This is a genomic window from Pseudomonas sp. P97.38 (assembly GCF_001269745.1).
GTDB lineage: Bacteria > Pseudomonadota > Gammaproteobacteria > Pseudomonadales > Pseudomonadaceae > Aquipseudomonas > Aquipseudomonas chlororaphis_E.
In genome coordinates this window covers 55,208-110,919 of the sequence record NZ_LHVJ01000007.1, presented here as the reverse complement: position 1 = coordinate 110,919, position 55,712 = coordinate 55,208, and the positions used below count along the sequence as shown (strand labels likewise).

Sequence of the window (55,712 nt, the reverse complement as noted above, 5' to 3'; positions counted from 1 at the left end):
AGCGCATCTCGTAGGGTTCGTGGGTGTGGGTGAGGAAGAAGTCGCCAGCCTCGACCTCGGCGGCTTCCCACGCCCCATCGAGGGCGCGTTCCTCGACCTTGGCCCGGCCGGCCAGGACCAGCACCAGCAGCGGCTCCACCACGGCCGGCACCCGTATCGGCTCGACAACGCTGTGATGGCTGAACAACTGCACTACCACGTCCTGCAGTTGCGGGTGCGAAGGCAACGCCTTCGGGGGGCCCGGCAGGTGCTGCGGCATCGATTCGGCCGGGATGCGCGGCGTATCATGGGCGGCCAGGTCATCATGTTCAGGCGGGTGCACGGCAGGCTCCATCGACAAACCTTCAGAGAGGGCGGGCGTCGACAGGGTAACGCAGAAGACGCCGAGCCAGGCATTCACGCCAGCGCAAAACCCCGACAGCCCAGGCAAGCCTGCGAAAGCCCGGCGCGCCCGGTTGCGAGACAGTGAAACCGTCGATCACGACAGCGCCCCACGGGCGCCGAGCTGGCGAATACCTCAACGGCTCGCAACGCAGGAGAACATCATGACGGATATCAAGCACGGTCTACCCCACGAAGTCGAAGGCAAAGTCGCGCTGGTCACCGGCGCCGCCAGCGGCATCGGCAAGGCGATTGCATTGTTGCTGCATGCGCGTGGTGCCAAGGTCGTGGCCGAGGACCGCAACCCCGCCGTCGAAGACCTCGCCCGTCCCGGGCTGGTGCCCCTGGTGGCCGACATCACCGAAGACGGCGCCGCGGAGCGCGCGGTTGGCCTGGCCGTCGAGCAGTTCGGGCGGCTGGACATCCTGGTCAACAACGCCGGCATCATCATCAACAAATTGGTCATCGACATGACCCGCGACGATTGGGAGCGCATCCAGGCCGTCAACGCCACCGCGGCGTTCCTGCATTGCCGCGAAGCGGTCAAGGCGATGATGCCCAACCGCGCCGGAGCCATCGTCAACATCGCGTCCTATGCCGCCTATTTCGCCTTTCCCACCATAGCCGCCTACACCGCGTCAAAAGGGGCGTTGGCCCAACTGAGCCGCACACTGGCGCTGGAAGTGATCGAGCACGGCATTCGCGTCAATGCCATTGGCGTCGGTGACGTGGTCACCCACATCCTTGATGATGTGGTCGACGACGGTCCGGCTTTCCTGGCCCGGCACGGCGAAGCCGCCCCCATCGGGCGTGCCGCGCAGCCCGAGGAAATCGCCGAAGTCGTCGCGTTTCTCGCATCCGACCGCGCGAGTTTCATGGTGGGTTCGGTGGTCATGGTTGACGGGGGAATGACCGTCACTGCGGGTTGATCGCTGCGGTGGACGCCCGGTAATGGTCCCTCGAGGCGGGTCGCGTGCCCTTCAGCCCAGGCACTGCGCGCCGGCCTTGGCGACCTGGGCGTCCTGTTCGGCCTTGACCCCGGACACGCCGACGGCGCCGATCACGTGGCCGTCGACAATGATCGGGACGCCGCCCTCCAGTGACGTCAGCAACGGTGCGGACAAAAAGGCCTGGCGTCCACCGTTGACCATCTCTTCATAACCTTTGGATTCGCGTCGGCCGAGGGCCGAGGTGCGGGCCTTTTCAGTGGCGATGTAGGCGCCTATGGGCGCACAGCCATCGAGGCGTTCCAGGGCCAGCGGGTGACCGCCGTCATCGACGATCACGATGGCGACGGCCCACTGGTTGCGGTTGGCTTCAGTGCGGGCGGCCGAGAGGATCCGGCTGATTTCGTTCTGGCCGAGTATGGTTTTGCTTTTCATGGGCGGCTCCAGGGCGGGTTAAGGCAGCGCGGCTTCGACCCACTCGATCCAGTGTCGGACCGGGGTTCGGCCGGCACCGTCAAGGTGGGACTGGCAGCCGATGTTGGCGGTGACGATCACGTCGGGGCGCCCGCTTTCCAGGGCGTTGAGTTTGTTGTCGCGCAGTTGTCTCGCCAGTTCGGGTTGGGTGATCGAATAGGTCCCCGCCGAGCCGCAACACAAGTGGCTGTCGGGGACCTCTGTGAGCTCGAAGCCGAGCTTCGTCAGCACTGCCTCGACGGCGCCGCCCAGCTTTTGCGCGTGCTGCAAGGTGCACGGGCAGTGGAATGCCAGGCGCTGGTCGCTGTGCACGCGCAGGGTTTGCAGTGGTTCTTCGCGCAGCACTTCAACCAGGTCCTTGGCCAGGGCGCTGACTGCCTTTGCCTTTTCGGCGTAGACCGGGTCGTGGCCGAGCAAATGCCCGTAGTCCTTGATGAATGCGCCGCAACCGCTGGCGGTTTGCACGATGGCTTCGGCACCGTTCTCGATGCTCGGCCACCACGCGTCGATGTTGCGCCGGGCACGATCCAGGCCCGCGGCCTGGGCGTCGAGGTGATAGTCCACGGCACCGCAACAACCGGCTTCGCCCACGGCCGTCACACTGATCCCCAGGCGATCCAGGACCCGCGCCGCCGCCGCGTTGGTATTGGGTGACAGGCTCGGTTGCACGCAGCCTTCGAGGATGAGCACCTGCCGGGCATGGCGGCTGACTGGTCGTGGCTTGGCGACAGGCACGTGGCGAGGCACCTTGGCGCGCAAGGTGTCGGGCAGCCATGGACGAAACACCCGGCCGCCGCCCACCAGCCCCTTGAATACACCAGGGTTGGGTACGACCGCCCGCAGGCCCTCGCGCAGCAGGCGCTGGCCGAGCGGCCGTGCCACCGCCGCATCGACCACGGCGCGGCCGATGTCCAGCAGGTTGTGGTAATCGACCCCGGAGGGGCAGGTGGTTTCGCAGTTGCGACACGACAGGCAACGGTCCAGGTGCTGCTGGGTCTTCGCCGTGACCGGGTTGCCTTCGAGCACTTGCTTGATCAGGTAGATTCGCCCCCTCGGCCCATCCAGTTCGTCGCCGAGCAGCTGATAGGTGGGACAGGTGGCATTGCAGAAGCCGCAGTGCACGCACGTGCGCAAGATGCTTTCGGCCTCTTCGGCGCGAGGCAGTTGGCGAGCCGCTTCACTCAAGGTGGTCTGCATGGTTCAAAGCTCCGCGTACAGGCGTGCGGGGTTGAAAATGCCCCGGGGGTCGAGTTGTTGCTTGAGGTTGCGGTGATAACGCAGCAGGGCGCTTGGCAACGGCTGGAACGGACTGTCGACCAGGCCATGGGTGTAGCAGGTTACGTGGCCGCCGGCGCCTTCGACGATCTGGCGAATGAACACGGCTTCGGCGCCGGACTTGAGCCAGCGCTGGGCACCGCCCCAGTCGATCAATTGCTTGCCAGGCAAGGGCAGCCACGGCGTGTTGTGTGGCACGGACAGGCGCCACAGCGGATGCTCCTCATTGAAGAAACCCAGGCGCTGTTCGTTCAGGCTTCGCCAGAATGAACCGTCCAGCCGCTCACCGCCCAAACGGTCGCGGGCGGCTTTGACCGAGCCTTCGCCACCTTCGAGGCGCAGGTGCAGCCGCGTTCCATCGTGGCAGGCGGCGCTGATCGGCAGCGGTTGCTGGCCCCATTGCGCCAGGCGCTGCAACGCTTGGTGGCTGTCCATCTCAAGGCTGATGCTCAAGGTTTGCCGAGGTTTGGGCAGCACCTTGAGCGACACTTCGGTGATCACCCCGAGGGTGCCGAAGCTGCCCGCCATCAGGCGCGACAGGTCGTAGCCGGCGACGTTCTTCATGACTTCGCCGCCGAAGCGCAACAGCTTGCCCTGGCCGGTGATGACCCGGGTGCCGAGGACGAAATCCCGCACCGAGCCGGCCCAGGGGCGACGCGGTCCGGAGAGTCCGCTGGCAATCATGCCGCCGACCGTGGCGTCGCCGAACGAGGGTGGTTCACAAGGCAACATTTGCTGCGCAGCGTCCAGCACCTCGGACAAGACCTGCAAGGGCGTGCCGCAACGGACGGTCACCACCAGTTCCGTCGGGTCATAGCTGACGATGCCCCGGTGCAAGCGGGTGTCCAAGGGTTCACCCGTGACCGGGCGTCCCAGGAAGGCCTTGCTGTTGCCGCCCTGGATCCGCAACGCGGTGGCGTTTTCCAGCGCCTGGTTGACCTGTTCGAGCAACGTGTCGCTGGCGTCCCTGTCGAGTGCGCTGTGCATCAGAAACGCTCCAGTTCAGGGAAGGGCAACTGCCCCAGGTGCACGTGCATGGCGCCAAACTCGGCACAACGGTGCAGCGTCGGGATGTTCTTGCCGGGGTTGAGCAGGCCGGTGGGGTCGAAGGCGGCCTTGACGGCATGGAACACCGTCAATTCGTCGCTGTTGAACTGCGCGCACATCTGGTTGATTTTCTCGCGGCCCACCCCGTGCTCACCGGTGATGCTGCCGCCGACCTTCACGCACAGCTCGAGGATCTTGCCCCCCAGGGCTTCGGCGCGATCGAGCTCGCCCGCCTGGTTGGCATCGAACAGGATCAGCGGGTGCATGTTGCCGTCACCGGCATGGAACACGTTGGCCACCCGCAGGCCGTATTCGGCCGACAGGGCGGCAATCGCCTGCAACACGCCGGGCAGTTCCCGGCGCGGGATCGTCCCGTCCATGCAGTAGTAGTCCGGCGAGAGACGGCCCACGGCCGGAAACGCGTTCTTGCGCCCGGCCCAGAAACGCACGCGTTCGGCCTCGTCGCGGGCCTGGCGCACTTCGGTGGCGCCGGCCTGTTCCAGCACCTGGCGCACGCGGTCGCAGTCCTCGTGGACATCCGCTTCGACGCCGTCGAGTTCGCACAACAGGATGGCCTCGGCCTCCACCGGGTAACCGGCGTGGATGAAGTCTTCGGCGGCGCGGATCGCCAGGTTGTCCATCATCTCCAGGCCACCGGGGATGATGCCCGCGGCAATGATGTCCGCCACCGCGCGCCCGGCTTTTTCGACCGAGTCGAACGCCGCCAGCAAGACCTTCGCGGTCTGGGGCTTGGGCAGCAACTTGACCGTGACCTCGGTGATCACCCCGAGCATGCCCTCGGAACCGGTGAACAACGCCAGCAGGTCGAGCCCCGGCGAATCGAGCGCATCACTGCCCAGGGTCAGCCGTTCGCCCTCGACAGTGAGGATCTCGACCTTGAGCAGGTTGTGCACGGTCAGGCCATATTTGAGGCAATGCACGCCACCGGCATTTTCGGCGACGTTGCCGCCGATCGAGCAGGCGATCTGCGAGGACGGGTCAGGCGCGTAGTACAGGCCAAACGGCGCGGCGGCCTGGGAAATCGCCAGGTTGCGCACCCCAGGCTGCACGCGGGCGGTGCGGGCGGCCGGGTCGACGTGCAGGATATGGTTGAAGCGCGCCATGACCAGCAACACGCCTTTTTCCAGCGGCAGGGCGCCGCCCGACAAACCGGTCCCGGCCCCCCGGGCGACGACGGGCACCCGTCTTTCGTGACACAGCGCTAACACACCCTGGACTTCGTCGACATGACGGGGCAGCACCACCAGCAGGGGCGTGGTGCGATAGGCCGACAGCCCATCGCATTCGTAGGGCATGAGTTCCTCGCGCCGGTGCAGGATCTCAAGCGCCGGCAAGCGCGCCTGCAAGGCTTGCAGCAGCACGGCTTTATCCACCTCGGGCAGCACGCCGTCCACGCGTTCATCGTAGAGAATGTTCATAGTCGGCTGACGACACTCGTTGTTGTTATGGGCAGTCAGGTTCCGGGTGTAGCTGACTTGCATGATTGGACCGAGGCGATCTACTGTCTATGGCTTGCGTGGATGGTCGAACCAGTTTTTACCCGGCCATCTTTTTGCGAAGGATCAAAAGCCATCTAAAAACAATCAGTTGAATGGCATGGGCTGCATGCTTGAGATCCCTGGCTTGGCTGGTCATACCAGTGGGAGGCTGAATGGACGACACCCGGAGCCGTCACGCGCTTCAAGTGGCCGATGTGGTGTGCGAGCGCATCGAGCGCTTGATCGTGGACGGCGTGCTCAAGACGGGGCAGTTACTGCCATCGGAGCGTCGCCTGACAGAAAAACTCGGTGTTTCGCGCACTGCGCTGCGTGAAGGCCTGAAGCTGTTGCGCGCCCGCGGGATCATCGAGACCTTGCAGGGCAAGGGCTCATTCGTCGCCGACCTGTCGGGCAACAGCGTCGCGTCGCCGCTGATGCACCTGTTCAGCTCACAACCACGCACGCTGTACGACCTGTTCGAGGTCCGCAGCCTGCTCGAAGGCGAATCCGCCCGCCTGGCCGCCTTGCGCGGCACAAAGGCCGATTTCGTCCTGATCACCCGCAGCTACGAGGCGCTGCTCGATGCCCACGCGCGTTCACTGGAGCCCTCCGAACACGCCCGGCTCGACCACGCGTTTCACCTGGCGATCTGCGAGGCGTCGCACAATCCGGTGTTGGTGCAGACCTTGCGCTCGTTGACGGACCTACTGCTCAGCACGGTGTTCGCCTCGGTCAACAACCTCTACCACCGCGAGCCGCAGAAACGGCAGATCGATCGCCAGCACGCAAGGCTCTACAACGCGGTCACCGGGCGGCTTCCCGAGCAGGCGCGCAAAGCCGCCGTCGCGCATATCCAGAGCATCTGCGACAACCTCAGGGAAATCGAAAGCGAAGAGCAACGCCTGGTCCGTGCCACGTTGCGACTTGAGGGATGGACATGAGTGCGCACCTGGATCCTCTGTCTTTGCACCTGTTCACTCGGGCGCTGCTGACGTTCATCAACCGCTTCATGCTCTGACGGGACACCTGTGGGGCGGTTGCAGTCCAGCGCTGTCCCCCCCCCGTGACTGACAGGCCCGTGGCTGCCCGAGCGTAACGCGTCAACACGCTGTCGCCCGGTCCGATCGACACACCGATTTTCAGCAAGGCGTTGGGCGAAGGTCGTGACGCTTACGTGGCGTCCCTGGAGCAGGGGCTGCCGCTTAAGCGCATTGCACGTCGGCAGAAGCCGGCGAGGCGGTGGTGTTCTTGATGGGCAACACGTTCATGAACGGTGCCGTGCTCAACGTCGATGGCGGTGCTCGACTGGTCTGACCCTGGTCCCTGCGTTCGAGAAGCTGTCATCCTGACAGCTCACCACCACGGAATGATTGTCCCGTGTCGGCGCGTCAGTCACACGCGTAATCGGGTTGCCGGGATTGTGCGGATGACTCGCTGACTTTCAGGAACAGGCTGACTTCGGCCTTTATCCAGTTGGCGAAAATGTTGATCTTCCAATCGTCTGCCTGTTCCAGCGTGCTGATCAGGTAGTAAGCCATTTCGGTATGGGTTGACGCCGCAAAGACCGGTACCACATGCCCGGCCTTGATCGCCGGCCGGGCATAGACGTCGCTGACCAGGGCCAGCCCCTGGCCCGCGATGGCCGCGTCAATCAACAGTTGCTCATCGGTGAAGCTGCTACCGCGCCGCGAGCGGCTGTCTTCGATGCCGTGGGCCTTGAGCCAGAGCTTCCAGTTCGAGCGGCTGGCGTCCTGAAGTAGCGGGTAGTGCAGGCAATCGGCCGGTTGTTCTATTCGTCGGCCTGTCTTGAGCAACGCCGGGTTGCCGATGGGCAGGGTCTTGGGTGTCCACAGTTTTTCGCTGTGATGGCCCGGATGCACGCCCTGGCCATGACGAATGGCCACGTCGATGCCATCGCGGCGTAAATCCGCCGGGTAATGGGAGGTCGACAAGTTGATTTCGATGTCGGGCCAACGTTGTTGAAACCGGGTGAGTCGCGGGATCAGCCAGGCGCTGGCAAAGGACAGGGTGGTATTGACTGACAGTCGGGCGGAACGGGTTCTGAACGATTCGAAGTCTTCCCAGACAGCTTCGATATTGTTGAAAGACACGGCGAGTTGATCCATCAAGTTTCTTCCGGCACTGGTCAGGCTAATCTCTCGGTGAGAGCGTTCAAACAGCTTGACGGACATTCGGTCTTCGAGGCTTTTTATTTGTTGACTGATAGCGCCTGGGGTAACGCAGAGTATGTCAGCTGTTTTTTTCATACTGTTGTGTTTGCAAACCTCGACAAATATATGGAGCGATGATAATGGCATTGATCGGCTCATCGTTCAGTCCTTGTTTTAATTTAGCCGGGGCGTGTTCCGTGCTGCTAATCAGAAGTACCGTTATGTCGAGGCATGACTTCTCCCTCCACCTTCCAAGAGGGGTGAGCGGGGCGATAAGGTATGACTCGAAAAGGAACGTCCGTGGGGTCAGGAAGTGTTGAATGAAGTCAGCATTGAGAGTCCCTTTCTAATGGCGTGTCGTTGCTCTGTTGTGGTGCGCCGGGTCCCCCGGTAGCGGTTGTTAGATATCTGGCGCCAAAGTCTGGTGGGCCTGGATGAGAGTGGCGAAGTTTCCGTACGCTAATCTCAAAGGAAGGCCTGTTGCAAGCGTGTTAAAAACCTCTATGTTTTGCGATAGAGGAAACTGAATATTTAAAATATTTCACTGAAGCGGTGGTTGAAATGGTTGACGGCATTGCTCAGGCTCTTGTCAAGTGCCGCTGAAATGCGTGAAGGGGCATTGGAAGGTACGTAGTGATTGTAATAACTGGAACCTTCCAGGACCGGCCCGAATATATAAATCCGCTCACGCAAATACGCGTGCACGAATTCCGGGTGGTGGGCGGACGAAAAGTCGCCATAAGCCAGCGGAGAATAGCTCGACGGTTGCTCGGTTATGGCACTGAGCAGGGTGTGCAGCTCACGCTGGGTGGCCTGGGTACTGAGGTTGGCTTTTATCAGGTGCTCGAACTTAAACTGCTGGTAGTCGGGCTTTTCCAGCGTGACAGTGAATGTCTGTGTATCGGGATTGTAATGCTCGGCGGCTGCATAGCCTGGCAGCAGCTCGACCACCCCACTTTGTATCAAGGCAATCAATTCTGCATGCCGTTCTTTTTGTGGGCCGGCCACCAGCCGATTGATCAGCGGGCAATACCGCGTGAAAAAGGCCTGGTGGGACGCCGGGGTCAGGCCCCGATGATCGATGGCGTGGCATAACTGATTGCGCAGGTCGCGCCAGATTTCCAGTGACTTCTTCAGCGGGCTGCGCCGGCAGCCCAAGGCACTGGCGTGCACGTCCTCCTGGAGCTGGCTGACGAACCACTGCGGGTACGTGTCGGCCGTCAGGTGGGGAGGTGGCGTGCAGGTCAGGATGTCCTGGGGCGTGTAGGGCCCGTATTCGCTGGCCAGGCGATCAAAGGTGGCCGATAGGGTTCCGGTGGCCTGGGCCGTTTGCACCTGCTCCCAGACCTGTTGGTAACGTTCCTGGTAGCGATACGCGTTGCGCTCGTCCTGACCGGCGCAGGCGCAGTAGTACGCGGCCGTCATCTCCTGATAGAGCAACGGGAGCAGGTCTTTCTCGAAATCGAGTCTTCGCCCCGGGGTCTGGTCTCTGAGTCGGTCGATCGCCGCGTGCGTCAGCAGCAGCGGCTGATAGCGGATGACCGTATCGTCCACCTCCGGCCTGGCGCGGTAGGGCATGCCGGAGTTGCTGTACAGGCTGATACGTGGTTCCTGGCCGGAGGGCCGGTAGTCCAGGCCGTCGGCGGTGTGCTCGAAGACCCCGCCACGGCCCGTGGTCAACGCCGCCACCACGTCCATGGCGGTCAACCCGACACCCTGGACCGCCACGCTCGAATCGCTGGCGATGTCTTCCAGGCTCGCCGGAAGCGGGTAGGGCCGGATAAAGGGGGCGGCGTGGGTCCCGCTCGGCAGCACACCGTGCCCGGTGCACAGCAGCAAGGTGTCGTAGGCACCGCTTACGATGGGCGATGCGAGCAGCCTGAAGCGTCCGTCCGGCTCTTCTTCGACGCCGCGGATCAGGCGGCACGACGTCTCCAGGCGCACGTTGATGGGAATGTGCTCCAGCAGCCGGGTGAAGTACCACTGCAGGTACAGGCCCAGGTACCGGCGGGGCAGGAAGGCGAAGCGATCCTGTTCGCCACTGATGGCCTCCGGGTGCAGGTGGGCGACCCACTCATAGAGCGAGGGCCGGAAGGTATGCCGGGGGAACAGGGTAAAGTCGTCGTCCTCGAACATGGAGAGCTGGCCGGCCACCGTGTTGAGGCGCAGGTAGTCCGCCTGGTCGCAGCGATGCACCCCCTGGCCCGGAGCCTGGGCGTCGAAGGCGTGGACGATCACGGACATGTTGGGGTGACGCTTGGCCATGGAAAAGGTCTTGGCCAGGGCCAGCAGGCCGGTGGCACCCATCCCTATGATTGCAATGCGCATGGTTTCAACTCCAGCGGAGGGTGGATTCAAAAAAATCGGTCACCGGCACGCTTTGCTGTTGCGCCTGTGCGATGTCGAAGATTTTCTTGCCCAGTGCCACGTCGAGCACGCCCAGGCCAAACGGGGAAAAGATCATCGGCCGGGACGGGTCGGGGTTGCGCTCGCCGAGCACCAGTTGTGCGAGGGTGCCGTGGATGAAGTCGCGATGGCCGACCTGTTGTTCCGTCAGGTGCAGCGAGGTGTTGGCCTTGAGGCAGTGTTCGATGTCATCGGTCACGTTGAACGCGCCGAGGATCTGGCTGGGCGCCAGGTCGCGCAGGGAGATGTTGAGCAGCACGGTCCCGGCCTTGAAGGCATAGCGCTCGTCGATATAGGGCTGCGCGGCATTCGTGGCGAGCACCACGACGTCGTTTTCCAGCGCCTGCTCAAGCGTGTCGAGCACGCGGCAGTTGAACCCCAGCGCGAGGGCGTGGGTCCTGAACGCCTGGGCGGAATCGGCGTCGGTGTCGTGGATCAGGACTTCGCCGATGGCCCAGCGCGAGACGCGAAATTGCTCCAGGATCGTGCGGGAAATGACCCCGGCACCGACGAACGACAACCGCGGGATCTCGCTGCGTTGGCCCAGCAGGCAATGGGTGGCCAAGACCGCCGAAGCGGCCGTGCGCACGGCGCTGATGATCGACGCTTCCAGCAATGCGATGGGATAGCCGGTGGCCAGGTCATTGAGAATCAGCGTGGCCGACGCTCGCTGTAGGTTGTGCCGTGTGTTGCCGGGAAAACTCGCGATCCATTTGATCCCGGCGACCTTGTCCGCACCGTCCATGCAGGCGGCGGGCAGGGCGATGATCCGGTCTGCCGGGCTGTCCTTGAACCGCAGGAAATAGCTGTCCGGGTTCTCGGTGGCGCCGCGATGATGCTGCAGGTAGGTCTCCCGTACCGTGTCCTGGGCCAGGTCGGGAAACTGCCTGAGAACCTCGCGAACGGTGCTGCCTTTCACGACATGCAGGTGGGGGGTGGTCGAGTGCGTGGCGTCATGCATGGGCGTATTCCTTATCGCTGGCAAGGATGTCGGGACGGATGCGGGTGAAGTCGTAGTCCGGGAAGCGGGCGCGCACCCAGTCGTCGTTGTAGATCGTGTCCAGGTAGCGCTCGCCGGCATCCGGGGAGATGGCCACGACGGTGGCGTCGGGATGGATGCGGTCCTTCCAGGCCATGACGCCGGCCAGGACGGTGCCGGTGGAGCCGCCGAACAGCAGGCCGTTTTCCCTGGCCATGTAGCGGCACATTCGGATGGTGTCGACCTCCTTGATGCTCTCCATGGCGTACAGGTCGTCGGCGCGGAACAGCGGTGGCATCTGGCTGGACCCCAGGCCGGGGATGTGGCGTTTCCCCGCCGGCCCGCCAAATGTCACGGAGCCGAGGCTGTCCACCGCGACGATCTTGGTGTAGGGGCTGTACTTCTTGAAGAAGTCGATGCACCCCATCAGCGTGCCGGTGGTTCCGGCGCCCACGAACAGGTAATTGACCCGGGTGAAGCTGTTGAAGATCGAGCTGGCGGTGGTGCGGGCGTGGGTCTGCGGATTGGCCGGGTTCGAGTACTGGTTGAGCCAGAGGCAGTTCGGGTCGGCGGCGATTGTCTGCCGGACGTAGGCGATGCGGGTGCCCAGGTAGCCGCCGTTGGAGTCCTTGGTGTCCACCTGAACGATCCGCGTGCCCAGGGCCATCATCAACTTCAGGTTGGACTGGGAAATGTTCGGGTCGCACACGCAGACGAACCGGTACTTGCGCTCGGCGCAGATCATGCTCAAGGCCACGCCCAGGTTGCCGGAGGACGATTCGATCAGCGTGGTATTGCGGTTGATCAGCCCCTGTTGTTCCAGGCTCAAGACCAGCCCCAGGGCCGTCTTCATCTTGATCGAGCCGGCGGCGTTGAAGTAGTCGAGTTTCAAGGCGCAACGGATACCCAGGCCCTTGATGGTCAGGAATACGTTGTCAAACACGATATCGGAGGAAGCGTTATACATGTCGACACCTTCGGGCATTCAGAACAGGGAATGGGTCAGGATGCCGGCGCGCATCGCCAGCAGGGAAAAGGACTGGCCCTCGCCGATGCCGTGGGAGCGTTCGGAAAGGCCATTGACGAAAATCGCGGGCTGGAACGACGCAGTGGTCGTCAGCTTGTAGTTCTGTTCCACCCGCACGCCGTTGTCGCTGCCCAGGCTCAGCCAGGGTTGCAGTTGGGACAGGAGCGAAGGGATGTAGTCCTGCTGGTAGCCTGTTCCCAGGATGACGTAGTCGGCGTCAAGGCTGCTGTGTTCCTGGGTGTAGGGGTCGCACAGGTCCAGGGTGACTCCGGATTCAGTGGGCGAAGCCGATTCGACCTGGGTGAAGATCTTCAACGCCAGCCGCGGCTTGTTGCTGACCAGGCCTTCGTAGAACAGCGAGTACAACGCCTGGCTTTCGTCGACGTCGATGCCCGAGTAGTTGGTGGACTTGACCTCTTCGAGGATCATCGCTTTTTCCGCCTGGCCCAGCTTGTGGAAGTACGCCACCCGCTCGGGGTGGAAGGCCTGGTTCGGGAACTGTCCCAACTGGGCGATCTTGAATCCGCTGCTGCGATGGATCGAGGTGACCCGGGCGTTCGGGAAACGGTTCAATAAGTCGACGATGGACTCGCCTGCGCTCTGCCCGGAACCGATTACGGCAAAGGACCAGGCGCCCTGGCGGTCAAGGTGCTGCAGGCTGCTGAGGTAGCGCGAGGTGTGGATGATCCGGGCGCTGTCGAGCTGGGCAAACTGCCGGGGGATGTTGGGGGTGCTGCCACTGGAGAGCACCAGGTTGCGCGTCAGGTACTGGCCCTTGGAAGTCATGACCCGCAGCAGCTTGATCTCGCCGTCTTCCATGACCGGCCGAATCTCCCGGACCTCCTCCTCATAATGCACGTGTGCGGCAAACGCCTGGCCGACCCAGGCGACGTAGTCGGACCACTCGTTGCGACTGGCGGGACGACCCAGGAGGCCGAACTGATAGAGCCGGCCGTGCTCCTTCAGGTACATGGCGAACGAGTGCCGGCTCTGTGGGTTGCGCGGGGTCACGAGATCGCGCAACAGGTGGTGATTGATGTCGGTGCCATCGAGCAGGAATTCCGGGTGCCAGGCGCAGTTGGAATGTTTTTCCAGGAACAGGCATTGACCCGTTTCCAGTGGTCGATGGGGGGCTTCTTCGAGCGCGCACGCCAGGGCAATGCCAGCGGGGCCGAAGCCGATATTGATCATTTCGTAGTAGTCGGGAGTTCCCTGCATGAGGCACCTGTGATCAAGCAAAAGTGAATGGGACGAAACGTTGATTGCGGACTTTCCAGAGGGCGGCTCGGGTAAAGCGGTTCTCGCCGTCACGGAACTGCACATCGCCCATGACGGTGGCGAAGGTGGTGGTGCGCAGGGCGTCGAGCATCGGCCCGCCCTGCCTCAGGGCGCTGGCGATCTGCAAGGCCGCCAGGCTTTCCTGGTAATAGGTTTCGCCGGCGGCCAACCCGACGCCGGCGGTTGCCAGGCCAACGATGCCGAGGCTGTCCAGGGCGTCGGTCTGCTCGATGAACCAACTGGAGAGCGCGTCGTCGGTGAGGTAGATCGGCCGGTCGCGCAGCCGCTGCGGCAGCGCGTTGACGTAGCGGATGCTGTTGTTCAGGCGCCCGCAATAGACCACCGCATCGGCGCGGTCGGGCGACGTGGTGAGGCGCAGGGTGGTGCGGTCGAGAAGGGCCGTGAGGCTGCGCGCCAGGGATTCACCGTGCGCGGTCGAGTCGTGCGTGAGCAGCACGCTGGCGCTCGCGCCATGGGTGAGCAACTGCCTGGCCAGCAGCGTCATCAGGTCGTTATCCGAAGGGCACAGGCGAAAGGCGTGGGCGAGCGTGCCAACCAGGTCCTGCTTGGTCGCTGCCGGGAGCAGCACCGCAATGCCCGCGGCTTCGTAGAGGGGAAGGGCGCCGGCCGCCGCGTCCGACGAGAAATGCCCGACCACCACGTCGGCTCCCCGGCTGATCAGTCGTCGGGCCGCGCGGCGACCGCCTTCGGGGCTGGCGTCGTCATCTTCGAAGATGAACGTCAACCCGGTGGTGTCGTGGGTGTTGATGAAGTGGTTGATGGCCGCGAGGAAGGTGCGCGCGTGCACTGTCCTGGCGCTTTCGAAAATGGCCGATATACCGATGCAAAAGGGCATGGCTGTCCCTCCCTGGACGTGGATTCAAGGTGTGCGACGAGGGGGTGTTATCGTGCTCGGGCGATCTGCTCGTAGAGGCGCGATGCGATCGGGTAGGCGTACTTGTAGCCCACCCCATTGAGGCCGGTCGCCAGCCAGATACGCGAGCCTGGGTACTGCGCTCCCAGCCGGGGCAAGCCGTCGTCGGTGTACAGGTCGGTTGCCAGGTCCATCGACAGCAACGAGTACTCCTCGGTCTCGCCCAGCAGACCCCGCAGCCGCTGTCGACAGTCTTCGACCATGAGGCGCAAGTGCCTGCGGTCGCCTTCTATTTCCTCCAGGCTCGGCCTGATGGCCGTGGTGCTTTGCAGCAGCGTGTCGGACAGGGGCAGCGCATAAGTGCCGGCGACGAAATCGATGCACGGTAGCGTGGGGGCCGACGGGCCGCGGAACTTGAAGTACGGAAGCGTGCGCACCTGGCTGTCGTCGATGAGGCTCAGCGCCGGGCTGCCGGCGCCGGCCGCGTTGATCACCCAGCGTGCCCGATAAAGGGTTTCCAGGCTGTGGATCTCGACGTGGGTGTTGCGCTCCATCAGGCGCTGGACATCGCAGCGCTCGATCAGGCAACCGCGCTGGCGCAACGCTGTTCTCAGGCCGTTCATGGTCGAGTGCACATCGCTGACCGCGGCGGTGGCCTCGTGGTAATACGCGCCGCTGTCGGCGATGGGGCGCCCCACGAGCGTTTGTGCCTCGTGGGCCGAGAGCCGCCGCAACGGCACGGCGCTGGGGGGTGGCGGGCCGTCGGCGGGCAGGCGATAAAGCGCGCCGGTGACCGTTTCGTGGCGGCGCAGAATGGCCTCCACTTCGGTTTCGCCGGGCTTGAGCCCGACGACCTGGGCCATCCGTGCCAACGCCGGGTTCGGCTCGAACGCCCGGCAAATGCCGCCGGTGTGGGCGGTCGCGCCGGCATAGCCGCAGCGGGCCCGCTCCACCAGCAAGGTGTCGATGCCGCGCTCCGACAACAGGGCGGCGATCGTCAACCCGATGATTCCGCCACCGATGACGGCCACTTCGAAGTCGCTGTTCATGGCAGGCGTCCTAGATGGAGTAATCGAGGAAGTTGGCGTTCATCAGGTTATCCAGGACCAACGCCTCGTTGATCGAACAGCGCTTCTGGATCTGCCGGGACAAGGTCGGCGTGATCGGAGCGCAGATACACGACGCCAGCGCCACCAGGTAGTACAGCGGTTGCTCCGCTTGCAGGCGCTCGTACGCCATCTCGTAGAGCTCCACCGCCAGCGCGGCCAGGTTCCGGCTGGAGAAACTGTCGGCGCTGGTGACCGCGGACCAGCGGTTGTACACCTCGCACAACAGCTTGTGTTCATTGCGTTGCATGCCGTCGAGCCAGAAGTGCGGCGACTCTTGCGTGGCCGCGACGGTGAGCGTCTCCAGTGTGTTTTGGTAGAACGTCTGGTGCCATTCGACGAATTGGGTTTCGACGAAGTCGCTCTCTTGCTCCTCGGGCGCCAGCAGGGCCATGTACAGCCTGACCGAGTCGGTGTCGTAGTCGCTGACCAGGTCGCGGATCCAGATGGCGTGGTTACGGCTGGTGGAGAGGTTCAGGCCGTTGAGCTTGAGGAACATGTTGGTGTAGAGGCGCTGTTTTTTCTTCGCGTACGGGCTGCCGGCCAACAGGATCGGGTAGGCGATCCCGTGGCTGTAGAGGCAGTCATAACCCAGGAAGCCCACCAGCGTCGTGTCGTCGCTGCGCCAGAAACTGTCGAACAGCTCCGGGGTTTTCTGGTTGACCGTGAAGTGTTCCCGGGTCGCCGCGATGTACCCGGCCATGCCCATGAACCAGGTGTGCACCTTGCCCAGGTGCGGTTGGCCGATGTCCAGGCCCGCATCGCCATGGCGGGTGATTTGCCAATCCTCGGGCGTGGGTGCCAGTTCACGCTCCACGAAGGCCCGCGAGTTGAGGCGCACGGCACTGTCGCCCAGCCAGGCGCGCAACTTGTGCACATTCTTGCCGATGTTCAGGTAGGCGTGGTCCTTTTCCACCCACTCGTGTTCGCCACCACAGAGCTTGCAGCGGAAGTTCTTCATGTACAGGTAGTTCGGCGCGCAGGCACATTCTTCGCACTGGCTGGCGTCGGAGTCCTGGCCGCAGCTGCTGCACTGGCCGCGGCCGAAGGCTTCGTAGCCCCAGACGTTGCAGGCCCGGCAGAAGGGCGCCAGCACGGTTTTCTGGTAGATGTTGCGATCGTTGACGCCCTGGTGATAAAGCTCCAGCACGGCGTCGCGAAAGCAGGTGTTGTCCAGGGACCTCATCCAGTGATCGACTTCGATACCGGCCATTTTCAGGCTGAGGTTGATCTTGCGGGTGTTCTCCTCGCCGATCTGCCCCGGCTCGCGCCCTTGCTCGCGGCCCCGGCGCAACATGTAGGACTGGTAGTCGTCGGAGTAGGACACCAGTACGCAGTCGTGGCCTTTCTGGCGCTGGGTCCGGGTGAAGATATCGGCACTCAGGAAGGGGCCGGCCAGGTGCCCGATGTGCAAGTCGCCGTTGGGGGTTGGTGGTGTGATAGTGACGATGAATTTAGACATTCTCGGTCTCCAGGTGAGCGATATCGGCCTTCATGTAGTCACCGGCGATGAACTTGTCCCACCAGATCACGTAGAAGTGAAAGTCTTCGTCACTGTCGTTGATGACGTAGTGGTTGGTGTGCTTGGGGATGGCGGCGATGTCGCCGGCCTCGAACAGGTAATGCGTATCGCCGATGACCAGCCGGCCCTGGCCCTTGAGGGCGATGAAGATTTCCTGGTCGATTTGCACGTGGGGTTCGCTGCGGGTGTGTGGCCTGACCACGCACCATCCGGCGGCGAACGGCATGGGATAACCGTCCCAAGGCAACAGGCGTTTTCCGTCCAGGTCGTACTCATGCACCAAGGCGGACCAATCCATTTTCCTGAAAATTTCAAAACCCATCGGCTTAACCCTGCGAGTGGAGATGTCACTCGATGGTGTTTGCCGGGGAAATAATTGACAACGCAGATTTATTCAACGCTGGGTTAAGGAGGGCTAAATCCAAGCGGCGGGAGACCAGGCAGCACGCTGCCTGGTCAGGGGGAAGGGTCAGGGGGATGGGTCAGAACACGGTTTTCTTGAAGGGGCGGGCAGAGACCCCTTGGTAGAACGACAGGATGGCGAGCGCCTGCACCACGACAGCGGCGGTCACGACGGCGATGATCGCCTGGTCCGGTTGGCTGAAGGCGGCGCGTACCAGGCCGAAGGACGCCGGGGCGAAGGCGTAGGTAGCCTGGCTGATCGCGACCATCAGCGCGATGACCCGGGCGGTTTGTTCGCGACTGAACTCGGTCTGCGCGATCAGTGGCGGCAGGGAGGTGGCGTTGCCGATGCCAGAGCCGATCAGCACCACCGCCATCCAGGCCACGCTCGGGTGCAGGTCCAGGCCCAGGAGCAGCAGGGTGCCGAGCATCTGGATGGCGTAACCCAGGCAAGCCAGCAGCCTGCGGTTCATGCCCTGGGTCATCAGGCGCGCGGCGACATAGCGCCCGCCCATCGCACTGGCGGTGGCCAGGCCCATGGCGAAGGAAGCGTCATGGGCGCCCATGCGTCCCACCAGGATCGAGTACAGGTGCGCGATCAGGCCGATCTGGGCGAACAGTCCCAGGGACATGCCGGCGGCCAGGGTACGGAAATTGGCCGCCTTCAAGGTCTGTGCGGCGGTCCATGGCGTGGCGCTGGAACCGGGCGTCACGGGCTCCGGCTGGTCGGCATTGTCGGGATGCTGTCCGAGGCTTTGCGGACTTTTGTTGAAGACCAGCAACGCGAAGGCGCCGATCAGCAGCACGGCGGCGAGGCTGATCACCAGCGCCGCGGTGGCGAAGCCAAATCGCTCGATCAGCAAGACCCACAGCGGCGAAAAGATCACGCCGCCCATGCTGGCGCCGTTATAGGCCTTGCCCAGGGCCTTGGGCCGCTCCTTGACGTACCACGGAGCGATCAGGGTGTTGACGGCCGCAGCGCCCAGGGTCACCCAGCCGATGCCCGAGCACACTGCCCCGGCATACAGCACCCAGAGCTGGTTGGCCTGGGCCCAGATATTCACGCCGATGCCCAGGACAATGCAGCCCAGCAGGGTGATGGCGGGAATGCCGAAGCGCGCGTAAAGCCTGGGCAGGTTGGCGATCACGACGGTGCCGCTGAGAAAGTGCAGGGTGACGGCCGTCGACACCTGGGCGATGGGCCAGCCCGTGCGCTCCATCACCGCCTGCATGTAGATCGGCGGCCCATAGAAGCCGATCCCCCAGCCGACGATCGCCAGGATGAACGTGCAGGTCAGTACGGTTTTTCCGAAAAAACGGGTGTGTATCATCGCCATCTCCTCCATGTGGGCTAAAAGATTATGCTCCTGGCGGCGTGCTCACTTCGAGGCGCATCGAACAATGGATGTCGCCCTGGCTTTAGTTTTTTTCACGCCTGGGTTTAACGCAAATCGGTTTTCATCAAAGGGACGGCGGTCATGATAGGCGATGGAGGACGACATCATGATGCTGACTGAAAGCCAACGGCAAGACCTTGAGAGCAGGCTGATCGCACTGAGGCGCAGCCTGCACCGCATTCCCGAAACGGCCTACCAGGAGGTGCGCACCAGCGACCTGATCTGTGAACATCTGGAGGCACTGGGCATCCCGTTCCTGCGGGGGATGGCCGGGACCGGCGTGGTGGGCTTTATCACCAAGGGCCATGGCGGGCCTTGCATCGCGCTGCGGGCCGACATGGATGCCTTGCCCATCACCGAACACAATCGCTTCGAGCATGTGTCGCAGCACGTCGGCTGCATGCACGCCTGCGGCCACGATGGACACATGGCGATGTTGCTGGGCGGCGCCGAATTGATTAGCCGCCACATGGATTTCAACGGCACGGTGTGCCTGGTATTCCAGCCGGCCGAGGAAGGCCATGCCGGCGCCAGAGCCATGCTCGACGACGGGTTGCTCGAGCGCTTCCCGATCCAGGCCATGGCCGGTCTGCACAATTGGCCCTCATTGCCTGCCAACTGTTTCGCCACCCGACCCGGCGCCATGATGGCGTCGAGCAACAAGTTCGAGATCTGCCTCGAAGGCCGTGGCGGTCACGCGGCGCAACCGCATACCGCCACGAACCCGATCATCGCCGCCGCGCAGCTGTGCCTCGGGTTGCAGACCCTGGTGGCCGGCGAGGTCAAGGCCAGCGACAGCGCCGTGTTGACGGTGACCCAATTGCAGGCGGGTAATGGCTTCAATGTCATCCCCGATCAGGTGTCCATCCGCGGCACCGTACGGGCCTTCGACAGCCACACCGTGGACCGCCTGGCCGGGGCGATCGAGCGTCTGAGTGAAGGCATCGGCGCGGCGTTCGGGTGCCAGTCCAGGGTGGATTTTCGTCGCAGTTACCCGGCGCTGGTCAACAATCCGTTCATGGTAGGGTTGGCGGTGGACGCGGCGCGCCAGGTTTTCGCCCCGGGGCAGGTCAGCGCCCTGGCCGAGCCCACCATGGCGGCCGAAGATTTTGCTTTTTTCAGCGAGCGCATACCGAGTGTTTTCGCCTTTATTGGGTCGGCCAGCCACGCGGTCGAACCGCCCTTGCACTCGGCTCACTACGATTTCAATGACGCGATCCTGTATTCGGGCGCGGCTTGGTTCGCCGCGTTCGCGCGGACCTGTTTCGCAGCCTTGAGTGCGACCAACGACCTGGGAGGTCAATGCAATGTTTCTGCTGAACGATGATGGATTTGCGGGGGCCGCGGAGCAGGACACCCGCGCGGGCGCATTGATGTGGGAGGCCCTGCGGGTGCAGGCGATGACGGCGGTGTTGCAGCATCCCGGGCTTGGCTGCCTGGTCGGCGAGCCGGTGCTTGAGTGCACGGGCCTGGGCGCGGGCATGGCCACGCGCATTGCGCACCTGCTGGTGCCGCACGATGCCCGGGAGCGCGGGTTGATGCTCGCCATGCTCCTTGAACTCAGTACTCGCCCCGATCTGGAGGGCTGCATGGCGGCTGACCTGGAGGCGGTGGTTGAGCGCGACCCGGCGTTCCAGAACGAGCTGGAGGTGTTTCTGTTTGCCAAGGGCTACGCGGCGTTGCAGACCTATCGTTTCGCGCACCTGTTGCTGCAGCAGGGCCGTCGGATGGAAGCCTTGTACCTGCAAGCCCGTTGCAACGTGGTCCTGGGGATCGACATCAACCCGGCGTGCCGCATCGGTCGGGGTGTGCTGCTGGACCATGGCACCGGCATCGTCATTGGCGAGACGGCGGTCGTGGAAGACCACGTGTCCATCCTGCAAGGCGTCACGTTGGGGGGCACCGGCAAGGACAGTGGCGACCGTCATCCCAAGGTCAGGACCGGCGTGATGATCGGGGCCGGGGCGAAGATCCTCGGCAATATCGAGATTGGCGCCGGCTCCAAGGTCGGGGCCAACAGCGTGGTGCTCAAGGCGGTGCCACCCCGGACCACGGTGGTGGGCGTACCGGCCGCCGGAGTCGGGCAGCCCAGGCATGAGCGGCCCGCCCAGGAAATGGATCAATCGGTTAGCTAGTGGCCTGTACGGTTAACTCGAGTACTCAAATTAACCGTACAGGCCACAAGGCGCCAAGCGCGGCAAAAAAAGGTGAGAAGAAGGTCTTCTCGCCGATGCGGCTGGCTCGGGCTCAAGGGGCGATGCAACGGGGATCGAACTCGTCCTTGATCAGACCGAAGGTTTCATAACCCGGCTGTTGTGAGAGGCAGGCGTAGGGACTTTGCCAGCCGTCCAGGCTGGCGATCCGGCCCAGCCAGGCGATCACGGTCTCGGGCAGCTCGACCTGGGCCTGGTTGCTCCAGAACAGGTAGCCCGCCAGGGAGAAGTCGGCGATCGACAGTTCGTCGTCGAGGATGTAGCGACGACCGTCGCGCAGTTCCTTGTCGAGTCGGCCGACGTCTTCCTTGAAGCGGCTGGCCAGCCACTGCACGGCGCCCGACGGGTAGTCGTCCGGGAAGTAATTGCGGGCCAGGCGCAAATGCGGCAGCGACAGCCCGATCTTGTTCGCTTCCCACAGCAGCCATTCCTTGCACGTGACGGTGCCCCGTCGCCCGCTGCCACCGAACAGCCCCAGGGCATCGGCGAGCTCGATAAGGATGGCATTGGATTGCACGTAGTGCGCACCGTCGAGGGTCAGCAGCGGCACCTCGCCAAAACGCGCCAGGCTCAACGTCCTGAAAGGTTCGGGCCGTGCATCCCGATCGACGAGAATGTCCACTTGCCGGTAGGTGTAGTCCACCTTGGCCACGTCCAGCATCAACTTGACCTTGTAGCTGTGTCCGGACTCCGGGTGGCCGTACAGGGTGATCGACGTCATGGTGTTTGCTCCTTGCGGGTGTGAGTCATCCAGTGGACGTCGATCCAGCCGATCGGCGTGTCGATCGCCTCGGGCCAGAGGCCGATGTCCTTGAAACCGGCTTTTCGATAGCAATTGATCGCCAGGAGGTTCTCCTTCTTGACCCCGAGGTCGACCCGGGCGACGTTGAACCGCTCGTAGGCCAGAGCCAGTGCCTGGCGCAGGATGGCCTGGCCGTGCCCCTTGCCGCGGGCGTCGGGGTCGCCGATGAGGATGCGCGCAAAGCGCAGCGACAGGTGCGGCCAGATGTCCGAGAACTCGATGTGGCCGATCAGTTTTTCATCCGGGTCGAGTACCCCGAACAGGCTGCGCCATGGGTAGCGCTCGCCGGCTTTGTCCAGGTAGCGCTGCAACTGCTCCTTGTCCAAGGGGTAAGTGAAGGTCGCGCCGGCCCAGAGCGACAGGGTCTCTGGGCCATCGATCCAGGACATGACCGTGTCGAAGTCGCTGGCCTGGAAGGGTCTGAGGGTAACGTTCATGGTGATGCCTCCGTTGCCTCGCGAGTCAGGGGCGGGTCAGTTCGCTGATCAGGACCGTCGACAGGTAGCTGTCGTAGGTCTCGCTACCGCCTTCGCTGCCGTAGCCACTGTCCTTGATGCCACCGAACGGTGTTTCCGGCATGCCCAGGCCGTAGTGGTTGATCGAGATCATGCCGGCTTCCAGTTCCTCGGCGAGCCTGGCGCATTCGCTGCGGTCTTCGCTGAACCCATACGCGGCCAGGCCATAGGGCAGCGCATTGGCCTGCTCGATGACGCTGTCCAGGTCGGTGAAGGCAACCACTGGAATGATGGGGCCGAAGGGTTCTTCACGCATCAGCCGGGCGGTCAGGGGGACGTTGGCGAGGATCGTGGGCTGGAAGAAATTGCCGGGGCGATCGAGCCGACTGCCGCCCATTACCAGGCTTGCACCCTGGGCCAGGCTGTCGTCGATCAGGGCTTGCAGGCGCGGGATCTGGCGAGCATTGCACAGCGGCCCCATGCGGGTGTCGGGGTCCATGCCGTCACCGACCTGGAACCGACGGGTTTTTTCCACCAGGGCCGTCATGAAGTCATCGATCACCGACGCGTGGACGAAAAAGCGTGAAGGGGAGATGCAGATCTGTCCGGCGTTGCGCAATTTCGCATCCACCAGCACGGTGCTGACCTTGTCGATGTCGCTGCTGGCGCAGACGATCACCGCGGCGTGGCCGCCCAGCTCCATGCTGACCCTTTTCATGTTTGCCCCGGCCTGGGCCGCGAGCTTTTTCCCCACGGCGATCGAACCGGTGAAGGACACCTTGGCGATCACGTCGGAGTCGATCAGGTAGCTGGAAATCTGCTCGGGGTTGCCCCAGACCAGGTTCAGGCAACCGTCGGGCAACCCGGCCCGCTGAAAGATGTCGGCGAGCGCCGCGACGGCCGAGGGGGCTTCTTCCGGGCCCTTGAGGATCAACGTGCAACCGGCTCCCAGCGCAGCGCAGATCTTGCGAATCGCCTGGTTGAAAGGGAAGTTCCAGGGGGTGAAGGCACAGCACACGCCCACCGGCCGCTTGACCACCGATTGGCGGACCTTGGGGTTTCGGGCGGGAACGAGCCTGCCGTATAGCCGCTTGCATTCTTCAGCGTGCCACTTGGCGTGCTCGGCGCAGAACCGTACTTCCGCCAGGGCTTCGGCCAGCGGCTTGCCCTGGTCGAGGGTGATCAATGCCGCGATCGATTCGGCTTCGCTCATGATGATCCGGTAGGCTTCATAGAGCACCTTGCTGCGCTCTTCGGCGCTGCTGACCTTCCACCGTGCGAACGCCTGCTGTGCGGCTTGCAGGGCCTGGTCCAGGTCGTCGTGGTCGGCGCAGGCCAGGCGCCCGATCCTTTGCTGGGTGCTGGGGTTGGTGATGTCGAGGCTGGGCCTGTCCCCCTCGGGGTAGCGCCACTGGCCGTTGATGAACAAACCGATGTCCTTGTACATATGCCCTCCTTGAAAGTGCCCGTTCAGTGTCCGGACCAGGCGTTGTCGATGATGGTTTTGTAGTCGTGTACCGACAGCGGCTGCGGGTTGGTCCGGGCGGTCGGATCCGCGACGGCCAACTGGGCCATGAGGTCGGCATCGAAAGGTGACTGGATGAGGTCGCGCAGGTGCGGGGGGATGCCCAGGCTCGCCAGAAAATCCTTGAGCCAGGCGACAAACGATTCGTAGCCAGGTTGCGCCAGGCCCAGGCTCTCGCACAGACGCACCAGCTTGGCTTCGATCACCGGGCGGTTATGCGCGATCACATAGGGCAGCAGCACGCCGTTGGTCAGGCCATGGTGGGTGCCATACGTACCGCCGATGGAGTGGCTGATGGCGTGCACGGCACCCAGTCCCTTGTGAAAGGCCACCGCCCCCATCAGGGCCGCGGCGCTCAGGTGGCAGCGGGCCTGGAGATCGCTGCCGTCCTGCACCGCGATGGGCAGCCATTGTTTGATGAGGTTCATGGCCTGGAGCGCAATGCCGTCTCCCATGGGGTGGAAACTGTTGGCGCAGTACGCCTCGAAGGCATGGGAGAAGGCATCGATCCCCACCGCGGCGGTCACCGGCCCCGGCACGGTCAGGGTCAGGGCTGGATCGACGATGACCAGGGACGACAGCATCCTGGGGTGGAATATCAGCCGCTTGCGGTTTTCCTGGCTGTCCAGCAACACGGCGGCCCGGCCCACCTCGGCCCCGGTGCCTGCGGTGGTCGGCACGCTGATGATCGGCGGCACGTCGGCATTGGCGGCCTGCCACCGATTGGGCAGGCTCTCGAAGGTCCAGATCGGCTTGGTCTGCACGGCCATGAAGGCAATCGCCTTGGCCAGGTCCAGGGCGCTTCCGCCACCGATGCCGACCACCATGTCGCGGGCATACTCATTGAAGGTGATGACGCCTTGTTCGAGCATGTCGGTGTCGGGGTCGGAGCGGAAGTTCGAGAACAGCTGCAGGTCGATACCCGACTGCTTGCAGCGCTCCAGGGCGCGCAAGATCAAGGGATGCTCGACCAGCCGTTCGTCAATGACCACCAGCGGCCGATGCTTGCCGAGAAAGGCGCAGCCGTTGACGAGGTCGTCGACCCGCTCGACACCAAACCAGATTGGCGTGGGGTAGCTCCAGTCGACATGGAATGATTGCGTGTTGAAGATCGGATTGTTCATCTGCATGGCGTTCCTCCTTTTGACCTTTTTAGGTCGATCACACAGGTGATACAACGCACAAAAGCTGAACCCTGGCTTTAGAAAAAATGACCTGAAGACGCCTGCGCAACGCTTAAGATCCGGTCGGGATCGATCCTTGAAAGGTGCGCCGATGGTGGAACTCATTGAGCTGAAGGCACAGGGGCAGGCTTGCCTGATTGTGATACATGGCACGGCGGGCCATCCGCGCTCTAGCTGGGAGGCATTTGCCAATCACCTGGAGGGTCCCTACCGTGTCCTGGCCGTTGACTGGTCGCGGCTGGAGCGCGAGAGCACGGTCGGGCAAACCCTTGATGGCCTGGGCCAGCAAATTGCCGGGAAGATTCGCGATGGCGGCGTGGACGGTGTCCACCTGGTGGGGTATTCGCTGGGGGCCGCGGTGGCGATTGAGGTGGCGAGCGTGCTGGGGCCGCAGGTGTTGTCGCTGAGTCTGATTGCACCGTTCGACAATGCCCGTGACCCGCAGGTGCGGCGAACCTTCGGCTATTGGCAACGGCTGCTCGAAGACCACCCGATGAAGCTGGCGGCCGAGATCGTGACGCGCGGTTTTTCCAGCCCTGGCCTGCGGGCGATGTCCGCAACCCAGGTGACCACGTGCATCGAGGATTTTTACCAGCGGGTTCACTGGCCGGCGGTTGCCGTCCAGATGCGGCTCAACCTGACGTTGGATGTCTCGTCGCAGCTATCGCGGCTCGAATGCCCGACGGCCGTGATCATTGGCCTGGATGACCGCTTGATTCCGCCCTCGGTGAGCGTGGCCCTGTATCGCCAGTTGTCCCGTGGCGCCTTGTTCTCGTTGCCGTGTGGCCACTTGATGCTCGCCGAAGATCCCCTTGGGCTGGCGCGGATTGTCCAACGTTTCGTCTGTGATGAAAAACGCCGCTGACCCTTGGTCGGGGCAGCGGCGTGGAGACCAGGCGCCAACGACTATTGGTAATGCTGCTCGAACGTCGCCACCTGTTCCGGCTTGATCAGTTGGAAGGGCACCCAGACTTCCGACTCCACCGGCTCGCCCTTGATCATCTTGATGGCCGCTTGCAGGGCGATGCTCGCCTGGGCCTTGGGGTCCTGGAACACCGAGGCGACGAGCAACCCGCGCTTGATTGCCGCCAGCCCATCGGGCAGGCCGTCGATGCCGACAATGGCGATTTCGCCCTTGGCCTTGCCGGCCTGTTGCAAGGCCATGGCCGCGCCGATGGCCATTTCGTCATTGTTGGCGACGATGGCGTCGAAAGAGGCGCCGGCCAGCAGCCAGTTGCTGGTCAGGTCCATGCCCTTGGCCCGCTGCCACTCGGCACTTTGCTGTTCGACGATGGTAATTGCGGGATAGTCCTTGAGCACCTGCTTGACCCCTTCGGTGCGGTCGTGCGTGGCGTTCTGCGCGAGGTCGCCCATGATGATCGCGAGGGTGCCTTTGCCTTTGAGTTTTTCCGCCAGGTAGCGCATTTGCAACTGGCCGGCCTCGATGTCGTTCGAGGCCACGGTGACCACGCCCTTGGGCAGGGAGCGCTCGTCCGGGTGCCGGTTGACGTAGACCAGCGGCACCTTCGCCTCGACGGCGGCGCGGGTCATGTTGGTGGTGGCGGCGGTGTCCACGGGCAGGACGATGACCGCATCGACCTTCTGGTTGATGAAGCCCTGGACCTGATTGAGCTGGCGCACGACATCGCCCTGGGCGTCCTCGAACTGGACCTGGACATTGTCTTTCCGGGCGGCGTCTTCCAGGCCGCTGCGCACATAGGTCATGAAGTTATCGTCAACCCGGGCGATGCTGACGCCGATGCGATAGCTGGCGTTGGCCCATTGGCTGAAGACGAGTAGCAGCGTGGCAAAAAACAAGGTGCAGCGACGCATGAGGGTGTTCCTTTTGTTGTTATGAGTCGATCAGGCGTGGCGGTCGGCGGCGCTTGGACCCGTGGCCCAGAGGCGCCGCGTCGTCCTCAGTCCAGTGTGAAGGCTTGTCGGAAGCGTTCAAGGGCCATGTCGCTGTCACCGCTGGCCCAGCCCTCCAGGCCGACGACACCGGTATAGCCGATGCCGAACAAGGCCTTGGCAATGGCCGGGTAGTGGATTTCACCCGTGCCCGGTTCCCTGCGCCCCGGCACATCCGCGACCTGGATTTCACCGATGGCGCTGCCGGCGCGCTGGATCAGCTCGATCAGGTTTCCTTCGCCGATCTGCGCATGATAGAGGTCCAGGTTCATCTTGAGGTGAGGGCTGCCCACGGCCTCGATCAACGCCAGGGTATCGTCGGCGCGTGCGAACGGCGTGCCGGGGTGGTCCACCTCGGTGTTGAGGTTTTCGAGCAGGAAGACCCGGCCGGCGTCTTCGCCCAGGCGGGCGATTTTTTCCAGGGTCTTGCAAGCGCTCAGCCACATGCGACCGGTGGTGAGGGCCACCGGTTTGACGGGCAGGCCTTGGTCGCCCAGGCCCGTGCCGTGCAGGTTCAGGCTTGGGCAGTTCAATCGGGCGGCGACGGCCAGGGATTCGCGCGCGCTGTCGAGCAGTTGCTGGATGCCCTGCGGATCGGTCAGGTTGCCCTCGATGTAGCCGGTCATCGACGTGAAGTCGGCGCCGGTGGCAACCAGGGCGGCGATGTCCTTTTGGGTCCAGTCCCAGATTTCAGCACTGAAGCCCAGCGCATGAATCCGTTCGACCCGTTCGATGAAGGGCCGGTCGAGGAAGACCATTTCGGCGCTGACCGCCAGCTTGAAGGGGGTAAAGCTCATGGCCGGCCTCCTTGCACGCGCACCGGCTGGCCTAGCTGGAACGACTCGATGCACGCGCGGGCAATGGCCAGCGCGGCCCGGGCGTCTTCGCCGCTGGCCAGCGGTTTGGCACCGCTGCGCAGGCAGTCGACGAAGTGGTTGAGCTCGGCCACGTAGGCATCGCGCAGCAGGTCGGTGTCCAGGCGCTGTGTGTCGGCCTGGATGCCATCGGCCAGGTAGCGCACCAGGTCGCCATCGTGCACGCCACCCATGGTCAACATGCCGGCGCTGCCGAACACCTCGCCCCGGACATCGTAGCCATACACGGCCTGGAAGTTCGCCTCGGCGGTGGCGATGGCGCCATTGTCGAAACGCAGGGTCACCGTGGCGGTGTCGAGCAACCCCTTGCTTTTGAATGCCGGGGCGATCAGGGCATCGGCCATCACGAAGACCTCGACCACTTCGGCGCCGGGATTGAGGTAGCGCAAGGTGTCGAAGTCGTGGATCAAGGTTTCCAGGAAGATGACCCACTGTGGCGAATTGGCCGGGTTGTTTAGCGCCGGGTCGCGAGTCAGCGAGCGCAGCAGTTGTGGCGTGCCGATGCGGCCGGCGGCCACGTCCAGGTGGGCGGTGCGAAAGCTCTTGGCGAAGCGGCGGTTGAAACCCACTTGCAGGGTCACCCGGGCATCGGCTGCGGCGGCGATGGCGCGGTCGGCTTCGTCAAGGGTGATGGCCATGGGTTTTTCGCAGAACACATGCTTACCGGCACGGGCGGCGTTGATGACCAGCTCGGCGTGGCTGCGGGCCGGAGCGGCGATCAACACGCTGTCGATCTCGGGGTCGTCAAGCAACTGCTGGGGCTCGGTATAGACCCGCGTCACGTCCAGTTGTGCAGCCAGGCGGGCGGCTTGGCCAGGCGTCGGGTCGGCGATGGCCGCCAGGCAGGCACCGGGAATGTGGCGGGCGGCCGTCAGGCCGTGAAAGCTGCCCATGCGACCGGCACCGATGAGGCCGAGGCGAATGATCTTGGATGTGTTCATGAAACGGGCTTCCTTGTTGTTATGAGCCAGTGGTTGCACTGTGCTGAGAAAGAGCAAGCTCTGTGCCAGTTAATAAGCAATTGATAAATAACGATTTATTTTTGAGTTGATGGAAAAAGTGTTAAATCCAATGACATGCCTATACTGGACATGTCTAAAAAATGAACATTGGAGAAGCCTGTGCTACCGGCGCCCATCGCTGTCAGCGAGCAAGACCTCGACTACATCACTTCTCTCGGTCCGGCGTCGTTGAGTGACGGGCCGATCCCCGAGTTGGAACGGGCCTGGCTGGCATGCCTGGCCGGACTCGTCGAGCGCCCGGCCGGGGTCCGGCAGGTGATCTGGAACTCCTGGCTGCGCAGCGTCGAGGCCGGTCTCGATCCCGAGGATGGCGTGTACCGCTTCGTCGAGCCGGCCGTGCTGACCGCGACGCTGGCCGCCCACCGGGCGATGATTGCGGTGGCCGCCGAGGTCATGGGCGGATTGCTGGCCTACAACCCCAGGGGGCACATCAACCTGACCGATGCCCAAGGGACCACGCTGTACTTCTGCGGCCTCGACCTCACGCCGGTGGGCAGCCGCCTGCTGGAATCGGTGCAAGGCACCAATTGCACCGGCCTGGCGCTGGCGGAAGACCGCCTGGTCTACGTGCTGGCCGAAGAGAACTTCGGCACTGGCCTGCGTCGACGGCGCATGCATTGTGCCGCCGCCCCGATCCGTGACCCGCAGGGCCGGACGCTGGCCATCCTGACCCTGACGGCAGAGCCGGGATGGTTTCACTTCCATACGCTGGGCACCGTCCAGGCCGCCGCTGAAGCCGTCTCGCGACAGATGGCACTCCAGGCGTTGCTGGAGGAGCAACAGACGGTGCTTGAAGTACTCAACGAAGGCTTGGTCGTGCTGGACGAGCGCGGCTGCATCAGGGCCATCAACGGCTACGCGCGACAGCTGTTTGGCGTCGGACGCGACCTGCTGGGCCAGCCGTTCCAACGCCTGGGCCAGAGCGAGCTGAGCGACAAAATGTTGCTGCGTGGCGGGGAAGGGCTGCGAGACCTGGATTGCACGTTCGAACTGCATGACCGCAGCCACCTGGCGTGCCTGGTGTCGGTGTGTGCGCTGGAGCAGGGCGGCCGCATCGTTTCGCTGCGCGAGAACCGGCGCATCCGGGACATCACGCGACGGCTCATCGGTACCCAGGCCAGCTACACCTTCGACACCATCCAGGGCAGTTCACGGGCGATCCAGGACGCGCTGCACCTGGGGCGCATCGCCAGTCGCAGCGACTCGACCACGTTGATCCTTGGTGAGAGCGGCACCGGCAAGGAACTGTTCGCCCAGGCGATCCACAACGCCAGCGAGCGGCGCGGCGGCCCGTTCGTGGCGGTCAACTGCGGGGCGATCCCGCGGGACCTGGTGCAGAGCGAGTTGTTCGGGCATGTCGAAGGCGCCTTCACCGGTTCGGCGCGCGGCGGCTCGGCCGGCAAGTTCGAGTTGGCCGATGGCGGCACGATCTTTCTCGACGAAATCGGTGACATGTCATTCGGTGCCCAGGTCAGCCTGTTGCGGGTCTTGCAGGAAGGCGAGGTCACCCGGGTGGGGGCGAAGAAATCCCAGCGGGTGAACGTACGCATCATCGCCGCCACCCACCGCAACCTCAGCCAGGCCGTGGCCGATGGCGCGTTTCGCGAAGACCTTTACTACCGGCTCAATGTGCTTAACCTGACGGTGCCGCCGCTGCGCATGCGTCGCGAGGATGTGCCGTTGCTGGCGCAGCATTTCCTCGGCCGCTGCGCCCGTTCACTGCGCAAGGCGGTGCGAGGCATCTCGCCGCAGGCGCTGGATGTGCTGTCTGCCTATCACTGGCCAGGCAATGTGCGGGAGCTGGAAAACATCATCGAGCGAGCCACCAACCTGGCGGTCGGCGAGTTGATCCAGGCGGATGACTTGCCCCTGGAGCTCCAGCAGCGTGGCCGGCCGTCACTGCCCGGCAGCGCGGCTGAGCGCTCGCCGGCGATGGGGCTTGACGCCCACGAAATGAACGCGATCGTCGCGGCCCTCAAGGAAACCCGGGGCAACATCCGCCTCGCCGCCCGGCAACTGAATGTGTCCCGGGGCGGGCTGTACAACAAGATGAGTCGGTATGGGTTGAGTGCCGAAACGTTTCGTTGCGATGAGCTAGATCGGGGGCTCGGCAAACAGTAGGGCTTCGACGCCGTGCAGCCGTGCCAAGGCCAGCAGCCGCGGCGGCGCATTCGTCACCCTGAAGGGCTCGGCGCGATGCCTGGCACGTCGGCGCGCCTCCAGCAGCAGGGCCAGGGTTGAAGTGTCGAAGCGCTCCAGGGCACTGGCGTCGATACAGCTTGCGTCGCCCAGTTGGCTGAGCAGCGTGTTGAACTGCGTTGCAGTGGCGTGGGCGGGCAACCGCCATGTCGAGGGAGCGTTCACGAGTGGCAATGGAGAGGTGGCGTAAGCGCATGAGAAATGTCCCTTTCGCAAGTGATGGATCCGGGCACCGCCGGATGCGTTCGACGAGGTCTTGATGCGCCAGCCTGGGGCCTGCGCGGATAAACGTGACGGGCATCCCGAGGCACGAATGCCCCGCAATGCCCGTCACTGGAACGTGCAACGGATCGGCGGCTTGAGGGGGGCTCAAGCACCTGCCTGAAGCGGGAACAGCCCTATGACCAGGCACACTCCTAGAAGCAGGAAGCTCAGCGCGAACGCCCATTTGAGGGTGTACTTCTGGTGGTCGCTGAACTCCACGCCCGCCAGCCCGCACAACAGGTAGGTGGAGGCGACCAGCGGGCTGAGCAGGTGCACCGGTTGACCTACCAGCGATGCGCGGCCGATTTCCGCGGGGGAGATGCCGTACACCGCGGCCGCCTTGGCCAGCACCGGAAGCACGCCGTAGTAGAACGCGTCGTTGGACATGAAGAACGTGCCCGGGATACTCGCCAGCGCGGTGATCGGCGCCATGTACGGTCCCCAGGTCTCTGGCAGCATCGCCAGGAAGCTGGCCGACATTGCGTTGACCATGCCCGTGCCCGACAGGATGCCGGCCAGGATGCCGGCGGCGAGGAAGATCGCGATCTGGTTCAAGGCCGTTGGTGCGTGGGCGGAAATTCGTCGGCGCTGGTCATGCATGTGCGGGTAGTTGATCACCAGGGCTATCGAGAACGCGACCATGAACAGGATGGACAGCGGCAGCACTTCCGTGACCAGGCCGGTCATCAAGGCGATGGTCAGCCCGGCGTTCAGCCAGAACAACTTTGGCCGGCGCAGTTCGGCGTTCTCCTCGGACATCGAAGGCAAGCCTTCATCGCCATCATCCTCGAAAAGGGTGGCCGCCGCGCCGGCCGAAAGCCGCAGCTTGCCCAGGCGTTGGCGTTCGCGAATGCCGATGAAACAGGCCAGTGCCATGACGCCCAGGAAGGCCACGACCATCACCGGGATCAGCGGTAGGAACAGGTCCGAGGTGTCGACCTGCAGGGACGCCGCCGCCCGTGCCAACGGGCCGCCCCAAGGCAGGAGGTTGGTCACGCTCGCCGCCAGGATGACCACGCACGTCAGACACAAGGGGTCCATGCGCAGGCGCTTGAACAACGGCAGCATCGCGGTGATGGTGATCATGTACGTCGTTGAGCCGTCGCCGTCCAGCGACACCATGCCCGCAAGCAAGGTGGCGAACAGGACCGCCTTCATCGGGTCGCCGTTGATCAGCGTAATGAACTTGCGAATGATGGGATCGAACAGACCGGTATCGAACATGACCCCGAAATAGAGGATCGCGAACATCACCATGATCGCCGTCGGTGCGACCTTGCGCAGCCCCTCGATCATCATGTCGCCCATCTCCGGGCCGAAACCGGCGATCAGCGCGAATACGATCGGCACTGTGGTCATGGCAACCAAGGGTGACAACCGCTTGGTCATGATCAGGGCCATGAAGGTCACGATCATGCCGTAGCCGAGTAGTGAGAGCATTTGTATCACCTTGACGTAAAGTACAATTATTTTTATGGGATCTGCGCGTTGGTGCGCATCAAGGTTCCCGAAGGATTGGAATCTGCCAAGCGGGCGTGGTTCGTCGAGGGCCCAGGGCGGCTCAACTCATGTGCAGGCCGCCGTTCAGGGAGAAATCGGCGCCGTTGGCGTAGCCGGATTCATCGGACGCGAGCCAGGCGCACATGGAGGCGATCTCCTGGGCGGTGCCAAGGCGACGGGAAGGGATGTCCTGGATGATCCGGTCCATGACCTCGGCGGTGGTGATGGACTTGAGCTTGTCGGTGGCAATGTACCCCGGAGACACGGTGTTCACCGTCACCCCGCGCGGCCCGACTTCCCGCGCCAAGGCCCGGGTGAACCCGCGGATCGCCGATTTGGCGGTGGAGTAGTTGACCTGGCCCACCTGGCCCAACTGGGCGTTGACCGAGGAAATGTTGATCACCCGTCCCCAGCCTCGCTCGACCATTGCATCGATGACCTGCTTGGTCACGTTGAAGAGCGAATTGAGATTGGTATCGATCACGGCGGCCCAATCGTTGGGCTGCATGTCGTGGAACACCACGTTTCGAGCGGTGCCGGCATTGTTGACCAGGACTTCGACCGGGCCGTATTGGCGCTTGATCTCCTCGAAGGCCCGGCGGCAGGAATCCCAGTCGGCCACGTTGCCTTCGGAGGCGATGAAGGAAAACCCCAGCGCTTTCTGCTGGGCCAGCCAGGCATTTTTCAACGGAGAGTTCGGGCCGCATCCCGCGACGACGGTAAACCCGTCTTTTGCCAATCGCTGGCAGACAGCGGTGCCCAGTGTTCCCATGCCAGCGGTGACAAAGGCGATTTTTTTGCTCATGCGTTAACTCCTGTTGTGTTTTCTTGTGGGGAGTAGTGCCGGTGGCGATGAAGGGCCACTGGCCGCTAATAGACTCCACTGCAAATTGTTTTGCAAGCTAACGCAGTACAATTTGCCGAAAAACAGGCGTCTTTTTTTACGAACGGTGGGTGCTCGGCTATCCGTGCGAGGGGTAGCCGAGGGCGGCAGTCGACCTGATCCTGTTGATTTTCCTACCGTTTATTCGTCCCGGCCTCAGGCGTGCAGCAGGTGCCGAAGCTTCAGTACCGCGCTGTCAGGCGTGGTCAGCACTTCGAGCCCGCTGGCCTTGCTGGCGGCCACCGCAGCGCTGGTCATGGAAAACTGCGCAAAGCACAGCAGGTCGCTGCCTGTGATGTCGCTGGCCCGTTCGCTGATCAGTTGGTCATGGCGCGCCTGATTGCCGCGACGCAGCTCATCGAAGGCGTTGTCGCAGACATAGGTGGCCAACGCCAGCTCCCGACCCTGCTGGCTTGCATGCTGTTCGAATTCCTCGACCATCGACGTGATGGCCTGGGGAAACGTCGCCAACAAGGCCAGCTTGCCGGTCCTGCGCAGCGCTTCTTCGATCATGGCTTCGTTCGGCTTGAGCACCGGGATACTCAGCGCACGTTTGCACTGGTCGATGGCATCGCCGAACGCCGAACACGTGAACAGGATGCCGTCGGCGCCCGACGCCGAGGCGTAGCTCGCCAGCTTCACGAAGCGCTCGGTCAAGGCCGGCGTGAGTTCGCCCGCAGCAGCCAGATCGCGGGACAACGAGTCCTCCAGCAGGTTGGCCAGCCTGGCTTCAGGCCACAGGCGCGCGAAGGCGTCACTGATCGGCGCAATGGAGACGGCAGTGGCGTGGATCAGAAAAATCAGCGGTGCAGTCATGTGTTCCCCGGGTCGTAGTGGTGTGATTGTGTGTTATTTTTTCGCAAGGCCTGGCCTGTGGCGACAGCGTCCACTCTGCGTATCGACCCTAACCTTCTTTGATCACTGATAGCCATGAATTCAGCAGAACCGACTCTTGAACCACCCGCGGGCGATCTGTCCAGGGTCAAGGTCAAGGTCAAGATAAAGAAAGACCTGGCGGAGCAACTGGCGCCCAAGATCATCGACATGGCCCGCGCCCGGTCGATGCGTGCCGGTGACCCCCTGCGCGAAGAATCTTTCGCCAAGGAGCTGGGGGTTTCCCGCTCGCCGATACGCCGTGGATTCGCCTTGCTCGCCGAGCTTGGCCTGGCCGTCAAGGAGCCCAACCGCGGGTACTTCCTGACCGCTGACGCGCGGGGTATCGACAGCGGCAAGTTGCCGTTGGAGGTCGATCCGTTCGAAGACTTCTACCTGCGGGTGGTCGACGACGTGCTCCGTGGCGATATCCCCACGACGTTTTTCGAAGCCGAGCTGATGCGCAAGTACGCAGTGCCTCGTGGGCAGCTGCTGAAGGTGCTCAGTCGCCTGGCCAACGAAGCCATGGTCGAGCGCAAGCCCGGGCAGGGCTGGGAGATCAATAGTTTCCTGCACGACTCCAAGGCCCATATCCAGAGCTACCGCTTTCGCATGGCCATCGAGCCTGCGGCCTTGCTCGAACCCGGCTACGTGGTGGACAAGGTGGCCTTCGCCAAGGCGCGCACGGCGCAGCAGCAATTGCTCGACGGCGACATCTTCAAGCTGTCGCGCTCGCAGTTGTTCCAGATCGGTGCACAGTTGCACGAGCTGATCGTCCGTTGTTCGGGCAACGCATTCTTTCTTGAAGCCATCCGCCGCCAGAACCAGTTGCGTCGCTTCATGGCCTACAAGGCCAACGTGGATCGGCCTCGGTTGATCAACCAGTGTAAAGAGCACATCCAACTCCTGGACTTGATCGAAAGTGGGCAGCGTGAAGCGGCTGCAGATTTTTTGCGCAACCACCTCGATGTCGTCGGCCGGCAAAAAACTGAAAAAGAAGCCAGGGACGAGCTGGAGCACCAGCGCAGCCTTGAGGTTTCCGCCCGCCGTTAAGTCGTCTCGGCACGCCTGTCGTCTCCTGTCGCCCCCGTTTTGCGTCCGGCCAGCTTGCCAATGCGACATCGGACGCTCGTGGGACTCAAGCATTGCGCAAATTGTATATTCATGCAATAAAATGCAATTTGTCGACCTGCGAAGGCGATAGCGTCCGGGTTCATGGCCTTGGCGGGGCCCGTGAGCAGTGCTCCGGTCTTCGTTCAAAATTGTACGTTGCGGTGACGATGTACATAAAAGGTCGTTTCAGTCCCGGCAAACACATCCGCTCAATAAAAAGGTAAGGGGTTAGCGATGCGCATTTTGGTACTTCCTGGTGATGGTATCGGTCCGGAAATCATCGAGTCTTCGATGTCGGTTCTCAAAGCAGCCAATCAGAAGCTCGGCCTCGGGCTGACATTCGACTATGACGATGTCGGCTTTGCCAGCTTGAGCAAATACGGCACCACCCTGCGCGAAGAAGTGCTGGAAAAGGCCAAGGGCTACGACGGCATCATCCTCGGCACCCAATCCCATGCGGATTACCCGGCGCCTGAAATGGGCGGTCGGAATGTGTCGGCCGGCTTCCGGATCGGCCTGGACCTCTATGCCAACGTCCGGCCAGCCCGTACCCGACCGTTCCTGGCCTCGAACATGAAGGAAGGCAAGGTGATGGACCTGGTGATCATGCGCGAGGCCACCGAGGGGTTCTACCCGGATCGCAACATGAGCCGTGGCTGGGGTGAGGTGATGCCTACGCCGGACATGGCCCTGTCCACGCGCAAGATCACCCGCCATTGCAGTGAGCGCATCGCTCGCCGGGCGTTCGAACTGGCCATGAAGCGCGGGAAGAAAGTCACCGCCATCCATAAGGCCAACAGTTTCCACATGACCGACGGCCTCTTCCTGGAGTGCGTTCGGGACGTGGCCAGGGAGTTTCCGCAGGTTGTCCTCGACGACTTGCTGGTCGACGCCTCGACCGCTCACCTGGTGCGCAACGCGGAGCGTTTCGACGTGCTGGTCGCGACGAATTTCTATGGCGATATCCTCAGCGACCTGGCCAGCGAGTTGTCCGGCAGCCTCGGGCTTGCGGGCTCGATGATGGCCAGCGATCACCATTGCTGTGCCCAGGCCCAACATGGCTCGGCACCGGACATCGCCGGCCAGGACAAGGCCAATCCGGTGTCGATGATCCTTTCCGTCGGCATGTTGCTGGCGTGGATGGGCGAGCACCACGGTCGGCCGGCCTTGATCAACGCCGCGCAGGCAATCGACAAGGCGGTCGATGCCGTGCTGGAGGACCCTCGCCAGCGCACCCCTGACCTTGGCGGCGCCTTCGGGACCCAGGCCTTCGGCAACGCGGTCGCGAACCTCATCCTGGGCTGAGCGGCGAGGACGCCGCATCGGCCATGGCGGCCGGCGGCTGTCGGATAACTACATCGGCCTGGTCCCGCACCCACTTCAGGCGAGACCGGGCCCGAGGAGCGAACAGTGAGTCAATTACTACTGGGTTGCATCGCCGATGATTTCACCGGCGCAACGGACCTGGCCAGTACCCTGGTGAGCGGCGGGATGCGAACGTTGCTGGTGATCGGCATTCCACAGGGGCCCCTGCCGGCGGACATCGATGCGGTCGTGATCGCCCTGAAAAGCCGGACCATTGCCAGCGAGGCCGCCGTCAGCCAGTCATTGCAAGCGTTGCAGTGGCTGCGCGGGGCGCAATGCCGGCAGTTTTTCTTCAAATACTGCTCGACCTTCGACTCCACTCCCCAGGGCAACATCGGCCCTGTCGCCGACGCCTTGGCGCAGGCTCTGGGCGTGTCGTTCGTCGTGGCGTGCCCGGCTTTTCCGGAGAACCAGCGCACCCTGTTCCAAGGGCACCTGTTTGTCGGCGATGTGCTGTTGAGCGAGTCGGGCATGCGCAATCATCCGCTGACGCCCATGACCGATGCCAACCTGGTGCGCGTGCTGCAGCAGCAGACGGGCAGGGCGGTGGGATTGGTTGCGCACGAGGTCGTCAGGCAAGGCGCGGACGCCATTTCAGCTCGCTTGCAGTCTCTCCAGGCCCAGGGTTTCGGCTACGCCATCGTCGATGCCATCGAAGATGAGCATCTGCATGCGATTGGCACGGCGCTGGCCCACCATCCGCTGATCACGGGGGGCTCCGGCGTGGCCCGGGGCTTGCCAGGCAATTTCCGGCGCGCCGGTTTACTCGGTGAAGCTCAGGCTGCCTCGGTGCTGCCCGTGCTCGAAGGGTTCGGTGCGGTGGTGTCGGGCAGTTGTTCGTTGGCAACCAACGGGCAGGTCGAGCATTGGCGCAAGGAGAGGCCAAGCTTCGCCATCGATCCGTTGCAGTTGGCCAATGGGCAGGACTTGGTGCGCGCCGCCCTCGAATGGGCCCAGGGCCTGCTCGCGGCCGGGCCGGTCTTGATCTACGCCAGCGCTGCTGCCGATTCGGTGAACCGTGCCCAACAGGCACTTGGCGTTGAAGCCGCCGGCCAGCTCGTGGAAGAGGCCTTGTCCGCCATCGCCGTGGGGCTCTACAACCTGGGCGTGCGTAAATTGGTGGTGGCGGGTGGCGAAACGTCTGGGGCGGTCGTCAAGGCGCTCGGGATCAAGGCCCTGAGAATCGGCACCACGATCGACCCCGGTGTGCCCTGGACCCTCGGCCTGCGAGACGATCCGCTGGCGCTGGCACTCAAGTCGGGCAATTTCGGCTCGGTCGATTTCTTCGAGAAGGCGTTGGCCTGTGCGCCTTAGGGCATTGTTCACCTCGCTGGGGCGGTGGTGGGCGACCCCGGTCGTCGGTGCGGCGGGCGCCTGGCTGGCCAGCGTCTTCCATTGGCCGCTGCCCTGGATCATTGGCTCGATGCTGGCGGTCATCCTGGTGCGTTGCCTGGGTGGGCCCCTGGGGGAAATACCCTATGGCCGCCTGTCAGGCCAATGGATGATCGCCACCTCTATCGGCCTGCATTTCACACCGGCGGTGCTGGAGCAGATCCTCGGGCATTTCGTGATGATGGCGTCCGCGGCGGTTCTGACGATGCTGCTGGCACTGCTGGGCATCGCCTTCATGCAGCGCAGGGGCATGGACCTGACCACTGCATTCTTCGCGTTCATGCCGGCGAACTTCTCCGAGATGATCCAGGCCGGCATCCGGCACAAGGCCAATGTCAGCCAGATTGCCGCTGCGCACAGCATGCGCCTGGTGCTGATCGTCCTGTGCGTGCCGCCGGCGATGTTCTTCACCGCTCAGGTCTCACCCTCGGTGGTTCCCGCGCGTCTGCCAAGTGACTGGCATTGGTTGCTGCCGCTCCTGGCAGGCGGGGCGCTCACGGCCGTCATCTGGAAGCGCTGCCGGTTGCCCAACCCCTGGATGTTCGGCCCCATGGCCTGCTGTGCCGTGGTCACGGCTGCCTGCAACGTGCAAACCGCATTGCCGGTGGAGCTCAGTCACTATGGGCAGTTGATGATTGGCTGCGCCCTGGGCGGTTACTTCGACCGGCAGTTCTTCCGCTCCTCTCCGGCCTTCCTGCTCAAGGTGTCGGTGTTCACGGTGATCATGATCATGTCGACCGTGGGGCTGGCGGCGCTCATCGGGCTTTGGCTTCATGTCCCGCTGATGACGCTGGCCCTAGGGATGATGCCGGGCAGCAGCACGGAAATGTACCTGACCGCCGAAGCATTGAACCTGGCCGTGGGGGTGGTGACCGCGATGCAGATCATGCGGCTTGTCGTGGTGATGCTCTGTGCCGAGCCGATCCATGGCGCATGGCTGAAGTATCTGCGCAATCGCCGCATGTGAGGCCGGGAAACCACGGCGCGGCCCCGGCAGGCACTGCTGCATCCGGGGCGCGAGGGCGCCGGCGTCACCAGTTGGCGGCGAAAACGCTGCGCAACTCCTCGATCGCGCGCTCGTCCAGCGGCGCCGGCTTGGGGTCGCTCATCAGCCAGAGCTTTGCCGTCTCCTCCAGCTCCTCCAGCGCGAAGCTGGCCTTCGATACCGAACTTTCCCACACCACCGGACCAAGGCGCTCCAGCATCACGCCCCGCACACGCTGTGCCCATAGCGCCACTTGCGCGGCGACCTCGGGCGAGCCCGGCCGTTGATAGGCGATCAGGGGAATGTGCCCGACCTTCATCACTTGATAGGGCGTCAAGGGCGGGAGGATGTCGTCGTCGCGCCAGACGCCTGCCAGGGTCAGCGCCACGAGCGCGGTCGAATGGGTGTGCACGACGCCGTTGACGGTTGGATTGCGGTCGTACACCTGCCGGTGCAGCGCCAAGGTCTTGGACGGCTTGCTGCCGGAGACCCAACTGCCGTCCCGGCTGACTTTGGCGATCTGCGCGGGCTCCAGCCGGCCCAGGCAAGCGTCCGTCGGGGTGATCAGCCAGCCATCTTCCAGGCGCGCACTGATATTGCCGGCGCTGCCAACGGCATAGCCGCGGGCATACAGGCTTGCGCCAACGGTGCAGATTTCTTCGCGCAGTTGTTGCTCGTGATGACTCATCGTGGGTGTTCCTCGGTGGCCGTGACAGCGCCGTGCTCGGGGTCGAGTGGGCCTGGGGCGTCGGTTGATGATGCACGCCGCGCCAGGATGGGGGATTTTTCCGCCAACGAGCCGCTCAGGTGCTGGCTCATCAGGCGCGCCGCCTCGACGTTGTCACCCTGTTCCACTCGCTCGATCATCTGGATGTGTTCGGCGCACTGTTTGTAGAAGCGGTTGCGGTCGATCATCGAGCGGTATTCGATCAGCCGCCGCATGTTGTTCATCTGCACCAGGATCATGTGGTAGAGCGGGTTGCCCGAGAGCTGGATGAACGCTTCATGGAAGCGAATGCCGCTTTTGAGCAGCACGTCGGCGGGCAGGGTCTCGATGCCGCCGTCGAGCAGGCTCTGCTGCTCTTTCTTCAACTGTAGAAGTTTGCTGGCATCAGGCTGGTAAGTCTGTTCCAGCAGCGCCGCGGGTTCGATCAGCGAGCGCACCTTGTAGATCTGTTCGAGGCTTTCCGGGGTCTTCGCCACATCCAGCAAGCGCCAGCCGTAACCGGGTTTCGGCGTCACCCAGCCGACGTTCGCGGCACGGTTGAGCACGTCGACGACCTGGGCTTTTGTCAGGTCGTAGCGCGTGCGCAGCATGTGTTCGGTCACTTCTGCGGGAATGGCGTTGTTCAGCCAATCCTCGGAGAGGCGGTAATAGGCTTCTGGCTCCTCCAACGGGACCCCTTCATCGTGGATATTTGTCACGGGGACCAGGGCGTCGAGGACGAAGAAACCACGATTGGGCCGTTGTTCGAGGGCCGATTGGTCCGCCAGCAGCACCAGTGCCTCGCGGGCAGGCGAACGCGAGACGTTGAACTGGTCAGCCACTTTCTGCGCGCTGAGATGATCGCCCGTGGCCAATTCTCCGGTCTGGATTTTCTGCCGGATCTGTGCGGCGATTCGTTGCACCAGGGCGCTTGAAGCCATGTCTGTCGTTACTCAAGGCATTGAGGGGAAGGTTGACCTTGCTTCGGCCTCGCTGGACCGGAAAGGTATTTCGCAAGTATTGCATTTTGGCGCACCAATATGAAAACTGCTTGGAGATTTCAGCCGATGGGAGCCATCGCAGGCGTTAAGTTATCCGATTTTTCATAAAATTGTACTTTGTTGCATTGCAAAGCAATTTAGACTGGCGTCTAGTAGGCATGCGGGCTCGCCAGCCCGATGGATCAACGACCGCAAGGCACTCACGCCAGCCTCTCCACCAGGAATCAACGGGTGCGATACGACATTACCAGCCTGGACCTTTTCATCACCGTCGCCGAGGAGCGCAACCTGACCCATGCGGCCCGGCGCCGGCACCTGGCGGTGTCGGCGATCAGCAAGCGCATTTCCGAGCTCGAAGCCCAGGTGGGCTCCTCGCTGTTGATACGTAACGCACGGGGCGTGGACCTCACGCCGGCGGGGCAATCGCTGCTGTTCTATGCCCGCCAGGTCAAGCAGACCCTTGAACAACTGGATCATGAACTGGGCGACTACGCCACCGGCGTCAAGGGCCATGTCCGTATCCATGCCATCACCTCGGCGCTGTCCCAGTTCCTGCCGGACGACGTGTCGCGTTTCGTGGCGCTCTATCCGCAGATCAAGTTCGACATCGAGGAGCGGGTGGGGTCGGCGGTCATCCGGGCCGTGGCCGATGGTCGTGCCGACCTGGGCATCATCGCGGCCCAGACGCCGGCTCAGGGCCTGGAAACCCTGCCTTATCGCGATGATGAACTGACCCTGGTCGTGCCGGGAGACCACCCGTTGGCGGCCCGCGAGTCGGTGCGTTTCAAGCAGGTCCTGGCCCATGAGTTTGTCGGGCCGCATCTGGAAAGCTCGATGCACACGCTGCTGACCGACGAGGCGCAAAAGCTGGGCAAGGTGCTCAAGCTCAGGATCCGTATCAGCAGCTTCGACTGCATGTGCCGCATGGTGTCGACGGGCCTGGGGCTCGCCGTGCTGCCGCGCAGCGTGATCAACCAATACCTGCGCAGCCACAGGCTCAAGGCCGTGACCCTGGATGAACCCTGGGCGCGCCGTTCGCTGTTGCTGGTCTGCAAGAAATACGACACCGCTTCACCCACCCTCAAAGCCTTGATCGAACACCTGAGTCATCGCCACGACACCAGAGCGTTCTGCGATAGAGAACGCTGACGTGGCAATTGATCAATTTTCACCCGCAGGGGTTGCTCCTACTATCGGTTGATCAGCGGTAACGACTGGTTAACCCGAGCCCCGCGACCTTATAAAAAAGCCTGAGCGATAGAGCATGACCGAGACTGCCCGCGACTTCATCAATCATCTGCAGATCGATGGCACACCCTATGCCTACATCGATTTGAACAAGATGTTCTCACCCCAGCAGCTATCGAAGCTGCCTTATTCGATACGCATCCTGCTGGAGAACGTCGCGCGCTGTTCCCCTCAAGCGCTGCCCTCGGTCATGGCGCGTGCCATTGGCGAGGGCCCTGATTGCGAGGTGCCTTTCCAGCCAAACCGGCTGATGTTCCACGACACCACATGCCTGCCGGCGCTGGCGGATTTCGCCGGGATGCGCGATGTGGTGGCCGAGCTGGGCGGCGATCCGCAAGCGATGAACCCGTTGATCCCTGCCGTCCTGACGATCGACCATTCGGTGATCGTCGAGCATTACGCCGAGGCCGATGCCGTCGAGCAGAATCTGGACATCGACTTCCGACGCAACAGCGAGCGTTACCGCTTCATCAAGTGGGCGCAGAAGAGCCTGGACAACTTCGGTGTGATTCCCCCTGGCACCGGCATCATCCATCAGATGAACATGGAAGCGCTGGCGCAGGTGGTCTGGGAAAGTCGCAGCGAAGACGGCCAGCGTCTGCTGCACCCGGACGACATGGTCGCCACCGACAGCCATACGCCGATGATCAACGCGATTGGCGTGCTGGGTTGGGGCGTGGGCGGCCTGGAAGGGCAGGCCGCGATGGTCGGCGAGCCGGTGCCGATCAGTTTCCCGAAAGTGGTGGGCATCCGCGTGACCAACGCCCTGCGCCCCGGTGTCACCGCCACCGACCTGTCGCTGCATGTGGCCGAGATCTTGCGCAAGCGCTCGGTGGTCGGCAAGTTCGTCGAGTTCACTGGCCCTGGGTTGTCTTCGTTGAGTTGGGCCGCTCGCGGCACGGTCTCGAACATGGCACCTGAGTACGGCGCCACGGTGGTGTTCTTCCCGTTCGACGACGAGACGCTGGCGTACTTGAAACTCAGCGGTCGTTCCGAGTCTTTGTGCAACCGTGTCGTCGGCTACATGCGCGCCCAACCGTTGTGGCGCCGCGACGCGTTGCTCGAACCCCGGTTCGATGAATGGATCGAGTTGGACCTCGACAGTATCGAGCCGAGCGTGGCCGGACCTCACCAGCCGCACCAGCGGCGAAAACTGTCCGATGCCGCGGCGTCGTTTCGCAACGAAGTCATGGGGGGCGCCAACCTGATTGCCGGGCCGGTCGAGCAGACGTTCTTCGAGCCTTCCTTCAAGGAGCCGATCACCCATGGCGCGGTGGTCATGTCCGCGATCACCAGTTGCACCAACACCGCAAACCCGTCGCAGATGATCCAGGCCGGGCTGTTGGCGCGCAAGGCGCGCCAGTTGGGCCTGCACCGCAAACCGTGGGTCAAGACGTCGCTGTCCCCGGGCTCCAGGGTAGTGGCCGACTACCTGGCGGATGCCGATCTGCTGGAAGATTTCCGCGCGCTGGGCTTTGACCTTGCCGGCTTTGGTTGCATGACCTGCATCGGCAACTCGGGGTCCCTGCAGACGCAGGTCGAGCAGTTTGCCGACCAGGGCCTGAAGGGTGTCGTGGTGTTGTCGGGTAACCGCAACTTCGAGGGCCGGGTCAACCCCAAGGTGCCTGCCGGCTACCTGGCGTCCCCGGCCCTGTGCGTGGCCTACGCCATCGCCGGCACCATCGATATCGACCTTGAGTCCCAGGCGCTGGCCACGGACCGCGAGGGCAACCCGGTGTACCTGCGTGACCTGATGCCGTCGGATGCCGAGATTGCCGCGCAAGTGGCGAAGGTGGTCAAGCCTGAGTTCTTCCAGCAACGCCTGGCCAAGGTGTGGGACGGCACGCATCATTGGCAGTCGTTGTCGGCGGAAGGGAGCGTGCAGTTCCCGTGGAGCCCGGATTCGACTTACCTGCGCCGCCCGCAATACCTGGCCGATATCAGCGCCGAGCCGAAGTCCAGCCTGGCCATCCGCGCGGCGCGCACCTTGCTGGTGTTGGGCGACAACGTCACCACCGACCACATCTCGCCGGCCTACTCGATTCCCGCCGATAGCCTGGCCGGCCAATGGTTGCTGGAGCGTGGCGAACACCCCGAGGACCTGAACCAGTATTCCACGCGTCGCAGCAACCACGAGGTGATGCTGCGTGGCGCGTTCACCAACAAGGCCGTGAAGAATCGCCTGTTGGGCGACAGCCATCCGGGCCTGGGGGCCTGGGCCTGGAACGCCGACCACACCCAGTGCCTGCCGTTGTTCGAGGCTGCCCAGAGCTATGCCAGCCAGCACACGCCCATGCTGGTGTTCGCCGGCATCAACTATGGCGCCGGCTCCAGCCGCGACTGGGCGGCCAAGGCCCAGGCCCTGCTGGGGGTGAAGGCCGTCGTGGCGCGGAGCATCGAGCGTATCCACCGCAGCAACCTGATCGGCATGGGGGGCATCCCCCTGCAATTCATGCCCGGGCAGTCGGTCGACGATCTGGCATTGCAGGGTGACGAGCGCTTCGACTTTTTCGGCCTGGATGACCTCGATGTGGGCGACAACCCCGTGAGCATGGTGATGCAGCGGGCCAACGGCGAGTCGTTGCAGGTGTCGCTGAACGTGCGTATCGACTCCCTCCAGGAGATTCGCTACCTGGTCAACGGCGGTGTGCTGCCGTTCGTGATCCGCAAGGTGGTCCAGCGCACGCAGCGGCCCGTCGTCTGATACCCGGAGAATGCCCCCTATGTTCGCCTATGTTGGATCAAGAACCACGCGCGAGCGCAACGCTCGCGGCGAGGGCATCAGTGTCTATAAAGTGGACCAGGAGCAGGGCACGCTGGCGCTTGTCCAAGTGGTCAAGGCGCTGGTGAACCCGTCTTTCCTGGCCTTGAACAAGGCCGGTGACCGGCTCTACACCGTTCACGGGGACCAGAGCGGCGTGAGCGCCTTCAGCATCGACAAGACGACTGGCAGGCTGACCTTCCTCAACCGGCAGGGCTGCGAAGGCCAGAACCCGGTGCACCTGGCGCTGGACCCTGGCGAGCGATTCCTGGTGGTGTCGAACCACCTTACCGGCTCGCTGGCAGTGCTTAACGTGGAAGAGGACGGGGCGCTCGGGGCGGTCAACCAACTGCTCGAACTGGAAGGACCGATTGGCCCTCATCGGGTCGAGCAGCCGTTCTCCAAGCCGCATTTCAATGTCTTCGACCACACCGGCCAGTTCGTGCTGGTGCCGGACAAAGGCCTGGATCGGGTGTTCAGCTTTCGATTCGACGCGGGCCAGTTGTACCCGGCCGCCCAACCCTTCGTGGCGACTCGCGAGGGGGCCGGGCCGCGGCATCTGGCGTTTCACCCCCACGCGCCGTTTGCCTACGTGATCAACGAGCTGGACAGCACCGTCACCACCTATCGCTTCGACGCTCGGACGGGGGCACTGGCAGCGCTTCAGAACCTGCCGTCGTTGCCTGCGACCTTCACCGGCAACAGCCGGGCGTCGGAAGTCGAAGTGGATCGCAGCGGCCGTTTTCTCTACGCCTCCAACCGGGGTTACGACAGCGTGGCGGTGTTTGCCATCGATCCGGACGGCGGTTTGTTGAGCCCGGTGCAATTCACGCCCACTGACGGCAAGACGCCCCGTTTCTTCGCGCTCACACCCAATGGGCAGTTTCTTTTCGCACTCAACGAAGACAGCGACACCCTTGTCTCGATGGCCGTGGACCCGGACACGGGTGGCCTTGCCAGGACAGGGTTTTCGGTTTCGACGGGCAGCCCTGTCTGCATGGTCTTCTCGCCCTGAGCGTTCTGATCCACCCCCTGCAATGACACCAGCAGGTTACCGCCTGCTTCAACGAGGTCGCCATGAACAATAACAAGCCTGATGAAGCCGCGATCGTTCGCAAGGTTACCCTGCGAATCATCCCTTTCGTTTTCCTGCTCTACATCGTCTCCTATCTCGACCGTGCCAACATCGGCTATGCCGCCCTGCAAATGAACAAGGAGCTCGCCCTGTCCAGCGAGGCCTTCGGTTTCATCTCGGGGATCTTCTTCATCGGCTACTTCCTGTTCGAAGTGCCGAGCAACGTGATGTTGAACAAGTTCGGCGCCAGGGTCTGGATCGCCCGCATCCTGGTGACCTGGGGTTGCATCGCCGCCCTGACCGCGTTCGCGCAGACCGCCAACCAGCTCTACATCCTGCGTTTTTTCCTCGGTGTGGCCGAGGCCGGTTTTTTCCCGGGCATCATCGTCTACCTGACCTTCTGGTTTCGCGCCAAGGAACTGGCCACCACGGTGGCGCTGTTCACAGCGGCGATCCCGGTGAGCTACATCATCGGCGCGCCCATGAGCACCTGGATCATGGACAACGTCAGCTGGTTCGACTGGAGCGGGTGGCGCTGGATGCTGTTCCTGGAAGGCATTCCCGCGGTGTTCCTCGGTGTTGCCTGCTTCTTCTACCTGACGGACCGCCCCGAACAGGCCAAATGGTTGAAGTTTGAGGAGCAGCAATGGTTGATCGCCGAGTTGGAGCGCGATCGCCTGAGCCGCAAGGACGTCAAGAGCCTGGGCGTCTACAAGACCATGACCCACCCCAAGGTCCTGTACCTGGCGTTCATCTATTTTGTCTACCAGTGCGGCAGCCTCGGCGTCGGCTACTGGATGCCACAGATCATCAAGGGCTTTTCCGAGTCACTGACCCATACGCAGATTGGCCTGATCGCAATGCTGCCGTACATCGTCGCCACGGCGGCGATGATTCTCTGGTCGCGGCATTCGGATCTGCGCAATGAACGCAAGCTGCATTCGGCCCTTCCATTGTTGATGGCCGCGCTAGGTCTGGTCGGTGCGGCGGTGCTGGGCAATCCATTCCTGGCCATGGCGATGATCTGCATTGCGCTGTCCGGGCTCTACAGTTTCAAATCGCCGTTCTGGGCCTTGCCGACGCTGTTCCTGGACCGCGCCACGGCGGCGGTGTCCATTGCGGTGATCAACTCCATCGGCAACCTTGGCGGCTTCGTCGGGCCGTCGCTGATCGGCCTGGTCAAGGGCACCAGCCACAGCGCCGCCAATGGTTTGTTGTTCCTCAGCGCGTTGTTGCTTATTGGCTTCCTGATGACGCTGTTCATGCGGGTGACCAACCGGCCAGCGCCCGACGCCGGGGCGGCCTTGGGGCGCCAGGCCCATTGAGACTGACGCCTTGTCCAGGCAAGGCTTTCACTGAACCAGGAGCAAGCAATGAGTGTTATCAGCCAAGCAGTAATCGATCAGTTGGCGCCGCAAGGCCTGCTGCGGGCAGCCATCAACTTTGGCAATCCGGTGCTGGCGCAAAAGGCTGGGGACGGGTCGCCCCAAGGGGTATCGGTCGCCCTGGCACGGGCGCTGGCCGAGGAACTCGGCGTACGCCTGGAGATGATCACGTTCGATGCGGCCGGCAAGGTCTTCGCGGCACTGGAGGAGGGGGTATGGAACGTCGCCTTCCTGGCGATCGAGCCGGTGCGTGAGGAGCAGATCGCGTTCAGCGAACCCTACGTGATCATCGAAGGGACATACCTGGTGGCTGCGGACTCGCCTTACCGGCAGGTGGAAGACCTGGACCGGCCGGGCCTGCGGTTGGCCGTCGGCAAGGGCGCGGCCTACGATTTGTTCCTGTCCCGGACGCTGGAGCATGCGCAGCTTGAGCGCGCACCGACATCCGCGGGCGCGGTGGATCTGTATGTTGAACAGGGCCTGGATGCGGCGGCCGGCGTACGCCAGCCCCTGGAGCAGGTCGCGGCGCGCAACCCACGGTACCGGGTCCTCGACGGCGCGTTCACGTCCATCCGGCAGGCGATGGCCGTGCCACGTCGCTGCGAAGCCGCAGCGGCCTACGTCCGGGATTTCATCGAGCGTAAGAAAGCCGAAGGCTTTGTCCACGCCGCATTGGCCGCCAGTGGGCAGGCTGACGTGACGGTGGCGCCGTCAGCGTGAAGTGAGAGGAGGGTGGGGTCAGTGCTTTCGAAAGCAACCTCACCCCCCTAGGCTGTGTACGAAATAGTTTGAAACGCAGGTTAGGCAAGGCAAAAACCGGCGAGGAAGCGCAGTTGACTGGTTGTCAATGAGCATTCCGAACCGGTTTTTAACGCCGCATAACCAAGTTTCAGGCTATTTCGTACATAGCCTAGGGCAAACCCGTCAGGTCACCACGCGATAGCACGGGACATACGCCGCGCCGCCGGGCAGTTTCATGCGGTGCTGGGCGACGAAGGCCTGGAGCAGGCGGTCGAGGGGTTCCATGATGGCGGGGTCGCCGTGGATCTCGTACGGCCCGTGTTCCTCGATCAGGCGAATGCCCTTGTCCTTGACGTTACCCGCCACGATGCCCGAGAACGCCCGGCGCAGGTTGGCGGCCAGTTCGTGGGGCGGCAAGTCGCGGCTCAGGCCCAGGCTGGCCATGTTGGCGTGGGTCGGGTCGAACGGGCGCTGGAAGCCTTCGTCGATCTTCAGCAGCCAATTGAAGTGGAACGCGTCGTTGCGCTCGCGGCGGAACTGCTTGACCTCCTTGAGGCCCTGGGTCATCTGCCGCGCCACTTCGGCCGGGTCATCGATGATGATCTGGTAATGCTTCTGCGCTGCTTCGCCCAGGGTCGCGCCGACAAAGGCGTGCAACTGGTCGAGGTACGGCGCCGCGCTTTTCGGCCCGGTCAGGACCACCGGGAAGGGCAGGTCCTGGTTGGACGGGTGCATCAGGATGCCCAGCAGGTAGAGGAACTCTTCCGCCGTGCCGGCACCGCCCGGGAAAATGATGATGCCGTGGCCGACGCGCACGAAGGCTTCCAGGCGCTTCTCGATGTCCGGCAGGATCACCAGCTCATTGACGATCGGGTTCGGCGCCTCGGCGGCGATGATGCCCGGCTCGGTCAGGCCCAGGTAGCGGCCACCATGGATGCGCTGCTTGGCGTGGGCAATGGTGGCGCCTTTCATCGGGCCCTTCATCACGCCCGGACCGCAGCCGGTGCAGATGTCCAGGCTGCGCAGGCCCAACTCGTGGCCGACTTTCTTGGTGTACTTGTACTCTTCGGTGTTGATCGAGTGCCCGCCCCAGCACACGACGATTTTCGGCTCCACGCCAGGGCGCAAGGTGCGGGCGTTGCGCAGCAGGTGGAAGACGTAGTCGCTGATGCCCTGGGACGAGCTGAGGTCGATGCGCTGGCTGTCCAGTTCGTTTTCGGTGTAGACGATGTCGCGCAGGGCGCTGAACAGCATTTCCCGGGTGCTGGCGATCATTTCACCGTCGACGAAGGCATCGGCCGGTGCGTTCAGCAGCTCCAGGCGCACGCCACGGTCCTGCTGGTGAATACGGATCTCGAAGTCCTTGTAGGCTTCGAGGATGGTCTTGGCGTTGTCGACATGGGCGCCGGTATTGAGGATAGCCAGGGCGCACTGGCGGAAGAGGGTGTAGATACTGCCGGAACCGGCTTCACTCAGTTGCTGGACTTCGCGCTGGGACAAGGTCTCCAGGCTGCCCTTTGGGCTCACCGAGGCATTGATTACATGTCTTTGAGTCATTCAGCGTTCCTTGAAAACGATGCCGTGCACACAGAGGCGGCATCTTGAAAAATACGTCCACGGGCAAAGATCGCACGATCCTTGCGGTATCGCCATGGGCTTTGATCCGGATCCTTCGGATCGGTTGCCGCACACAATGCGCCCCAGCATAGCTAAATCGACCGGGCAGGCGATAATGCGCGACTCTTTTCATGCCATACAAGGAAATTGCCCCGCGATGTTCGAGATCAAACCGTGGGACGCCGGGATCTACCGGCAGCAGACCCGACGCAGCACCTTCATCCTGGCCGTGACGTTCCTGGCGCTGGCGATGTTGCTCTCCAGCCTGGCCGTGATGTTCTTCGGTACGCCCGGAGGCGACAACCTGCGCTTCAATCTGGGGGGCGTGATTGTCGCGGTGCTGGCGATGGTCGCATTGCTGCGCGGGTACTTCTGGTCGCAGCCGTGGATGGCTGCGGCGGTGTACGGCTGGCAGCTCAAGCGCAGCCTGATGAGTGTTACCAATGTCATGCACCAGGTGAAGGCCGGCGTGCAGGCCGAGGACCCGGCGGCGATGAAACTGCTGCGGTTCTACCACCTGGGTCTGGCCCAGATGTATCAGTTGGACGCCAACTCCAGCGACCAGGGCTCGTTGGCCCGCGAAGCCGATGACCACCTGGCGAAGATGCAGGCGCTGGGCCTGGAGGGTGAACAACCCCGCCTGGATCCGGCCTGGATCGACGCGGTTAAACGCGTGCCGGGCGGGCGTTGATCGGACCGGAGGCAGGCACTGGGTCGAGGGGGCCCGCCCGTCGGTTGGTCGCCAGGAAAATCAAACCGGCGTGACCGAGCGTCATTCTCATGTCCTGTCATGGACAGGAGAAACGACATGCCAGGTAAAAGCGTTTATACGTGGGCAGTGCTGTGCGCAGCAGCGGTCGGCTTGACCGGCTGCGCGGGCGGTAACACCGACTCGCCGGTGAGCGCGCCGGGAGCGGCGAAAACGCCGACCACCGCGGCGCTGGAAGCGGGGGCGGGGCTGATGCAGGACAAACCTGCGCTGCGGGCGCTCGACACCTACCTCGACGGCTTCCATTTCTATAACGGCCGGATGTCCGGGCAAATGGAGGCGCATCACTACTGCTCGGCGCTGAACGAGGAAGTGTTCCAGTGTGCGATCTTCGATGGCAATACCTCTGGCGCCAAGTTGATGGGGGTGGAATACATCATCAGCAAGCGTTTGTTCGAAGGGTTGCCGGTCGCTGAAAAGCAGCTCTGGCATAGCCACGTGCATGAGGTGAAGTCCGGGCAGTTGATCGCGCCCGGGATTCCCCAGGTGGCCGAAACTCGCCTGATGGAAAACCTGATCGGCACCTACGGAAAGACCTGGCATACCTGGCACACCGAGTCGGGTCAGGCCCTGCCTTATGGCGTGCCGCAATTGATGATGGGGTTTACCGCCGATGGCCAGATCGACCCGCAACTTGTGCGTGAACGGGACAGTCGGATGAACGTGGACAGCGATGCCAGGAAAGCGGCACGCGCCGGTATAAAGACTCCGGCGATAGATAAGGGCGCGGATGCCTGGCAAAGAGGACAGGTATTTCAAATCAAGGGGCCGGCGGGCGTACCAGCGCATGAATAACGGGGGCGCTATGACGGTTTGTCATAAGGGACGGTTTGTCATAAGAATAGGTATTCGGCATTGTTTAAACGCGGTGGCGGTATTGTTCTGTTTGAAGTTGACGATAAAACCGCGCAGCGCTCATGTGTTTGATTGCCCGGCACCAGGGCGCAGCCAGGCTGCGCCCCAGCGGATCTTCAGGGGTTACGACTTCCTGCCACCGCCGCCTTGGCCGCGTTCGTTGCCTTTGCTGCCGGCGCCAGAGCCTTTCTGACGGTCGTTGGTGTTGTTGCCGCCCGACGCCTGTCCGCCTTTCTTACCGGCTTCAGATGCTTTGTCACGATCATTTGCGAAGTTGCCTGGGTTTTTGTTTCCGCTGTTAGCCATTTCGAGAATCCTCAGTGTGGTTTAAAGCGAGCAACGTGCCTCGCATTAAATGTGAAAGGTCAGCGGCGGGGTAAGTTTAAAAAAAGCGTTGTGCTGGCGACGAGTGGTCGTAATTTTTTAATTAAGATGTTGCTTCGCCGCTTCGTTTCGTTGTTGTTGGAGATTGAGGGTTTTCATAATTAACGACGGCACTATCATGTTTATTGATGTTGCGCGCTTAGTCTTCGCCGCCGCTGACTTTCCAATGCCTGGCGTCCGCCGGGAACACCACCTGCTCGACCCGATGGGCGATGCCGAAAGCCAGGGAGTTCTCTGCCGGGATGACCCGCTCCTCGTTGCACAGGCACTTGAAGATATCCAGCTGAGTGGCGGCCCCGGCGGTTTCCTTGACGTAGATTTCCACGTACCGCGCCACGTCGTTGTCCAGGCTGGACAGGTATTCGCGCAAGCGCGAGTGATCCACCGATTTCTGCCCGAAATACCAGTTCATGGGATGGATCAGAAAGCGTGAATGGGGCGTGGTGGTGCGGTCGCTGGCGGCCAGGTACATGACGATGCCCATCGACTCGATATTACCGGCGTTCACCGCACGCACCGGCACCGGCAAGGACTTGATGAAGGTGTACAGGGTAAAGCCGAAGTTGGTGCTGCCGCCCACCGTGGACAGATTGAGCATCAGCGAGTCCGCGCCTTTCTCGATGGCTTCCAGGCAATTGTCACGGAAGCGCTCGGTGGTTCCCTGATCGATCTGGCAATGAAAATGGACAATGTGTTCGGACATCGCAGACTCCTGTCGATTTCACGCGTGTGGTGTTGCGCGAGCGCACAGTGTTGGGAGTTCAGCCTTGGCCGGATGTTCCTGATGGACGAGCCGTCGTTCGTGACCGTCAGTACCCGAACTTCGCCTCGCAGGCTTGCGTGGCTTGCGCCACCCGCTTCAGAAACATCGTCAGCCCGGCTTCTTCTATGCTCAGGCCCTTGCGCACCCGAGGTTTGGGCAGTTCCTTCAGTGTGCCGAGCAGGAAACCTTCCAGCACCGCAGGGTGAATGTAGCATTTGCGACAGACGCTGGGCGTGTTGCCCAGTTGCCGGGCGACCTGCTTGACCATTTCGGCAACGTGTTTTTTCGCTTCGGTCTCGGTTTCCCAATGCAAGGCCCGCAGCCCGGCCAGGGCCGCCGCGCTGCCGGCCCAGGTGCGGTAGTCCTTGGCGGTGAAATCGGCGCCGGTGAGGGACTTGAGGTAAGCATTGATGTCCGATGAGCTGACGGTGTGGCGCTCGCCGTCTTCATCGAGGTACTGGAAAAGGTTTTGCCCGGGGATTTCCTGGCAGCGCTTGATGATCCGCGCCAGGCGCCGGTCTTTCACGGTGATCTGATGCTCGACGCCGCTCTTGCCTCGGAACTGGAAAGCGATGGCGCTGCCGTTGACCTCGACATGCTTGTTGCGCAGGGTGGTCAGGCCGTAAGAGCGGTTTTCGCGGGCGTACTGGGGATTGCCGACCCGGATCAAGGTCACGTCCAGCAAGGTGATCACCGTCGCCAGGACTTTGTCGCGGCTGAAGCCGGGCTGGGCCAGGATTTCCTCCAGGCGCTTGCGCAGGCGGGGCAGGGCACGCCCGAACTCCAGCATCCGCGAATATTTGTCCGCGTCGCGCACTTCACGCCAGCGCGGATGGTAGCGGTACTGCTTGCGACCACGGGCATCGAGGCCGGTGGCCTGGAGATGACCGCGCGGGTCGGTGCAGATCCACACATCGGTGTAGGCCGGCGGCACCACGAGGGCATTGATGCGCTGGATCTCGGCCGCGTCGGTAATGCGTTGGCCCGTGGGGTCGAAATAACAGAATTTGCCCCGCAACTTCTTGCGGGTGATGCCGGGCGCCGTGTCGTCGACGTAATGCAGGTCGGGCGGCAGGGCGTCCGGGGGCAGGGTGTCGGGCATGAAAAAATCCTTGGCAGCAAATCCGGTGGCCTATGGAGGATGGACCGCGGGCCCGAGCGGTCGTGCCAAGTTTCTCAAGGTGCCGGTCACCCTGGTGGGAGCGAGCTTGCTCGCGAAAGCGGAGGGGCGGCTGGAATCGAGGTTGAATGTGCCGCCGTCTTCGCCAGCAGGCGGGCTCCCATGGTAGATCGGCGACCTAAGCCAGCACCGCCACGGCCTTGATCTGCGCCCAAAGCGCCTGCCCCGGATGCAACTTCAACTGATCACGGGAATAACGCGTGATACGCGCCAGCAGCGGCGTCCCACCCGCCTCCACGCGAATCAGCACATGAGCGGCATTATCAGCGGCCAACTCACTGACCACCGTGACCGGCAGACGATTGAGGATGCTGGTCTGGGCATCGTTCGCCAAACTGAGGCTGACATCCCGCGCCTGAACCTTGAACCGCAACGGTTGCCCCAGCCCCAGCGGCGTGTGGGTCACGCGGATGTTCAACTGGCTGTCGGGCAGGTTCAGCGTCAGCAGTTGATAAGCCGGGTCATAGCCGCTGACCTTGCCCTGGATCATCACGCCGGCGTCATCGCCCAGGGCCAGCGGCAGGTCGAGGCGGGCCAGGGTTTCGCCGATCGGTCCGCTGGCCAGGGCGCGACCGGCCTCGAGCAGGACGATATGGTCGGCCAGGCGCGCCACTTCGTCCTGGGAGTGGCTGACGTAGAGCACCGGAATGTCCAGCTCATCGTGCAGCCGTTGCAGGTACGGCAGGATCTCGTTCTTGCGCCGGGTGTCGAGGGACGCCAGCGGCTCATCCATCAGCAACAGTTGCGGGCTGGTCAGCAGGGCGCGGGCAATGCCGACCCGCTGGCGTTCACCGCCGGACAGGTTGTGTGGCTGGCGATCGAGCAAGTGACCGATGCCCAGCAGCTCGGTTGCCTGTTCCATCACCACGCGTCGCTGGCCAGGGGCGATGCGCTTGAGGCCGAACGCCAGGTTGTGCCGCACCGACAGGTGGGGGAACAGGCTGGCTTCCTGGAACACGTAGCCCAGGGCTCGTCGATGAGGCGGCACGAACACCCGGCGTGCGGCGTCTTGCCAGATTTCGCCGTTGACTTCGATGAAGCCTTGCGCCGGTCGCTCCAAACCGGCAATGCAGCGCAGGCAGGTGGTCTTGCCGGAGCCGGATTGGCCATACAGCGCAGTCACGCCACGGCCTGGCAGTTGCACATCCAGATCGAGGGAAAAGTCCCCGCGATCGAGCTGAAAACGCGCGTGGATCATCGATCAGCTCCAACCGGCACGGCTGCGGCGGCTGGAGTACAGCGCCAGCAGCACCACGAATGAAAACACCAGCATGGCCGCGGCCAGCCAGTGGGCCTGGGCATATTCCAGGGCCTCGACATGGTCGTAGATCTGCACCGAGACCACCCGGGTCCTTTCGGGGATGTTGCCGCCGATCATCAGCACCACGCCGAACTCGCCGACGGTGTGGGCGAAGCCGAGGATCGCGGCGGTCACGAACCCGGGCCGGGCCAGCGGCAGGATGACGCTGAAAAACGTGTCCCAGGGCCCGGCCCGCAGCGTGGCGGCGACTTCCAGAGGGCGGCTGCCGATAGCGGCAAAGGCGTTTTGCAACGGCTGCACCACGAACGGCATGGAATAGATCACCGAGCCGATGACCAGCCCGGTGAAACTGAAGGTGAGGGTGCCCAGCCCGAGGGCCTGGGTGAACTGGCCGATCCAGCCGTTGGGCCCCAGCGCCAGCAGCAGGTAGAAGCCGATTACCGTGGGCGGCAGCACCAACGGCAGTGCCACCACCGCACCCACCGGCCCGCGCAGCCAGGACTGTGTCCGTGACAACCACAGGGCAATGGGTGTACCGACGAGCAGCAGGATCACCGTGGTCAACGACGCCAGTTTCAGGGTCAACCAGATGGCGGCGAAGTCGGCGGTGGTCAGTGGCA

Annotated in this window: 51 protein-coding genes and 1 pseudogene (2 of these 52 running past the window's edge); 17 read left to right on the top strand and 35 right to left on the bottom strand. The window is 63.2% G+C overall.

What is annotated here, in order from left to right:
* Positions 1-334, bottom strand: the start of a protein-coding gene (locus AD664_RS00900; protein ID WP_053143767.1) for a helix-turn-helix domain-containing protein. Its footprint begins 611 nt before the window's first position; the window shows 334 of its 945 coding nt (coding positions 1-334); the start codon lies at positions 332-334; its stop codon lies off the left edge, out of view.
* A 211-nt stretch (positions 335-545) separates the two neighbouring features.
* Here AD664_RS00900 and AD664_RS00895 point away from each other — a divergent pair, with 211 nt between their 5' ends.
* Positions 546-1,310, top strand: coding sequence for an SDR family NAD(P)-dependent oxidoreductase (locus tag AD664_RS00895; protein ID WP_053143766.1), 765 nt, complete (start codon positions 546-548; stop codon positions 1,308-1,310).
* 51 nt (positions 1,311-1,361) lie between these two features.
* Here AD664_RS00895 and AD664_RS00890 read toward each other — a convergent pair whose 3' ends face one another.
* The 4 genes from AD664_RS00890 to glcD are packed head-to-tail and all read right to left on the bottom strand — an operon-like array spanning position 1,362 to position 5,563.
* On the bottom strand, positions 1,362-1,763 hold the full coding sequence (locus AD664_RS00890) for a heme-binding protein (protein WP_053143763.1): 402 nt from the start codon (positions 1,761-1,763) through the stop codon (positions 1,362-1,364).
* 18 nt (positions 1,764-1,781) lie between these two features.
* Entirely contained in the window at positions 1,782-2,999 is a 1,218-nt protein-coding gene (glcF, locus tag AD664_RS00885) for a glycolate oxidase subunit GlcF (protein WP_053143760.1), read from the bottom strand.
* Positions 3,000-3,002: 3 nt separating this feature from the next.
* Positions 3,003-4,064: a glycolate oxidase subunit GlcE gene (gene glcE, locus AD664_RS00880; protein WP_053143758.1), complete on the bottom strand. Its 1,062-nt coding sequence runs from the start codon at positions 4,062-4,064 to the stop codon at positions 3,003-3,005.
* Entirely contained in the window at positions 4,064-5,563 is a 1,500-nt protein-coding gene (glcD, locus tag AD664_RS00875; protein WP_053143756.1) for a glycolate oxidase subunit GlcD, read from the bottom strand. The genes glcE and glcD overlap by 1 nt, the downstream gene beginning before the upstream one ends.
* 233 nt (positions 5,564-5,796) lie before the next feature.
* Here glcD and glcC point away from each other — a divergent pair, with 233 nt between their 5' ends.
* Positions 5,797-6,564: a transcriptional regulator GlcC gene (gene glcC / locus AD664_RS00870; RefSeq protein WP_053143754.1), complete on the top strand. Its 768-nt coding sequence runs from the start codon at positions 5,797-5,799 to the stop codon at positions 6,562-6,564.
* 447 nt (positions 6,565-7,011) lie between these two features.
* Here the strand turns inward: glcC and AD664_RS00865 are convergent, their stop codons facing one another.
* The 11 genes and pseudogenes from AD664_RS00865 to AD664_RS00820 all read right to left on the bottom strand — a co-directional run bounded on the left by AD664_RS00865 (position 7,012) and on the right by AD664_RS00820 (position 18,719).
* Positions 7,012-7,749 (bottom strand): LysR substrate-binding domain-containing protein, encoded by a 738-nt coding sequence (locus AD664_RS00865; protein ID WP_234407904.1) that lies wholly within the window; start codon positions 7,747-7,749, stop codon positions 7,012-7,014.
* A gap of 18 nt (positions 7,750-7,767) precedes the next feature.
* A pseudogene (locus AD664_RS28075) lies at positions 7,768-7,941 on the bottom strand (LysR family transcriptional regulator); the annotation flags it as partial.
* 384 nt (positions 7,942-8,325) lie between these two features.
* Entirely contained in the window at positions 8,326-10,122 is a 1,797-nt protein-coding gene (locus AD664_RS00860; RefSeq protein WP_083454109.1) for an FAD/NAD(P)-binding protein, read from the bottom strand.
* A 4-nt stretch (positions 10,123-10,126) separates the two neighbouring features.
* The gene (gene sbnB, locus AD664_RS28070) at positions 10,127-11,161 is read right to left on the bottom strand and encodes a 2,3-diaminopropionate biosynthesis protein SbnB (RefSeq protein ID WP_053143750.1); all 1,035 of its coding nucleotides are present in this window, start codon (positions 11,159-11,161) and stop codon (positions 10,127-10,129) included.
* A complete protein-coding gene (gene sbnA, locus AD664_RS28065; RefSeq protein ID WP_371260931.1) occupies positions 11,154-12,146 on the bottom strand; it encodes a 2,3-diaminopropionate biosynthesis protein SbnA in 993 nt (330 codons plus the stop codon). The genes sbnB and sbnA overlap by 8 nt, the downstream gene beginning before the upstream one ends.
* Positions 12,147-12,164: 18 nt before the next feature.
* Positions 12,165-13,424 carry a SidA/IucD/PvdA family monooxygenase gene (locus AD664_RS00845; RefSeq protein ID WP_053143746.1) on the bottom strand — a complete coding sequence of 420 codons (1,260 nt, stop codon included), beginning with the start codon at positions 13,422-13,424 and terminating at the stop codon, positions 12,165-12,167.
* 13 nt (positions 13,425-13,437) lie between these two features.
* Positions 13,438-14,340 (bottom strand): ABC transporter substrate-binding protein, encoded by a 903-nt coding sequence (locus AD664_RS00840; protein WP_053143744.1) that lies wholly within the window; start codon positions 14,338-14,340, stop codon positions 13,438-13,440.
* A 47-nt stretch (positions 14,341-14,387) separates the two neighbouring features.
* Positions 14,388-15,407: an FAD-dependent oxidoreductase gene (locus tag AD664_RS00835; RefSeq protein ID WP_053143742.1), complete on the bottom strand. Its 1,020-nt coding sequence runs from the start codon at positions 15,405-15,407 to the stop codon at positions 14,388-14,390.
* A 10-nt stretch (positions 15,408-15,417) separates the two neighbouring features.
* The gene (locus AD664_RS00830; protein WP_053143740.1) at positions 15,418-16,926 is read right to left on the bottom strand and encodes a methionine--tRNA ligase; all 1,509 of its coding nucleotides are present in this window, start codon (positions 16,924-16,926) and stop codon (positions 15,418-15,420) included.
* Positions 16,919-17,308 (bottom strand): cupin domain-containing protein, encoded by a 390-nt coding sequence (locus AD664_RS00825; RefSeq protein WP_047738936.1) that lies wholly within the window; start codon positions 17,306-17,308, stop codon positions 16,919-16,921. The genes AD664_RS00830 and AD664_RS00825 overlap by 8 nt, the downstream gene beginning before the upstream one ends.
* A 160-nt stretch (positions 17,309-17,468) precedes the next feature.
* On the bottom strand, positions 17,469-18,719 hold the full coding sequence (locus AD664_RS00820; RefSeq protein WP_053143920.1) for an MFS transporter: 1,251 nt from the start codon (positions 18,717-18,719) through the stop codon (positions 17,469-17,471).
* Between the two features lie 172 nt (positions 18,720-18,891).
* Here AD664_RS00820 and AD664_RS00815 point away from each other — a divergent pair, with 172 nt between their 5' ends.
* Together AD664_RS00815 and cysE are read left to right on the top strand one after the other, a co-directional pair.
* The gene (locus tag AD664_RS00815) at positions 18,892-20,112 is read left to right on the top strand and encodes an amidohydrolase (protein ID WP_172679680.1); all 1,221 of its coding nucleotides are present in this window, start codon (positions 18,892-18,894) and stop codon (positions 20,110-20,112) included.
* Positions 20,113-20,158: 46 nt separating this feature from the next.
* A complete protein-coding gene (gene cysE / locus AD664_RS00810; RefSeq protein ID WP_083454111.1) occupies positions 20,159-20,920 on the top strand; it encodes a serine O-acetyltransferase in 762 nt (253 codons plus the stop codon).
* Positions 20,921-21,032: 112 nt separating this feature from the next.
* Here cysE and AD664_RS00805 read toward each other — a convergent pair whose 3' ends face one another.
* Genes AD664_RS00805 through AD664_RS00790 form a run of 4 tightly spaced genes read right to left on the bottom strand, consistent with a single transcriptional unit; the run spans position 21,033 to position 24,910 of the window.
* Positions 21,033-21,719, bottom strand: coding sequence for a glutathione S-transferase family protein (locus tag AD664_RS00805; protein ID WP_083454108.1), 687 nt, complete (start codon positions 21,717-21,719; stop codon positions 21,033-21,035).
* Positions 21,716-22,237: a GNAT family N-acetyltransferase gene (locus tag AD664_RS00800; RefSeq protein WP_042730347.1), complete on the bottom strand. Its 522-nt coding sequence runs from the start codon at positions 22,235-22,237 to the stop codon at positions 21,716-21,718. Before AD664_RS00800 ends, AD664_RS00805 begins: the two co-directional genes overlap by 4 nt.
* Positions 22,238-22,262: 25 nt before the next feature.
* Entirely contained in the window at positions 22,263-23,702 is a 1,440-nt protein-coding gene (locus tag AD664_RS00795) for an NAD-dependent succinate-semialdehyde dehydrogenase (protein WP_053143736.1), read from the bottom strand.
* A 23-nt stretch (positions 23,703-23,725) separates the two neighbouring features.
* Positions 23,726-24,910 carry an iron-containing alcohol dehydrogenase gene (locus AD664_RS00790; protein WP_053143734.1) on the bottom strand — a complete coding sequence of 395 codons (1,185 nt, stop codon included), beginning with the start codon at positions 24,908-24,910 and terminating at the stop codon, positions 23,726-23,728.
* A 145-nt stretch (positions 24,911-25,055) separates the two neighbouring features.
* On the opposite strand from AD664_RS00790, the gene AD664_RS00785 reads away from it, so the two are divergent.
* Positions 25,056-25,829, top strand: a complete 774-nt coding sequence (locus tag AD664_RS00785) for an alpha/beta fold hydrolase (RefSeq protein WP_053143732.1) — start codon at positions 25,056-25,058, stop codon at positions 25,827-25,829.
* A gap of 41 nt (positions 25,830-25,870) precedes the next feature.
* Here AD664_RS00785 and AD664_RS00780 read toward each other — a convergent pair whose 3' ends face one another.
* The 3 genes from AD664_RS00780 to AD664_RS00770 all read right to left on the bottom strand — a co-directional run bounded on the left by AD664_RS00780 (position 25,871) and on the right by AD664_RS00770 (position 28,691).
* Positions 25,871-26,797, bottom strand: coding sequence for a sugar ABC transporter substrate-binding protein (locus tag AD664_RS00780; RefSeq protein ID WP_047738931.1), 927 nt, complete (start codon positions 26,795-26,797; stop codon positions 25,871-25,873).
* Between the two features lie 86 nt (positions 26,798-26,883).
* Positions 26,884-27,672 (bottom strand): TIM barrel protein, encoded by a 789-nt coding sequence (locus AD664_RS00775; protein WP_047738930.1) that lies wholly within the window; start codon positions 27,670-27,672, stop codon positions 26,884-26,886.
* Positions 27,669-28,691: a Gfo/Idh/MocA family oxidoreductase gene (locus tag AD664_RS00770; RefSeq protein ID WP_053143730.1), complete on the bottom strand. Its 1,023-nt coding sequence runs from the start codon at positions 28,689-28,691 to the stop codon at positions 27,669-27,671. Before AD664_RS00770 ends, AD664_RS00775 begins: the two co-directional genes overlap by 4 nt.
* A 180-nt stretch (positions 28,692-28,871) precedes the next feature.
* Here AD664_RS00770 and AD664_RS00765 point away from each other — a divergent pair, with 180 nt between their 5' ends.
* The gene (locus AD664_RS00765) at positions 28,872-30,893 is read left to right on the top strand and encodes a sigma-54-dependent Fis family transcriptional regulator (RefSeq protein ID WP_053143729.1); all 2,022 of its coding nucleotides are present in this window, start codon (positions 28,872-28,874) and stop codon (positions 30,891-30,893) included.
* On the opposite strand, the gene AD664_RS00760 is transcribed toward AD664_RS00765, so the two are convergent.
* The 4 genes from AD664_RS00760 to AD664_RS00745 all read right to left on the bottom strand — a co-directional run bounded on the left by AD664_RS00760 (position 30,867) and on the right by AD664_RS00745 (position 34,434).
* Positions 30,867-31,136, bottom strand: a complete 270-nt coding sequence (locus AD664_RS00760) for a lipid asymmetry maintenance protein MlaB (protein ID WP_053143727.1) — start codon at positions 31,134-31,136, stop codon at positions 30,867-30,869. The genes AD664_RS00765 and AD664_RS00760 overlap by 27 nt on opposite strands.
* Before the next feature lie 204 nt (positions 31,137-31,340).
* Positions 31,341-32,675 (bottom strand): CitMHS family transporter, encoded by a 1,335-nt coding sequence (locus tag AD664_RS00755; protein WP_053143725.1) that lies wholly within the window; start codon positions 32,673-32,675, stop codon positions 31,341-31,343.
* A 121-nt stretch (positions 32,676-32,796) separates the two neighbouring features.
* Positions 32,797-33,540: an acetoacetyl-CoA reductase gene (gene phbB, locus AD664_RS00750; protein ID WP_047738917.1), complete on the bottom strand. Its 744-nt coding sequence runs from the start codon at positions 33,538-33,540 to the stop codon at positions 32,797-32,799.
* 234 nt (positions 33,541-33,774) lie between these two features.
* The gene (locus AD664_RS00745) at positions 33,775-34,434 is read right to left on the bottom strand and encodes an aspartate/glutamate racemase family protein (RefSeq protein WP_053143723.1); all 660 of its coding nucleotides are present in this window, start codon (positions 34,432-34,434) and stop codon (positions 33,775-33,777) included.
* Positions 34,435-34,548: 114 nt separating this feature from the next.
* Between AD664_RS00745 and AD664_RS00740 the strand changes: the two genes are divergently transcribed.
* From AD664_RS00740 to AD664_RS00725, 4 genes are all read left to right on the top strand, one after another.
* Positions 34,549-35,544, top strand: coding sequence for a GntR family transcriptional regulator (locus AD664_RS00740; RefSeq protein WP_083454106.1), 996 nt, complete (start codon positions 34,549-34,551; stop codon positions 35,542-35,544).
* A gap of 294 nt (positions 35,545-35,838) precedes the next feature.
* Positions 35,839-36,909 (top strand): isocitrate/isopropylmalate dehydrogenase family protein, encoded by a 1,071-nt coding sequence (locus tag AD664_RS00735; RefSeq protein ID WP_053143721.1) that lies wholly within the window; start codon positions 35,839-35,841, stop codon positions 36,907-36,909.
* Between the two features lie 105 nt (positions 36,910-37,014).
* A complete protein-coding gene (gene otnK, locus AD664_RS00730; protein ID WP_053143719.1) occupies positions 37,015-38,283 on the top strand; it encodes a 3-oxo-tetronate kinase in 1,269 nt (422 codons plus the stop codon).
* On the top strand, positions 38,273-39,328 hold the full coding sequence (locus tag AD664_RS00725) for an AbrB family transcriptional regulator (RefSeq protein WP_053143718.1): 1,056 nt from the start codon (positions 38,273-38,275) through the stop codon (positions 39,326-39,328). Before otnK ends, AD664_RS00725 begins: the two co-directional genes overlap by 11 nt.
* A gap of 64 nt (positions 39,329-39,392) precedes the next feature.
* On the opposite strand, the gene AD664_RS00720 is transcribed toward AD664_RS00725, so the two are convergent.
* Complete coding sequence (locus AD664_RS00720) at positions 39,393-40,034, bottom strand: aldolase (protein WP_053143716.1); 642 nt, start codon at positions 40,032-40,034, stop codon at positions 39,393-39,395.
* The gene (locus AD664_RS00715; protein ID WP_047738912.1) at positions 40,031-40,993 is read right to left on the bottom strand and encodes a GntR family transcriptional regulator; all 963 of its coding nucleotides are present in this window, start codon (positions 40,991-40,993) and stop codon (positions 40,031-40,033) included. Before AD664_RS00715 ends, AD664_RS00720 begins: the two co-directional genes overlap by 4 nt.
* Before the next feature lie 237 nt (positions 40,994-41,230).
* On the opposite strand from AD664_RS00715, the gene AD664_RS00710 reads away from it, so the two are divergent.
* The 5 genes from AD664_RS00710 (at position 41,231) to AD664_RS00690 (ending at position 48,242) form a co-directional block, all read left to right on the top strand.
* Positions 41,231-42,202, top strand: a complete 972-nt coding sequence (locus AD664_RS00710; protein WP_083454105.1) for a LysR substrate-binding domain-containing protein — start codon at positions 41,231-41,233, stop codon at positions 42,200-42,202.
* A gap of 115 nt (positions 42,203-42,317) precedes the next feature.
* Entirely contained in the window at positions 42,318-45,005 is a 2,688-nt protein-coding gene (gene acnA / locus AD664_RS00705; protein ID WP_053143712.1) for an aconitate hydratase AcnA, read from the top strand.
* Between the two features lie 19 nt (positions 45,006-45,024).
* Positions 45,025-46,077: a lactonase family protein gene (locus AD664_RS00700; RefSeq protein WP_053143710.1), complete on the top strand. Its 1,053-nt coding sequence runs from the start codon at positions 45,025-45,027 to the stop codon at positions 46,075-46,077.
* Between the two features lie 62 nt (positions 46,078-46,139).
* Positions 46,140-47,462, top strand: a complete 1,323-nt coding sequence (locus AD664_RS00695) for an MFS transporter (protein WP_053143708.1) — start codon at positions 46,140-46,142, stop codon at positions 47,460-47,462.
* A gap of 48 nt (positions 47,463-47,510) precedes the next feature.
* Positions 47,511-48,242 (top strand): transporter substrate-binding domain-containing protein, encoded by a 732-nt coding sequence (locus AD664_RS00690; RefSeq protein ID WP_047738907.1) that lies wholly within the window; start codon positions 47,511-47,513, stop codon positions 48,240-48,242.
* 204 nt (positions 48,243-48,446) lie between these two features.
* Here AD664_RS00690 and ppnN read toward each other — a convergent pair whose 3' ends face one another.
* Positions 48,447-49,820, bottom strand: coding sequence for a nucleotide 5'-monophosphate nucleosidase PpnN (gene ppnN / locus AD664_RS00685; RefSeq protein ID WP_053143706.1), 1,374 nt, complete (start codon positions 49,818-49,820; stop codon positions 48,447-48,449).
* A gap of 217 nt (positions 49,821-50,037) precedes the next feature.
* Here ppnN and AD664_RS00680 point away from each other — a divergent pair, with 217 nt between their 5' ends.
* Together AD664_RS00680 and AD664_RS00675 are read left to right on the top strand one after the other, a co-directional pair.
* Positions 50,038-50,571, top strand: a complete 534-nt coding sequence (locus AD664_RS00680) for a DUF3087 family protein (RefSeq protein ID WP_053143704.1) — start codon at positions 50,038-50,040, stop codon at positions 50,569-50,571.
* Between the two features lie 117 nt (positions 50,572-50,688).
* Positions 50,689-51,444, top strand: a complete 756-nt coding sequence (locus AD664_RS00675; RefSeq protein ID WP_053143702.1) for an OBAP family protein — start codon at positions 50,689-50,691, stop codon at positions 51,442-51,444.
* A 183-nt stretch (positions 51,445-51,627) separates the two neighbouring features.
* On the opposite strand, the gene AD664_RS00670 is transcribed toward AD664_RS00675, so the two are convergent.
* The 5 genes from AD664_RS00670 to modB all read right to left on the bottom strand — a co-directional run.
* Entirely contained in the window at positions 51,628-51,810 is a 183-nt protein-coding gene (locus tag AD664_RS00670) for a general stress protein (protein ID WP_042730353.1), read from the bottom strand.
* A 217-nt stretch (positions 51,811-52,027) separates the two neighbouring features.
* Positions 52,028-52,591, bottom strand: coding sequence for an ATP-dependent Clp protease proteolytic subunit (locus AD664_RS00665; RefSeq protein WP_042730354.1), 564 nt, complete (start codon positions 52,589-52,591; stop codon positions 52,028-52,030).
* A 106-nt stretch (positions 52,592-52,697) separates the two neighbouring features.
* Positions 52,698-53,753: a DNA topoisomerase IB gene (locus tag AD664_RS00660; RefSeq protein WP_053143700.1), complete on the bottom strand. Its 1,056-nt coding sequence runs from the start codon at positions 53,751-53,753 to the stop codon at positions 52,698-52,700.
* Positions 53,754-53,949: 196 nt separating this feature from the next.
* On the bottom strand, positions 53,950-55,029 hold the full coding sequence (modC, locus tag AD664_RS00655; RefSeq protein ID WP_053143698.1) for a molybdenum ABC transporter ATP-binding protein: 1,080 nt from the start codon (positions 55,027-55,029) through the stop codon (positions 53,950-53,952).
* A gap of 3 nt (positions 55,030-55,032) precedes the next feature.
* On the bottom strand, positions 55,033-55,712 hold the 3' portion of the coding sequence (gene modB / locus AD664_RS00650) for a molybdate ABC transporter permease subunit (protein WP_053143696.1). It continues 1 nt past the right edge of the window; 680 of the gene's 681 nt are visible here — the last part of the coding sequence; only part of the start codon is in view: it crosses the right edge, with 2 bases visible at positions 55,711-55,712; the stop codon is at positions 55,033-55,035.

Excerpts from the sequence above, each read along its gene's own strand:
- AD664_RS00895 (WP_053143766.1), top strand. The coding sequence starts at position 546 with ATGACGGATATCAAGCACGGTCTACCCCACGAAGTCGAAGGCAAAGTC.
- AD664_RS00890 (WP_053143763.1), bottom strand. The coding sequence starts at position 1,763 with ATGAAAAGCAAAACCATACTCGGCCAGAACGAAATCAGCCGGATCCTC.
- glcF (WP_053143760.1), bottom strand. The coding sequence starts at position 2,999 with ATGCAGACCACCTTGAGTGAAGCGGCTCGCCAACTGCCTCGCGCCGAA.
- glcE (WP_053143758.1), bottom strand. The coding sequence starts at position 4,064 with ATGCACAGCGCACTCGACAGGGACGCCAGCGACACGTTGCTCGAACAG.
- glcD (WP_053143756.1), bottom strand. The coding sequence starts at position 5,563 with ATGAACATTCTCTACGATGAACGCGTGGACGGCGTGCTGCCCGAGGTG.
- glcC (WP_053143754.1), top strand. The coding sequence starts at position 5,797 with ATGGACGACACCCGGAGCCGTCACGCGCTTCAAGTGGCCGATGTGGTG.
- AD664_RS00865 (WP_234407904.1), bottom strand. The coding sequence starts at position 7,749 with ATGGATCAACTCGCCGTGTCTTTCAACAATATCGAAGCTGTCTGGGAA.
- AD664_RS00860 (WP_083454109.1), bottom strand. The coding sequence starts at position 10,122 with ATGCGCATTGCAATCATAGGGATGGGTGCCACCGGCCTGCTGGCCCTG.
- sbnB (WP_053143750.1), bottom strand. The coding sequence starts at position 11,161 with ATGCATGACGCCACGCACTCGACCACCCCCCACCTGCATGTCGTGAAA.
- sbnA (WP_371260931.1), bottom strand. The coding sequence starts at position 12,146 with ATGTATAACGCTTCCTCCGATATCGTGTTTGACAACGTATTCCTGACC.
- AD664_RS00845 (WP_053143746.1), bottom strand. The coding sequence starts at position 13,424 with ATGCAGGGAACTCCCGACTACTACGAAATGATCAATATCGGCTTCGGC.
- AD664_RS00840 (WP_053143744.1), bottom strand. The coding sequence starts at position 14,340 with ATGCCCTTTTGCATCGGTATATCGGCCATTTTCGAAAGCGCCAGGACA.
- AD664_RS00835 (WP_053143742.1), bottom strand. The coding sequence starts at position 15,407 with ATGAACAGCGACTTCGAAGTGGCCGTCATCGGTGGCGGAATCATCGGG.
- AD664_RS00830 (WP_053143740.1), bottom strand. The coding sequence starts at position 16,926 with ATGTCTAAATTCATCGTCACTATCACACCACCAACCCCCAACGGCGAC.
- AD664_RS00825 (WP_047738936.1), bottom strand. The coding sequence starts at position 17,308 with ATGGGTTTTGAAATTTTCAGGAAAATGGATTGGTCCGCCTTGGTGCAT.
- AD664_RS00820 (WP_053143920.1), bottom strand. The coding sequence starts at position 18,719 with ATGATACACACCCGTTTTTTCGGAAAAACCGTACTGACCTGCACGTTC.
- AD664_RS00815 (WP_172679680.1), top strand. The coding sequence starts at position 18,892 with ATGATGCTGACTGAAAGCCAACGGCAAGACCTTGAGAGCAGGCTGATC.
- cysE (WP_083454111.1), top strand. The coding sequence starts at position 20,159 with ATGTGGGAGGCCCTGCGGGTGCAGGCGATGACGGCGGTGTTGCAGCAT.
- AD664_RS00805 (WP_083454108.1), bottom strand. The coding sequence starts at position 21,719 with ATGACGTCGATCACCCTGTACGGCCACCCGGAGTCCGGACACAGCTAC.
- AD664_RS00800 (WP_042730347.1), bottom strand. The coding sequence starts at position 22,237 with ATGAACGTTACCCTCAGACCCTTCCAGGCCAGCGACTTCGACACGGTC.
- AD664_RS00795 (WP_053143736.1), bottom strand. The coding sequence starts at position 23,702 with ATGTACAAGGACATCGGTTTGTTCATCAACGGCCAGTGGCGCTACCCC.
- AD664_RS00790 (WP_053143734.1), bottom strand. The coding sequence starts at position 24,910 with ATGCAGATGAACAATCCGATCTTCAACACGCAATCATTCCATGTCGAC.
- AD664_RS00785 (WP_053143732.1), top strand. The coding sequence starts at position 25,056 with ATGGTGGAACTCATTGAGCTGAAGGCACAGGGGCAGGCTTGCCTGATT.
- AD664_RS00780 (WP_047738931.1), bottom strand. The coding sequence starts at position 26,797 with ATGCGTCGCTGCACCTTGTTTTTTGCCACGCTGCTACTCGTCTTCAGC.
- AD664_RS00775 (WP_047738930.1), bottom strand. The coding sequence starts at position 27,672 with ATGAGCTTTACCCCCTTCAAGCTGGCGGTCAGCGCCGAAATGGTCTTC.
- AD664_RS00770 (WP_053143730.1), bottom strand. The coding sequence starts at position 28,691 with ATGAACACATCCAAGATCATTCGCCTCGGCCTCATCGGTGCCGGTCGC.
- AD664_RS00755 (WP_053143725.1), bottom strand. The coding sequence starts at position 32,675 with ATGCTCTCACTACTCGGCTACGGCATGATCGTGACCTTCATGGCCCTG.
- phbB (WP_047738917.1), bottom strand. The coding sequence starts at position 33,540 with ATGAGCAAAAAAATCGCCTTTGTCACCGCTGGCATGGGAACACTGGGC.
- AD664_RS00745 (WP_053143723.1), bottom strand. The coding sequence starts at position 34,434 with ATGACTGCACCGCTGATTTTTCTGATCCACGCCACTGCCGTCTCCATT.
- AD664_RS00740 (WP_083454106.1), top strand. The coding sequence starts at position 34,549 with ATGAATTCAGCAGAACCGACTCTTGAACCACCCGCGGGCGATCTGTCC.
- AD664_RS00735 (WP_053143721.1), top strand. The coding sequence starts at position 35,839 with ATGCGCATTTTGGTACTTCCTGGTGATGGTATCGGTCCGGAAATCATC.
- AD664_RS00720 (WP_053143716.1), bottom strand. The coding sequence starts at position 40,034 with ATGAGTCATCACGAGCAACAACTGCGCGAAGAAATCTGCACCGTTGGC.
- AD664_RS00715 (WP_047738912.1), bottom strand. The coding sequence starts at position 40,993 with ATGGCTTCAAGCGCCCTGGTGCAACGAATCGCCGCACAGATCCGGCAG.
- AD664_RS00710 (WP_083454105.1), top strand. The coding sequence starts at position 41,231 with ATGGATCAACGACCGCAAGGCACTCACGCCAGCCTCTCCACCAGGAAT.
- acnA (WP_053143712.1), top strand. The coding sequence starts at position 42,318 with ATGACCGAGACTGCCCGCGACTTCATCAATCATCTGCAGATCGATGGC.
- AD664_RS00700 (WP_053143710.1), top strand. The coding sequence starts at position 45,025 with ATGTTCGCCTATGTTGGATCAAGAACCACGCGCGAGCGCAACGCTCGC.
- AD664_RS00695 (WP_053143708.1), top strand. The coding sequence starts at position 46,140 with ATGAACAATAACAAGCCTGATGAAGCCGCGATCGTTCGCAAGGTTACC.
- AD664_RS00690 (WP_047738907.1), top strand. The coding sequence starts at position 47,511 with ATGAGTGTTATCAGCCAAGCAGTAATCGATCAGTTGGCGCCGCAAGGC.
- ppnN (WP_053143706.1), bottom strand. The coding sequence starts at position 49,820 with ATGACTCAAAGACATGTAATCAATGCCTCGGTGAGCCCAAAGGGCAGC.
- AD664_RS00680 (WP_053143704.1), top strand. The coding sequence starts at position 50,038 with ATGTTCGAGATCAAACCGTGGGACGCCGGGATCTACCGGCAGCAGACC.
- AD664_RS00675 (WP_053143702.1), top strand. The coding sequence starts at position 50,689 with ATGCCAGGTAAAAGCGTTTATACGTGGGCAGTGCTGTGCGCAGCAGCG.
- AD664_RS00670 (WP_042730353.1), bottom strand. The coding sequence starts at position 51,810 with ATGGCTAACAGCGGAAACAAAAACCCAGGCAACTTCGCAAATGATCGT.
- AD664_RS00665 (WP_042730354.1), bottom strand. The coding sequence starts at position 52,591 with ATGTCCGAACACATTGTCCATTTTCATTGCCAGATCGATCAGGGAACC.
- AD664_RS00660 (WP_053143700.1), bottom strand. The coding sequence starts at position 53,753 with ATGCCCGACACCCTGCCCCCGGACGCCCTGCCGCCCGACCTGCATTAC.
- modC (WP_053143698.1), bottom strand. The coding sequence starts at position 55,029 with ATGATCCACGCGCGTTTTCAGCTCGATCGCGGGGACTTTTCCCTCGAT.